Source organism: Microcoleus sp. N9_A1 (assembly GCF_036701795.1).
In the GTDB taxonomy this organism is placed as follows: domain Bacteria; phylum Cyanobacteriota; class Cyanobacteriia; order Cyanobacteriales; family Microcoleaceae; genus Microcoleus.
This window is the reverse complement of the sequence record NZ_JAUBRI010000032.1, coordinates 1-57,671: the sequence shown is the minus strand read 5'-3', so window position 1 is coordinate 57,671 and position 57,671 is coordinate 1. Positions and strand designations below refer to the sequence as shown.

55 protein-coding genes, 1 tRNA gene and 5 pseudogenes (1 of these 61 running past the window's edge) are annotated in these 57,671 nt (G+C 44.9%); 26 read left to right on the top strand and 35 right to left on the bottom strand.

Going from position 1 to position 57,671, the window contains the following annotated elements; all coding sequences use genetic code 11:
• The 4 genes from QUA58_RS16450 to QUA58_RS16435 all read right to left on the bottom strand — a co-directional run.
• Window positions 1–430: the 5' end (the start) of a glucose-1-phosphate thymidylyltransferase gene (locus QUA58_RS16450; protein WP_333255368.1), read on the bottom strand. It extends 644 nt beyond the left edge of the window; 430 of the gene's 1,074 nt are visible here — the first part of the coding sequence; its start codon is at window positions 428–430; its stop codon lies beyond the left edge, outside the window.
• Window positions 431–714: 284 nt separating this feature from the next.
• Window positions 715–1,425 carry a M15 family metallopeptidase gene (locus tag QUA58_RS16445; protein WP_333255366.1) on the bottom strand — a complete coding sequence of 237 codons (711 nt, stop codon included), beginning with the start codon at window positions 1,423–1,425 and terminating at the stop codon, window positions 715–717.
• A 45-nt stretch (window positions 1,426–1,470) separates the two neighbouring features.
• The gene (locus QUA58_RS16440; RefSeq protein ID WP_333255364.1) at window positions 1,471–1,695 is read right to left on the bottom strand and encodes a DUF433 domain-containing protein; all 225 of its coding nucleotides are present in this window, start codon (window positions 1,693–1,695) and stop codon (window positions 1,471–1,473) included.
• A 134-nt stretch (window positions 1,696–1,829) separates the two neighbouring features.
• Window positions 1,830–2,492 (bottom strand): class I SAM-dependent methyltransferase, encoded by a 663-nt coding sequence (locus QUA58_RS16435; protein ID WP_333255362.1) that lies wholly within the window; start codon window positions 2,490–2,492, stop codon window positions 1,830–1,832.
• A gap of 9 nt (window positions 2,493–2,501) precedes the next feature.
• Here QUA58_RS16435 and QUA58_RS16430 point away from each other — a divergent pair, with 9 nt between their 5' ends.
• A complete protein-coding gene (locus QUA58_RS16430; protein WP_333394888.1) occupies window positions 2,502–2,846 on the top strand; it encodes a hypothetical protein in 345 nt (114 codons plus the stop codon).
• 80 nt (window positions 2,847–2,926) lie between these two features.
• On the opposite strand, the gene QUA58_RS16425 is transcribed toward QUA58_RS16430, so the two are convergent.
• Entirely contained in the window at window positions 2,927–3,769 is an 843-nt protein-coding gene (locus tag QUA58_RS16425; protein ID WP_333205437.1) for a restriction endonuclease, read from the bottom strand.
• A 233-nt stretch (window positions 3,770–4,002) separates the two neighbouring features.
• Between QUA58_RS16425 and rpmH the strand changes: the two genes are divergently transcribed.
• From rpmH to QUA58_RS31560, 11 genes are all read left to right on the top strand, one after another.
• Window positions 4,003–4,140, top strand: a complete 138-nt coding sequence (gene rpmH, locus QUA58_RS16420; protein ID WP_006632320.1) for a 50S ribosomal protein L34 — start codon at window positions 4,003–4,005, stop codon at window positions 4,138–4,140.
• Window positions 4,141–4,182: 42 nt separating this feature from the next.
• Window positions 4,183–4,587 (top strand): ribonuclease P protein component, encoded by a 405-nt coding sequence (rnpA, locus tag QUA58_RS16415; protein ID WP_333210569.1) that lies wholly within the window; start codon window positions 4,183–4,185, stop codon window positions 4,585–4,587.
• Window positions 4,559–4,951 (top strand): PH domain-containing protein, encoded by a 393-nt coding sequence (locus tag QUA58_RS16410; protein WP_333067527.1) that lies wholly within the window; start codon window positions 4,559–4,561, stop codon window positions 4,949–4,951. The genes rnpA and QUA58_RS16410 overlap by 29 nt, the downstream gene beginning before the upstream one ends.
• Window positions 4,952–5,155: 204 nt before the next feature.
• Window positions 5,156–6,304: a membrane protein insertase YidC gene (gene yidC / locus QUA58_RS16405; protein ID WP_333255347.1), complete on the top strand. Its 1,149-nt coding sequence runs from the start codon at window positions 5,156–5,158 to the stop codon at window positions 6,302–6,304.
• Between the two features lie 11 nt (window positions 6,305–6,315).
• On the top strand, window positions 6,316–6,789 hold the full coding sequence (locus QUA58_RS16400) for a R3H domain-containing nucleic acid-binding protein (RefSeq protein ID WP_333255345.1): 474 nt from the start codon (window positions 6,316–6,318) through the stop codon (window positions 6,787–6,789).
• Between the two features lie 242 nt (window positions 6,790–7,031).
• The gene (locus QUA58_RS16395; RefSeq protein ID WP_333394886.1) at window positions 7,032–7,544 is read left to right on the top strand and encodes a YceD family protein; all 513 of its coding nucleotides are present in this window, start codon (window positions 7,032–7,034) and stop codon (window positions 7,542–7,544) included.
• 498 nt (window positions 7,545–8,042) lie between these two features.
• Window positions 8,043–9,551 carry an AAA family ATPase gene (locus tag QUA58_RS16390; protein WP_333255342.1) on the top strand — a complete coding sequence of 503 codons (1,509 nt, stop codon included), beginning with the start codon at window positions 8,043–8,045 and terminating at the stop codon, window positions 9,549–9,551.
• Between the two features lie 76 nt (window positions 9,552–9,627).
• The gene (locus QUA58_RS16385) at window positions 9,628–10,089 is read left to right on the top strand and encodes an SH3 domain-containing protein (protein ID WP_194067479.1); all 462 of its coding nucleotides are present in this window, start codon (window positions 9,628–9,630) and stop codon (window positions 10,087–10,089) included.
• Between the two features lie 489 nt (window positions 10,090–10,578).
• Window positions 10,579–10,755: a hypothetical protein gene (locus QUA58_RS16380; RefSeq protein ID WP_194010918.1), complete on the top strand. Its 177-nt coding sequence runs from the start codon at window positions 10,579–10,581 to the stop codon at window positions 10,753–10,755.
• Window positions 10,756–11,286: 531 nt separating this feature from the next.
• A complete protein-coding gene (locus tag QUA58_RS16375; protein ID WP_333255340.1) occupies window positions 11,287–12,726 on the top strand; it encodes a peptidoglycan-binding protein in 1,440 nt (479 codons plus the stop codon).
• A 15-nt stretch (window positions 12,727–12,741) separates the two neighbouring features.
• Window positions 12,742–12,870, top strand: a complete 129-nt coding sequence (locus tag QUA58_RS31560; protein ID WP_445301883.1) for a peptidoglycan-binding domain-containing protein — start codon at window positions 12,742–12,744, stop codon at window positions 12,868–12,870.
• Between the two features lie 170 nt (window positions 12,871–13,040).
• On the opposite strand, the gene QUA58_RS16370 is transcribed toward QUA58_RS31560, so the two are convergent.
• From QUA58_RS16370 to lipA, 3 genes and pseudogenes are all read right to left on the bottom strand, one after another.
• Entirely contained in the window at window positions 13,041–13,568 is a 528-nt protein-coding gene (locus QUA58_RS16370) for a transcriptional repressor (protein WP_333394884.1), read from the bottom strand.
• A 245-nt stretch (window positions 13,569–13,813) separates the two neighbouring features.
• On the bottom strand, window positions 13,814–15,082 hold the full coding sequence (gene sigC / locus QUA58_RS16365) for an RNA polymerase sigma factor SigC (protein WP_194010915.1): 1,269 nt from the start codon (window positions 15,080–15,082) through the stop codon (window positions 13,814–13,816).
• Between the two features lie 1,025 nt (window positions 15,083–16,107).
• Window positions 16,108–16,983, bottom strand: a pseudogene (gene lipA, locus QUA58_RS16360) (lipoyl synthase); the annotation flags it as partial.
• 91 nt (window positions 16,984–17,074) lie between these two features.
• On the opposite strand from lipA, the gene QUA58_RS16355 reads away from it, so the two are divergent.
• A tRNA-Pro gene (locus QUA58_RS16355) sits at window positions 17,075–17,148 on the top strand.
• Between the two features lie 78 nt (window positions 17,149–17,226).
• On the opposite strand, the gene QUA58_RS16350 is transcribed toward QUA58_RS16355, so the two are convergent.
• The 5 genes from QUA58_RS16350 to ispE form a co-directional block, all read right to left on the bottom strand.
• Window positions 17,227–17,418, bottom strand: coding sequence for a hypothetical protein (locus tag QUA58_RS16350; protein WP_333256941.1), 192 nt, complete (start codon window positions 17,416–17,418; stop codon window positions 17,227–17,229).
• Between the two features lie 374 nt (window positions 17,419–17,792).
• Window positions 17,793–18,527, bottom strand: a complete 735-nt coding sequence (locus QUA58_RS16345; protein WP_333256938.1) for a hypothetical protein — start codon at window positions 18,525–18,527, stop codon at window positions 17,793–17,795.
• A 286-nt stretch (window positions 18,528–18,813) separates the two neighbouring features.
• Window positions 18,814–19,440: a DUF488 domain-containing protein gene (locus QUA58_RS16340; RefSeq protein ID WP_333394897.1), complete on the bottom strand. Its 627-nt coding sequence runs from the start codon at window positions 19,438–19,440 to the stop codon at window positions 18,814–18,816.
• Window positions 19,441–19,514: 74 nt separating this feature from the next.
• Window positions 19,515–19,868: a DUF3082 domain-containing protein gene (locus QUA58_RS16335; RefSeq protein WP_333256933.1), complete on the bottom strand. Its 354-nt coding sequence runs from the start codon at window positions 19,866–19,868 to the stop codon at window positions 19,515–19,517.
• Window positions 19,869–20,051: 183 nt separating this feature from the next.
• Window positions 20,052–21,029 carry a 4-(cytidine 5'-diphospho)-2-C-methyl-D-erythritol kinase gene (gene ispE / locus QUA58_RS16330; RefSeq protein WP_333256930.1) on the bottom strand — a complete coding sequence of 326 codons (978 nt, stop codon included), beginning with the start codon at window positions 21,027–21,029 and terminating at the stop codon, window positions 20,052–20,054.
• A 90-nt stretch (window positions 21,030–21,119) separates the two neighbouring features.
• Here ispE and QUA58_RS31555 point away from each other — a divergent pair.
• Together QUA58_RS31555 and QUA58_RS31550 are read left to right on the top strand one after the other, a co-directional pair.
• Window positions 21,120–21,473 (top strand): annotated as a pseudogene (locus QUA58_RS31555) (sensor histidine kinase); the annotation flags it as partial.
• Between the two features lie 162 nt (window positions 21,474–21,635).
• Window positions 21,636–22,505 (top strand): annotated as a pseudogene (locus tag QUA58_RS31550) (sensor histidine kinase); the annotation flags it as partial.
• Window positions 22,506–22,756: 251 nt separating this feature from the next.
• On the opposite strand, the gene rsmA reads toward QUA58_RS31550, so the two are convergent.
• Window positions 22,757–23,578 (bottom strand): 16S rRNA (adenine(1518)-N(6)/adenine(1519)-N(6))-dimethyltransferase RsmA, encoded by an 822-nt coding sequence (gene rsmA, locus QUA58_RS16320; RefSeq protein ID WP_333394882.1) that lies wholly within the window; start codon window positions 23,576–23,578, stop codon window positions 22,757–22,759.
• 277 nt (window positions 23,579–23,855) lie between these two features.
• Here rsmA and galK point away from each other — a divergent pair, with 277 nt between their 5' ends.
• Entirely contained in the window at window positions 23,856–24,935 is a 1,080-nt protein-coding gene (galK, locus tag QUA58_RS16315; protein WP_333256922.1) for a galactokinase, read from the top strand.
• Between the two features lie 418 nt (window positions 24,936–25,353).
• On the opposite strand, the pseudogene QUA58_RS16310 reads toward galK, so the two are convergent.
• The 3 genes and pseudogenes from QUA58_RS16310 to QUA58_RS16300 all read right to left on the bottom strand — a co-directional run.
• Window positions 25,354–26,848 (bottom strand): annotated as a pseudogene (locus QUA58_RS16310) (IS5 family transposase); the annotation flags it as partial.
• 208 nt (window positions 26,849–27,056) lie between these two features.
• Window positions 27,057–27,452 (bottom strand): signal peptidase I, encoded by a 396-nt coding sequence (locus QUA58_RS16305; protein ID WP_333394880.1) that lies wholly within the window; start codon window positions 27,450–27,452, stop codon window positions 27,057–27,059.
• A 181-nt stretch (window positions 27,453–27,633) separates the two neighbouring features.
• Window positions 27,634–28,314: an SRPBCC family protein gene (locus tag QUA58_RS16300; RefSeq protein WP_333310066.1), complete on the bottom strand. Its 681-nt coding sequence runs from the start codon at window positions 28,312–28,314 to the stop codon at window positions 27,634–27,636.
• Between the two features lie 701 nt (window positions 28,315–29,015).
• On the opposite strand from QUA58_RS16300, the gene QUA58_RS16295 reads away from it, so the two are divergent.
• The 3 genes from QUA58_RS16295 to QUA58_RS16285 all read left to right on the top strand — a co-directional run bounded on the left by QUA58_RS16295 (window position 29,016) and on the right by QUA58_RS16285 (window position 30,273).
• Window positions 29,016–29,267 carry a hypothetical protein gene (locus QUA58_RS16295; RefSeq protein ID WP_333394879.1) on the top strand — a complete coding sequence of 84 codons (252 nt, stop codon included), beginning with the start codon at window positions 29,016–29,018 and terminating at the stop codon, window positions 29,265–29,267.
• Window positions 29,268–29,477: 210 nt separating this feature from the next.
• Window positions 29,478–30,041: a transposase gene (locus QUA58_RS16290; RefSeq protein WP_333394878.1), complete on the top strand. Its 564-nt coding sequence runs from the start codon at window positions 29,478–29,480 to the stop codon at window positions 30,039–30,041.
• 49 nt (window positions 30,042–30,090) lie between these two features.
• Window positions 30,091–30,273 (top strand): transposase, encoded by a 183-nt coding sequence (locus QUA58_RS16285; protein WP_333394877.1) that lies wholly within the window; start codon window positions 30,091–30,093, stop codon window positions 30,271–30,273.
• A 483-nt stretch (window positions 30,274–30,756) separates the two neighbouring features.
• Here the strand turns inward: QUA58_RS16285 and QUA58_RS16280 are convergent.
• Window positions 30,757–32,421 (bottom strand): annotated as a pseudogene (locus QUA58_RS16280) (IS1634 family transposase).
• Window positions 32,422–32,546: 125 nt separating this feature from the next.
• Here QUA58_RS16280 and QUA58_RS16275 point away from each other — a divergent pair.
• The 3 genes from QUA58_RS16275 (at window position 32,547) to QUA58_RS31545 (ending at window position 33,244) form a co-directional block, all read left to right on the top strand.
• On the top strand, window positions 32,547–32,768 hold the full coding sequence (locus tag QUA58_RS16275) for a transposase (protein WP_445301882.1): 222 nt from the start codon (window positions 32,547–32,549) through the stop codon (window positions 32,766–32,768).
• Window positions 32,769–32,899: 131 nt separating this feature from the next.
• Window positions 32,900–33,049 (top strand): hypothetical protein, encoded by a 150-nt coding sequence (locus QUA58_RS16270; protein ID WP_333394876.1) that lies wholly within the window; start codon window positions 32,900–32,902, stop codon window positions 33,047–33,049.
• A 72-nt stretch (window positions 33,050–33,121) separates the two neighbouring features.
• Window positions 33,122–33,244, top strand: a complete 123-nt coding sequence (locus QUA58_RS31545) for an IS1/IS1595 family N-terminal zinc-binding domain-containing protein (protein WP_445243664.1) — start codon at window positions 33,122–33,124, stop codon at window positions 33,242–33,244.
• Window positions 33,245–33,684: 440 nt separating this feature from the next.
• On the opposite strand, the gene QUA58_RS16265 is transcribed toward QUA58_RS31545, so the two are convergent.
• From QUA58_RS16265 to QUA58_RS16220, 10 genes are all read right to left on the bottom strand, one after another.
• On the bottom strand, window positions 33,685–35,103 hold the full coding sequence (locus tag QUA58_RS16265; RefSeq protein WP_333394875.1) for a phosphatase PAP2 family protein: 1,419 nt from the start codon (window positions 35,101–35,103) through the stop codon (window positions 33,685–33,687).
• A gap of 658 nt (window positions 35,104–35,761) precedes the next feature.
• Window positions 35,762–36,082: a DUF5615 family PIN-like protein gene (locus tag QUA58_RS16260; protein ID WP_333394873.1), complete on the bottom strand. Its 321-nt coding sequence runs from the start codon at window positions 36,080–36,082 to the stop codon at window positions 35,762–35,764.
• 26 nt (window positions 36,083–36,108) lie between these two features.
• Window positions 36,109–36,438, bottom strand: coding sequence for a DUF433 domain-containing protein (locus QUA58_RS16255; RefSeq protein ID WP_333394872.1), 330 nt, complete (start codon window positions 36,436–36,438; stop codon window positions 36,109–36,111).
• Between the two features lie 224 nt (window positions 36,439–36,662).
• Window positions 36,663–37,286, bottom strand: a complete 624-nt coding sequence (locus QUA58_RS16250; RefSeq protein ID WP_333394871.1) for a Uma2 family endonuclease — start codon at window positions 37,284–37,286, stop codon at window positions 36,663–36,665.
• 481 nt (window positions 37,287–37,767) lie between these two features.
• Complete coding sequence (locus QUA58_RS16245; protein ID WP_333394870.1) at window positions 37,768–38,646, bottom strand: hypothetical protein; 879 nt, start codon at window positions 38,644–38,646, stop codon at window positions 37,768–37,770.
• An 86-nt stretch (window positions 38,647–38,732) separates the two neighbouring features.
• Window positions 38,733–39,170 carry an NINE protein gene (locus QUA58_RS16240; protein WP_333394869.1) on the bottom strand — a complete coding sequence of 146 codons (438 nt, stop codon included), beginning with the start codon at window positions 39,168–39,170 and terminating at the stop codon, window positions 38,733–38,735.
• Between the two features lie 11 nt (window positions 39,171–39,181).
• Window positions 39,182–39,403 carry a DUF433 domain-containing protein gene (locus QUA58_RS16235; RefSeq protein WP_333394867.1) on the bottom strand — a complete coding sequence of 74 codons (222 nt, stop codon included), beginning with the start codon at window positions 39,401–39,403 and terminating at the stop codon, window positions 39,182–39,184.
• A 123-nt stretch (window positions 39,404–39,526) separates the two neighbouring features.
• Window positions 39,527–39,766, bottom strand: coding sequence for a DUF4926 domain-containing protein (locus tag QUA58_RS16230; protein WP_333394866.1), 240 nt, complete (start codon window positions 39,764–39,766; stop codon window positions 39,527–39,529).
• A gap of 162 nt (window positions 39,767–39,928) precedes the next feature.
• Window positions 39,929–40,906 carry a heme o synthase gene (locus tag QUA58_RS16225; protein WP_333394865.1) on the bottom strand — a complete coding sequence of 326 codons (978 nt, stop codon included), beginning with the start codon at window positions 40,904–40,906 and terminating at the stop codon, window positions 39,929–39,931.
• Between the two features lie 315 nt (window positions 40,907–41,221).
• Window positions 41,222–42,133, bottom strand: a complete 912-nt coding sequence (locus QUA58_RS16220; RefSeq protein ID WP_333394864.1) for a heme A synthase — start codon at window positions 42,131–42,133, stop codon at window positions 41,222–41,224.
• Window positions 42,134–42,676: 543 nt separating this feature from the next.
• Between QUA58_RS16220 and QUA58_RS16215 the strand changes: the two genes are divergently transcribed.
• Entirely contained in the window at window positions 42,677–44,110 is a 1,434-nt protein-coding gene (locus QUA58_RS16215) for an ABC transporter substrate-binding protein (protein ID WP_333394863.1), read from the top strand.
• Window positions 44,111–44,254: 144 nt separating this feature from the next.
• Here the strand turns inward: QUA58_RS16215 and QUA58_RS16210 are convergent, their stop codons facing one another.
• The 6 genes from QUA58_RS16210 to grxC all read right to left on the bottom strand — a co-directional run bounded on the left by QUA58_RS16210 (window position 44,255) and on the right by grxC (window position 53,023).
• A complete protein-coding gene (locus QUA58_RS16210; RefSeq protein WP_333394862.1) occupies window positions 44,255–46,756 on the bottom strand; it encodes a glycosyltransferase family 2 protein in 2,502 nt (833 codons plus the stop codon).
• A gap of 699 nt (window positions 46,757–47,455) precedes the next feature.
• The gene (locus QUA58_RS16205; RefSeq protein ID WP_333212388.1) at window positions 47,456–48,037 is read right to left on the bottom strand and encodes a hypothetical protein; all 582 of its coding nucleotides are present in this window, start codon (window positions 48,035–48,037) and stop codon (window positions 47,456–47,458) included.
• 166 nt (window positions 48,038–48,203) lie between these two features.
• The gene (locus QUA58_RS16200; RefSeq protein WP_333394861.1) at window positions 48,204–50,042 is read right to left on the bottom strand and encodes a CHAT domain-containing protein; all 1,839 of its coding nucleotides are present in this window, start codon (window positions 50,040–50,042) and stop codon (window positions 48,204–48,206) included.
• Between the two features lie 109 nt (window positions 50,043–50,151).
• Window positions 50,152–51,291 (bottom strand): Gfo/Idh/MocA family oxidoreductase, encoded by a 1,140-nt coding sequence (locus QUA58_RS16195; RefSeq protein ID WP_333251593.1) that lies wholly within the window; start codon window positions 51,289–51,291, stop codon window positions 50,152–50,154.
• A 408-nt stretch (window positions 51,292–51,699) separates the two neighbouring features.
• Window positions 51,700–52,692: a glutathione synthase gene (gshB, locus tag QUA58_RS16190; RefSeq protein WP_333394860.1), complete on the bottom strand. Its 993-nt coding sequence runs from the start codon at window positions 52,690–52,692 to the stop codon at window positions 51,700–51,702.
• A gap of 67 nt (window positions 52,693–52,759) precedes the next feature.
• Entirely contained in the window at window positions 52,760–53,023 is a 264-nt protein-coding gene (grxC, locus tag QUA58_RS16185) for a glutaredoxin 3 (protein WP_333251595.1), read from the bottom strand.
• A 500-nt stretch (window positions 53,024–53,523) separates the two neighbouring features.
• On the opposite strand from grxC, the gene QUA58_RS16180 reads away from it, so the two are divergent.
• Window positions 53,524–53,754, top strand: a complete 231-nt coding sequence (locus QUA58_RS16180) for a hypothetical protein (protein WP_333309709.1) — start codon at window positions 53,524–53,526, stop codon at window positions 53,752–53,754.
• A gap of 609 nt (window positions 53,755–54,363) precedes the next feature.
• Here QUA58_RS16180 and hflX read toward each other — a convergent pair.
• The gene (gene hflX / locus QUA58_RS16175) at window positions 54,364–56,166 is read right to left on the bottom strand and encodes a GTPase HflX (protein ID WP_333251672.1); all 1,803 of its coding nucleotides are present in this window, start codon (window positions 56,164–56,166) and stop codon (window positions 54,364–54,366) included.
• Window positions 56,167–56,548: 382 nt separating this feature from the next.
• Between hflX and QUA58_RS16170 the strand changes: the two genes are divergently transcribed.
• Complete coding sequence (locus QUA58_RS16170; protein ID WP_333251597.1) at window positions 56,549–56,761, top strand: chlorophyll a/b-binding protein; 213 nt, start codon at window positions 56,549–56,551, stop codon at window positions 56,759–56,761.
• A 298-nt stretch (window positions 56,762–57,059) separates the two neighbouring features.
• Window positions 57,060–57,338, top strand: coding sequence for a Photosystem I reaction center subunit PsaK (locus tag QUA58_RS16165; RefSeq protein WP_333251598.1), 279 nt, complete (start codon window positions 57,060–57,062; stop codon window positions 57,336–57,338).
• The last annotated feature ends 333 nt before the right edge of the window (window positions 57,339–57,671 follow it).

Below are 57,671 nucleotides of genomic sequence, written 5' to 3'. Positions count from 1 at the left end.
CACCAAAAGCCGAGGGATTTTTAACTGGGCGCAACAAAATCAGCCCGTCTAGTTTTTGCTTGTTAAAAATCTCTAAAAACGGATCTAGCGGATTCTCAATTAAGTTATCTCCCAAATACATAATAAACGGAGAATCTCCCAAAAATGGTCGGGCCACTTTCACCGCGTGAGCGAGTCCCGCCGGCTTTTCTTGCAAGATATAAGTAATTTTTGCACCGAAGCGAGATCCATCTCCTGTTTTCGTCTTCACCTCTTCCCCGGTTTCGGGACTAATAATAATCCCAATATCCGTAATCCCAGCCGCCACAATTCCTTCAATTCCATACCACAGTATCGGCTTATTTGCTACAGGAACCAACTGCTTAGCACCCGTATAGGTGAGGGGACGCAAGCGTGTTCCTTTACCGCCAGAGAGGATGAGTGCTTTCATTTGGTGAACTCTGAGTTATCCTTTAGGGTTTGCGGTGCTGGCAACTATGCCTGCACTTGTTCGCTCTCGTTGATTTTAAACTACCGCTACCCCGCTGGCAATAGTTGCCGTGTATCCTGACACAAATGATTTATTTTGCTCATACTTTTATAGTGCGGGAGGCACAGAGCGTCAGAAACCAGGTTTATTGCCACAGGAAGCAGTTAAAAGCTGAGGTTTTTTGTCAATAAACCCGGTTTCTCAAGGTTGCGAGTGCGCCAGTCCCGATTTAATTGCGTACCCTTTTAATAGCGGCCATATCGAGCAATCAATTGACTACCACTATTGTTTTGATTTGTCAACCAAGCCCACATCTGATCGCCCAGACAAAAATGCCACCATTCGTTAGGATGTTGCTGAAAACCCGCAGCTATCATCGCATTTTTTAAGATTTGCCGGTGACGGTGATATTGCTCTTCTTGTGGGTGATTGCTGTTAGCAAAATAATCTGGATAAGAACGTTCTGATATTTCATCAATCGGAGAACCCATAGCAATTCGCCGATTATTTTCATCGACTAAAGTTATATCTAAAGCAGCACCTGTACTGTGAGGAGGAGGCGTCGCGCGATCGAGGCTCGGCACTGCCCAAAATTGATATACGTGTTCTATAATCACTTGGCGTTTGTCTTCGGAAACCGGAAATTCACAGCCTTGAGCTAGGGCAATTTGATTAAAAGTATAATCTACCATAAATTGCTGGACTTCCACCGGCCGATAAGCGTCAAATATCAGAATTTTCCAATTTGGATAATTTTGCTGTAGGTGGGTTTTAGCTGCGATTAAACTATCTACCACTCCTTGCCGCAAATAGTAAGGTGAATCTGCTTTGCTGTTGTGATAGGGAGCACCCAACTTTTGATAAGGGTGTGGAATTTCAAAGGCAAAATGTTCTGGTGGAATGGGGACTAAAGGTTCGCCGCATTCGTCGATCACTATTTTCTGATATGGTTTCATATCAAGGTTTTACCCTAGTTTTTTATTACTGATGAACTACAATACTCAGTATATGCTTTTCACTTGAGTCCCTCGCGCGGCAAATAGCAAAGCAGCTAGAATATCCTCATGTTCTAAATCGTCATATTCATCTATAATTTCTTTAGCATTCATACCAAAACTAAGTAATTCAAGAATCAATTCTACTGGATATCGGAGACCGCGAATACAAGGTTGTCCGTGACAGATATTTGGATCGATTGTGATGCGCTGCAAAAGTTGGTTTTCCATATTTTAGGAGCATATATTAAATATATCCTAACCTAACCTAACCTAAAGAGCGTAGCTTTCGATCTGTTTATAGTAAGGACTTTAGTCCTTTCAATCTTCACCTAAAGTCCTAAAGTCCTTACTGCCCAAAAATCCTAACTTTGGCGGTAAGCAACTACCGCATAAAATGGATCGCCGCTTGGTATTCGCAGCATTTGCATAAAACTCGGCAAGTTAGGCTTGCGAACTATTACTTCGGGCTTGCTAAATCCGGGTATGTTCGCTCCTTTGACAGAATCAAAGTAACCCTTGACTAATTCTACCCGATCGCCCTCGGAACCTTCCCGCCAAGCCGCGATCGCCTTTTGATAAAACATCCGGTTGGAAAAGCTCATAATTGCTACGCCACCAGGCTTTAAAATCCGGTGAATCTCGGCAAAAACCGCATCCGGGTGCTGCAAATACTGTACGGAAACACAGTTGACAACCGCGTCAAACTCTGCATCCGGCAGTGGCAATTTGGGATTTGCGTTCAAATTCTGCACGAAATAATGATTCAGTCTGCGATTCTTTGCCAACTCGTCTTCATTCATGCCGTGCCCTTCAACATGGGCAAATTGCATCTCGTCAGGCAAGTGAGAAACCCAACTGCTCATCATATCAAAAATCCGAGTATTCGGTTTCAGCCGTTCCCGATATAAATCGGTGAGTTGCTGAATGAATCCATCGTCTACGTGAGTCACATACCGGGGAGCGGAATAGAACAAATTGTCGTCGGTGTCGTCTAACTTGGTGCGTTGGTCGGCTGGAAGCAACATAAATTCCGATTGCAAACTAGATTTACTCTTTCTAGTTTAAGAACAATAAGAATTGTTAACATATCCGGCAGAGGGCGGATTCCCGCTTTTAGCGTAGCAGTCGATCGCCAAATAACCTGCTGGCACCCTTTGGGCTGGTGGCAAGAAGACGGTTTGCCGACTTCCAGCATTGGCGACAAACTGCAAGAGGTAGGCGGGACGCTGAGACGCGCGATGGATGGCATGGAAGAAACAGGCCTAGTCCGCCGCGAGAGAGACACGCGCGATCGTCACATTTGGCGCATTTGGCTGACAAACTCCGGCATACAACAGAGCGGGAAAGACAACGCACAGAGCAAGCCCAGCAACGTGTAGAACGCTTAGAGGAAATGCTACGATCGCAAGGTATCGATATTAGGACGTTCCGGTGCAGCGCGGTTGTTATGTCGCGGTTGCTACAATTCAATACCCTTTATGCGATTGTAGTTGTTAATCCACGCAATAATATCATTATAGATTTTGCCTTCTAGATGCCAGCGATGACGTTCAATGAGCGATCTTGCGTCTTTCGTAAAGTCAGTGGTAGTAACAAGAAGAGCTTTAGTTGCTGAGTTGTCAGCCTTTACCCCCAACAGTTCACGAACAGTAGAAACAGTCACGGGATTTCCTGGATCTGGGCGCTTACATTCAATTAGATACCGCAGATTGATCGAATCAACATTTTTGACTGCAATTATGTCCTTGCCACCATCTCGTGTCTGCCCAGTTAACTCAACATCGTACCCAAAACCGTGAAACAATTCAGCAATGAATTCTTCAAAGCGCCGCCTCTCGATCGTTTGTAAAATCTTGGGATGACGAGCAATCTCACGCATTAATTGTTCAGAAATAAAATTAGCGATCGTGATAATTGTATTTGATTGGTCGTCCTCAAAGTCTGCATAAGTAGTATGTGGAACGAAGCCAACATCAAAAGTATAATGGGGTTCTAGATACCAACCATCTGGCTCGCCAAGAATAATCTCAGGTTCAGAAGTATCCCAATTTCCATCATATTTGACGAACGTAACACCACCACAAGAGAGATAAAAGCCCCAATTATATGAACCTGACTCCCACATAACACGCCATAATCGATCGAGACCAATATCATGGGATTGCTTGGGGGAGAGAAGGACACATTCTGCATTGGGATCCTGGCCCCAAGACTTTGCTTTTTCGCAAACAAACGAAAAGAGCTTCTCCTTTGCAGAGAGGAGATCGTACTTAGATAAGTCAAGCTTGGGCGTGTAGGGCATTGCAGCTTATTGAAATTTTTTAAGGTCTAAAGCTGAAATTTAGTTTAGAACGACAATGAGCTTCAAAACTACAACTAGCTGATAACTGTACTTTAACTGCGATCGCAACTTCACTCTTACTCTCAATACATATCAACCCATAAAAACATTATTGCAAACAAAACAACTCTATGGTATACTAGAAGATTGTGAATATTAATCAAAAGTAAAGTAACAAGCCGGGAGAAATCAAAATGACACAGCAAACCCTGCACGGAACCAGCCGCAAAAGAAAAAGAACATCCGGTTTTCGCGCCAGAATGCGTACCGCAACCGGTCGATTGGTAATCAAAGCTCGCCGCAGCAAAGGTCGCCACCGCCTCGCAGTCTAGCACTGCATCAAGGTTGAGAGGCCTCAACGATCGCCCTACGCCATGTTGCCCGAGACAAACCGACTCAAACACCGAAAAGACTTCAGCGCCGTCTACCGCAAGGGAATGCGCCGCAACTCCGCTCATTTCAGCCTCAGAGCTCTGCGTAAACCCAAAAGCGTCGAATTAAGCAAACCGACAGCCGAAAAATCCTTGCAGCCAACTCGCACAGGTATTTCTATCAGCCTGAAGGTGAGCAAGCGCGCTGTAGTCCGCAACCGGATCAAGCGCCAGATTCGGGCAGCTTTGCGACAGCTATTGCCTCGATTAAAATTCGGGTGGGATTTAGTAATTGTCGTGCGTCCGATCGCACAAGAGTGCAATTATGCAGAAATTCTGCAAGAATTAGAGCAGTTGTTGGTAGAAGCCGAGGTACTAGATGGGAATTCGAGAGGAAGTATATTATGAAGGCGGCCCCGCGCCGGGAGACTTGATCCTCAATTTACTCCTGGGGCTGACTGTGGTGGGAATCCCCCTAGCAGTAGGAGCAATTGTCCGGGCTCTGTGGCTGCGGTATCGGATCACGAGTCGCCGAGTGTCCGTAACTAGCGGCTGGATGGGGGGCGATCAGACAGACGTTATCTACTCAGATATAGTCAAAATCGTCACAGTACCTCGCGGTTTCGGGACTTACGGAGACATGGTGCTCACCATGAAAAATGGCAGCCGCTTGGAACTCAGAGCTATGCCGAAATTTCGAGCAATGTATGACTACATTAACGAAAAACTACCCGTAGCAGCTCAAAAAGCAAACGCGGCTCAAGCTAAATAACCGAACCGCTTTCACCCTGATTAGAGGCCCAATTCAGTGCGAGTATTGGCAAACTCATTACAACAAACCCGCAGACCAGGCGGTCGATCGACGGGCAATGTCCTAAGATAGAGACAAAACCCTGAAAATTGAGGCGGCTCGCCTTCAGCGGGTAAAAATAGTTCTCAACAGCAAACATAGAGCACCTAAATTAACTCAAAGCGAATGGATTTTGGTATCTCGTTTCTCTCCAACAACCTAATGCTGCCGATCCTAGATTTTTTCTACGGGATCGTGCCAAGCTACGGTTTAGCGATCGTAGCACTGACGCTCGTGATTCGCTTTGCTCTTTATCCTCTCAACGCAGGCTCTCTTCGCAATATGCGGCGCATGAAAGTAGCGCAGCCTTTGATGAAAGAGCGAGTAGATCAAATTCAAAAACTCTATAAAGAAAATCCTGCAAAACAGCAGGAGGAAATGAGCAAAGTATACAAAGAATTTGGTAATCCTCTAGCAGGATGCTTCCCGTTGGTACTGCAAATGCCAGTGCTGTTTGCACTGTTTGCAACACTCAGGGGTTCGCCTTTTTCTGACATAAATTACAGCGTCAACGTTCAAGTTTTGCCGAAAGAACAAATCGAAACTGTTCAACCGCAAGCTTTTGCTACACCGCCACAAAATATTTACGTCACAGGTACTTTTCATGCTCCTGTTGTGGGCGTAATTCCAGGCGGTGACCAACTCGCAGTCGGCGACACAACCAAAATTAATTTTCAAACCCCAGAGGGCAAACCTCTCAAAGCCCTAGCGGCAGAAAATAAGAGCGAAATCGACTTTGAACCACACTGGAAAGTCATCAAAGGCGAAGAAACTGTCCAGGTAGATGAACAGGGCAACATCACGGCCTTAGCGCCCGGTGAAGCCACTGTTCAAGGCACAATCCCCGGATTGGCTAGTAACAAAGGATTCCTGTTTATTGAAGCTCTCGGCCGCGTGGGCGCGATCGACTCAGACGGTACAATCCACTGGGATATTTTGGTAATGATCCTGGGCTTCGGCATTAGTTTGTACATCAACCAAACCCTTTCAGGACAAGCACAAGGGCCAAACGACAACCCCCAACAGGCTACAGTCAACAAACTGACGCCAGTCATATTTTCAGGGATGTTTTTGTTCTTCCCGCTGCCCGCAGGCGTGTTGATGTATATGCTGATTGCTAACATCTTCCAAACAGTTCAATCGTTTATTTTGTCGAGAGAACCGCTGCCCGAAAACCTGCAAAAAATAGTGGACGAAGCAGAGGCGAAAACCCAAAAAGAACAAGGATTAGATGCACTTCCCTTTGAGCCCAAGCGTTCTAAGAAAAAGGCTTGATTTTAACAACAATGAAAGACTCTCAAATGCAGCGCGGACAGGCATGGTTAGAAGAATTGCTACAACTGTCCGCAATTCCTTCAAAAGTGGTATGCGAACAACAAAAAGATTGCTATTGGATGACAATAGATGAAAGCAATCTGACTCCCGAACAAGTTGCTATCTTAGTCGGGCCAGACGGTAATGTACTAGATGCGATTCAGTACCTCTGCAACACGGTTCAGAATATAGGCCAGGAAGTAGAGGAGTCAATTCCTTATACAGTTGAACTAAATGGCTATCGCATCCGCCGCCAAGAGGAATTGCGATCGATGGCAGAGTACGCAGCCGATCAAGCGCGTTCGACGGGAGTTGAATTTGAACTCAAATCGCTGTCTTCGGCAGAACGCCGTCAAGTTCACAGCTTTTTGAGCGAATGTGAGGATATAGAAACTTACAGTCAAGGACAAGATGCCGATCGGCGTTTGGTAGTGCGGCTGCGCTGACGTTCAGTTGACAGTTGACAGTTGACAGTTGACAGTTGACCGCACGGGTAGCGACCTCTACATGGAAGGAAGAGGATTGGAGTAATGAATAGTCTGATTTTAATTTATCCCGATCAGGCTTCCGGCTTTAAACCAATTCTTTCTGGGAAAAAAGGAAAAAGGAAAAAGGAAAAAGCCAAAAATTAGCTATTCCTTTTGACTTTTGCCTTGAGACGACGAGAATAAAACGGCAAAAGATGATTATGGAGACAATTTATATCCCTCATCTACTCACAAAAACCGAGCGGAAAGAGGTCATTGATTTTGAAGAAATTATCCCCGATTTAGAAACTCTTACTCCGGTGCGGGGGCGACTGCAAGTTACTCACCAAGGGAATTTCCTTGAGGTGAAGGCGAAAGCAGAAACAATTGTCACTCTCACCTGCCACAGATGCTTGAAACAATACAATCACCGTTTGAGACTCCAATCATCTGAAATAATTTGGCTCGCAGAAAAACCGAATCAGCATGATGCAAGTTCAGGAGAATTTGAAGTTGATTTAGAAAATTTGGTGGAAAATTTGTCGCCTACCGACTCTTTTTCTCCAAGTGATTGGGTGTATCAGCAACTGTGCTTGGAACTGCCACACAAACAGCTATGCGATACTAAATGTCCGGGAATAGATTTCAATGAGGATGCAGAGACAGAAAGCTCAGAAACAATCTCTGACAGTCGCTGGGCATCTTTGGCAGCACTTAAACGGCAATTGCCTTAGTCAATAGGGCTCTCATGAGTTTGTAGTGATAAGCAAACCGCATATCCTTACGGAGAGGGCGTCACAGAATCACGAACAGTTGTGCCTGATACCGTATGCACCATAAACCCAGGAGAGCCGTCAATAGTCATTAGTCAGCAGTCATTAGTCAGTAGTCATTAGCTAATGAAGTATTTCAGTTTTGCTTTTACACGCGAGTGCGAACGTCCCCGCTCGCACTCAAACAAACAAAAAATATTTTTACTCTCCGAAACAAAGGATTTCATAGCTAACCACTAACGAACGGTGGAATAACGAGTGCAAAAAAATAACACCACCTAGCAACCGATGACTAATAACTAATGACTAATGACGTTTCCGAGCGGGGACTAATGACTAATGACTAATGACTAATGACTAATAATGGAAAGCGAGCAGGGACAGCACTAATAACTAATGACTACTGACTAATGACTACTGACTAATGACTACTGACTACTGACTACTGACTAATAACTAATGACTATTTTTAGTGACGAGTTTGAACTACTGCTACGATCGCGCTACCCCCTAATTTACATTCCCACACGGGAAGAAGAGCGCGTCGAAGCAGCGATCGCCCAATGCGCCAAAAAACAGGGTTCTCGCGCAGTCTACATCTGGGATTTTGTTGACGGCTACCAAGGAAATCCCAACGATGCCGGTTTTGGCAAGCGCAACCCGCTGCAAGCTTTAGAATTTCTCGAAAAATTGCCCGCATCCGCGCCGGCGATCTTTATTTTGCGAGACTTTCAGCGGTTTTTAGAAGATGTTTCAATTTCCCGCAAGCTGCGGAATTTGGCGAGACTCCTCAAATCGATGCCCAAAAATCTTGTCATCGTCTCTCCAATAACTTCGATCCCCGAAGACCTCAGCGAAGTAATCACAGTTTTGGAGTTTCCCCTGCCTGCGGCGGCGGAAATAAAAATTGAGGTGGAAAGACTGTTAGGGTCTACCGGACAAGCCATAGAAGGGCGTTTGCTGGACGAAACAGTGCGCTCCTGTCAAGGTCTGTCGATCGAACGAATCCGGCGAGTTTTGGCAAAGGCGATCGCCACCAGAGGCGAACTGCACCCAGACGACGCGGAACTGATTTTAGAAGAAAAGCGCCAAACAATCCGCCAAACTCAAATTCTCGATTTTTACCCAGCCCGCGAAAACATCTCCGATATCGGCGGTTTGGACAATCTCAAAGAATGGCTGCTGCGGCGCGGCGGTGCTTTTTCCGAACGAGCCCGCCAATACGGTTTGCCGCATCCCAGAGGCCTGTTGTTAGTCGGAATTCAAGGAACAGGCAAATCCTTAACTGCAAAGGCGATCGCCCACCACTGGCATTTACCCTTGCTACGATTGGATGTCGGGCGCTTATTTGCCGGATTAGTCGGCGAATCGGAATCGCGCACCAGACAAATGATTCAGCTAGCCGAAGCCTTGGCCCCTTGCGTGCTGTGGATTGACGAGATTGATAAAGCTTTTTCGGGATTGGACGGTAAAGGCGATTCCGGGACAACCAGCCGCGTGTTCGGGACTTTTATTACTTGGCTGGCAGAAAAAACTTCACCGGTTTTTGTAGTTGCTACGGCGAACAACATCCAGTCTTTGCCGCCGGAAATGCTCAGAAAAGGCAGGTTTGACGAAATATTTTTTGTAGGTTTGCCCAGTCAGGAGGAACGGCGGGCAATTTTTGAGGTACATTTGTTGCGGTTGCGATCGCACAGTATCAAAAATTACGACTTAGAGCGCTTGGCTTACGAAACTCCCGATTTTTCGGGTGCCGAAATCGAGCAAACTTTGATTGAAGCCATGCACATCGGGTTTAGTCAAAATCGAGACTTTACCACAGATGATATTTTAGAATCAGCCAGTCAGATGGTACCCTTAGCCAGAACGGCGAGCGAGCAAATCCAATTTTTACAAGATTGGGCCGCTGCTGGGAAAGCTCGCCTTGCTTCCAGATACGGCAGTCTGAGCCGCCGGATTCAGGGATAGTCGTTCGAAGACAGTAGTAAGTCAGCAGTCAACAGTCAACAGTCAGCAATGAACAGTCAACAGTCAACAGTCAGCAATGAACAGTATATATAGCGTTTTCAAGTTTTTAGTGGGTTTTCTGCTAGCGATCGTCCTCATGGCAGGCGCTAGCGTGGCGGCTGCACTTTACTTTGCCGCTAAGCTAACTACTGTGCCCGAAAAACCGATGTTTTCCAACGACAAAACAGCAGTTCAGGTTGCCGGCGCAAAACCCAAGTCAACAGCGCAAGCGAGCCCTGTTTCTACATCTAGCGATGAGCAGTCTCCGAAACCCTTAGAACCGGGAGCTTACCGAGCTTTAGTGACTCAGCCGATCGGCTTAATTCTCCGAGACAGTGGGAGCAGAGACTCAAACCGGATTGGCGGTGTCGGTTACAACGAAAAAGTCGTAGTTTTAGAAGATTCCCCGGACAAAGAGTGGCAGCGAATTCGGGTTGAGGATGGAAATCGCGAAGGTTGGGTAAAGGGCGGCAATACTGCAAAAGTCGAAGGTGAATAGGACAATAGCCGATCTCAAGTCCTGCACGACAACCCTTATCCGCGATCGGGAAATTATCTGCCTTAAGAAAGCGTCGATCTGCCTGATACCTGGGGTTTCCGAGAGCGAAAATCTACGTAACAAGTCTAATCTTAATCTCCGATTCAAAAATTCAGTATCACATTTATTTATAAAAGTCAAGTAAAGTTTATTTGCAATATTTGGGATGGCAATCAGAGACTCTGAGACTGTGGGTGCGAGTCCGAGCAAAATCAGCAATTTGACATTAAAGCCAAGCAGCGCAAAGGTTTTTTAACCAAAAATCCCACCCCCAGACCAGGCTTTGTATAAGTAAAAGCTATCTAATTAATTAGAGTATGTTAAGAAACTTAGCAAAATTTTAAGCTTAGTTGCGAAACTGAGGGATTTGTGACCTAGGCAGAAGCAACAGTGATAGCTTTGATCCCAAGAGGTAACTTTTCAGCTTAATAGCTACCAAAAATAAAAGATATGTACGACAAACGTCCCGATCGAGATTTGGCGACTGCTGCTGTAACTGCGGCATTAGGAGCTGGGGTGGTCACTTCTTTTGCAGTCAGCAGAGGCCAAAACCCGCTGGTAGCTTTGGCAATTACTGTTTTTGCGGCGGGAGTAGCTTTGATTTGCGATCGGTTCGGCTTAATTTAAGCGATCGTCGATTTTTTAATACAAAGTCAACTTATCAAAAAATCCCCGCCCTATTTGCAACTAGCAAAAGTGGGGATTTTTAGTGGCTAGTTTTTTGGTTAATCAGCGGTACTTTCCCAGATGCACTCGCCACATGAAAAAGCCGCGTTTCTTAACAAAAAACCTGCGATTTCAGGCTCTTTACCAGAAAACAAATTAAGGTGATGACAACCGGCGCCCAAGTCTTGTGGTAATTTCTGCGGCAGCGAGATAAAATATTAGCCAGCACTACCCCAGAACTTATTCTTTTTTGGCCTTACAGGCTAAGACTATGCCTGCAAACTTTTTTTGCTGAGTCTCGCGCCTCTAGAAGCAGCGATGCTATCTTGGTTATTACCTGTAATTATTTTTGACTGTAAATTTTTAAAAAAAACGGGTGCTTCGCGCTTTCCAGGTATAACTTAGCGTTGATAGAATCCAAGCCAAGCGTGCCAAAAATCATTTTTGGCAGTTTGCTCACACAACCCACCCACAATTTCACACTAAAAAATTATGGAATCCCTCGCCTACCTCGAACTTGCTCTTGTTTGCGAAGCACCCGCAGAGTCGAAAATTTTTGATGCGCCCAAGTGGCAAAACCTATTATCGAGTCAGACTTATTTCCGTTTGTTGTCTCTGGCTTTGATGCTGTCGGTGTTGAGTGCAGCCGGTTCGGCTTTTGCTCAAATAGATCCGGGATATCCGAATGTGCGAGCGGTTCAAGACAGGTTGCGGGATCTCGGCTATTTTCCCAGATCTTCGACAGGTCAACTCGGCCCGGTTACTAAACAGGCGCTGACTAACTTTCAGCGAGACTATCAACTGTCGCTGACTGGCCGGCCCGATCGAGCTACTGTGATAGCACTCAACAGTTTTGCCGGGGATGACGATCGACCTTTTAATACTATTTATACAAATTATCGGGAGCTGCGTTTTGGAGACGCCGGTGCAGATGTTTCTGCTCTGCAGCGCAGGTTGAAGCAGCTAGGCTACTTCAGCGCGCATCCCACAGGGAGTTTTCGGGAAGTGACTCAAAATGCCGTTAGATACTTCCAGCGAATTAATCGACTGCGGGTGACTGGAGTTGCCGATAGGCAAACTTTAGCTTTGGTGTTTGGTTCCACCCGGCCGGTTTCCCCCGTTACGCTTCCAGGGAATATTTCGGGAAATGGCGGTTGCAAGGGGCTGCGTTTCGGGGACAGAGGGGCGACGGTAGACTTGATCCAGCGGCAGTTAAAAGCTTTGGGTTATTTTGAAGGCGACGTTGACGGCAAGTTTCGCGAGCGCACTCTTTACGCTGTGACTCGTTTTCAGCAAGATTATAATTTGGTTTCTGACGGCTGCGCTGACACTGCCACTTTGACTGCTATCGATGCGGAGATGAGGTCTAATCAAATTACCTTATATCCTGGAGAAAATGACGAGCAGAGTAATGCTGGAGATTTTCTGGAGTTGGGCGACACAGGCCGAGAAGTTGAATTTGTGCAGCGGCGGCTGCAACAATTGGGTTATTACAGGAGCCAGATTCACGGTTGGTTCGATCGACCAACTCAGATAGCTTTGATCCGGTTTCAGAAAGATAGCGGGATGTTCGGGACTGGTCGGGTGGATCGCAGCACTCGATCGGCTTTGCGACTAGGCCACAGGCAGGCAGCAAAGGCGCAGCAGCCAGTCGCAAGGGGTATCCGGCGGGGTGATAAAGGGCCTGCGGTGCTACAGCTTCAATCAGCGCTCAGAAGTCTGGGCAAAAATCCCGGCCTGGTGAATGGAGTATTTGGAGCCGAGACTGAATGGGCGGTGCTGTCGTTTCAGCAGGAACGCAATTTGTCTCCGGCGACGGGTATTGCCACTCCGGCAACTTTGGCCGAAATTCAAAACGGATTGGCTCGGAGGTTGCCTGTTCCTGCTGTTCCGATTAGCAGCACTGTCAATTCTCGTCGATCGAGCATTTAATACTGACAAAGGTGGCTGCAAGACCTCGGCTTTTACAGGGGTTCAGTCACCGGAGTTTTGGATGCTCAGACGAGATATGCCCTCGATCGAGCTCAGCGCAGTTACGGCGTTAGCAGTGACGATTTGTTGAGTCAAACTTTTTAGGGACTTGCGGACGCTACATCAAACAAATCGGGTTTCTAACTTCCGAGTCATTCGTCAAATGATGTATTTGCCTTAAAAAACCGGTTTCGGCGTAACTGCGATCGCACTTGCGCCGGTTTTTTGTTAATTATTGTAACAATCTGTACTTGAAACGCGAAAATAGTGTACCTTCACTCGAGTGACTCCAGAATGTTGTGGCCGTTTTCGGCGATCGACTTCGGACAAGACCAATTGCTCGAAACCAAAGACGGCCATCCCATCCGTAAAGCTTCGTGACACACCGTATGAATAGTTAGCTGGCAGTCTAGCAGGTGCAATCCAGACTTTTCAGCTTGCTTCATACCTGTTTTCAAAATCGAATCGTTGTTAAATTCGATCGTTCTGTTGCACTGAACGCAGACTAAGTGGTGGTGGTGGTGCGGATAAGGCTGATTTATTTCATAATGTTTGTGACCTTCTGCTAGTTCGAGTTCCCGGAGCAGGCTCATCCTTGCCATTAACTTTAAAGTTCGGTAAATGGTGGACAAGCTAATGTTTTCTCCGCGATTTTTTAACAAAGTGTACAAATCCTCGGCACTCAGGTGATTGCCTTTGGGGAGGTTTTGAAAAACGTGCAAGATGGTTTCCCGTTGGGGAGTCATCCGCCAGCCTTTGTCATTGAGTTCGGATTTGAATGAAGACGCGGTGTAAAGTGCCATTATGACCCTCTCAAGAAAGTCTGCCTATTGACAATCATACACAACGATCGAGATATTGTGCAAATATCCGAGCTTATTGAAAAAAGGTTGAGGAAAAAATTTATTTTTTGATATTTTTCGATGGCAAATAGGCCCGAAAGCCCCAGACAGAAGACATAGAAATCCTTGAGAAGTAGAAATCAATACTTCTGCTTTCCGTCTTCTATCTAGATTCAGAAACCGACAGTAGATGCACGCCCATTAATTTAATTGAGAGACTCCAGATAATCACGGACGCGGTTGCGGCGCTTTGGTTGACGGAGTTTTTGCAACGCTTTAGCTTCTATTTGGCGGACTCGCTCGCGGGACAAGTCGAGAGCACGACCGATTTCTGCCAGAGAGTAGGGGTGTCCGTCGCCCAAACCAAAGCGCATCAGAATTACATCTCGTTCGCGGCTGGTCAAATCAGCCAAAAGTTGCTGCAAGTCGCGGTGCAGAGCTTCCCGCATCAGCATTTCTTCTGGGGAGATGCTGTCGGTTTCGAGCAAGTCGCCCAATTCTGTATCTTTTTCGTTGCCCACTTTAGTTTCCAGAGAAACAGAGCGCGGGACTCGCAACAAAACTTCTCGGACTTGGGATGGTGTCATTTCCAGCTCGATCGCGATATCATCGATGGTAGCTGTCCGACCTTTTTCTTGAGAAATTTTGCGCTGGGCTTTTTTGATTTTGTTAAGTTTTTCGGTGATGTGAACGGGGAGGCGGATGGTGCGGCTTTGAGTAGCTATCGCCCGCGTAATTCCCTGCCGAATCCACCAGTAGGCATAGGTGCTAAACCGATAGCCCCGCGTCGGGTCGAATTTTTCGACGGCTCGCTCCAATCCGAGAGTACCTTCTTGTATTAAATCTAGCAACTCTAAACCGCGATTTTGATATTTTTTGGCTACCGAAACAACCAGGCGCAGGTTCGCCTTAATCATGTGGTCTTTTGCTTCGATGCCTTCAGCTTGAATTCTTTCTATCTCCTCGACAGTCATCTCTGCCAATTCTGCCCAATGGCGCTTGCCTTCGGACATAATTCGTTTTAGTTCTGGCACGTCGCCTACACCTGCTGTTAATGCCCAGCGTTCCAGGGAAGGCTTGTGTCCCAACTGTGCGGACAGGCGATCGCGCACTTCTATTACATGAACAAAGCGCCCAATTAGCCCTTCTTCCTGAGAGGCGACGGTACTGCGTAATTCCAGTAGTTTGATATAGCGCTGAACTTTTTGAGCTTCAGAGACTTCTTCGTCTCTACCTAAGAGACGAACGCGACCGATTTCTTGTAAGTAAAGGCGCACTAAATCCGTAGTGCGGCGGCTGGCATTTTTTTGCAATTTGGATGCTGTCTCTGCATCCTCAATCTCTGCTGCGCGTTGGTCGATGAGTTCGTCCCCAGCTTCTTCAGCATCTTCATCCAACACATCTACATCTTGCAATGGATTGACTTGCAGTTGTTCGTCGAATTCAGCTTCAGCGTAAAAAGAGGTGGCTGGCATAGTGATTTTCTCAGTTGCTCCGGGTGAAAAGATGCTACGCTTAGCGGTTATTTATAATTATGATGCCCGCTTTATTAGGACGAACCATCACCGCTGTTTGTTTCTTTACTAACTTTCGTGACTTTTTTTGCTGTTGTTCGATCGAACTTTGGCAGCCCCACTTCTTTTACAAAGATTCAGGAAAACCCTAAGAACTTTCTGATGTAACAGGTTGAAGGCCCGAAAAGTGCGTTGTACTTCTTTGTTTGTATAGCTAGTATAGATACTGACTGGCTAAAAACAAGTGACGTTCGTCAGAAGTTAAGTTAATCTTCATCACCAATAACCTGGTTCCCGATCACTTCGGAAAATTAAGGATTTTTTTAATAAAACTTTATATAACTCGGCGATCTAGATTAAATACGCTGCAGTGAGCGCAGAAGTTTAATCCATTACAGAATATGGGCTTGAGAGTTGCTAGAGTCCGCAGTACCGAGTTATTGGCTGACGCAAAAACCGGGTTTCTTCCTCAAATTTCTGGATTAAAACCTAGAAGTTTGAGGAAGAAACCCGGTTTCTGGATCTCTTTTGGGTAAGTCGCGACTTGGAGGGGGCGATCGACCGATAATTGTTTTGCTGTTGGCTGCTGCTTCCGGGTTAACATCAGGCCAAGAACACCAGCATCAGAAACGGGGTCTTTTGCCCTGGGTCTGCATATAAAGCGCAAGTTTTTCCTCGCTGTTACCCGGTTGATCTGGTTTTAGTGAGAATGGTGCGATCGGGCGCGACTCATTGGTAACAAGTTAAGCTAAGAAAGCATTGTCAATCAGCAATTATGCTCAACATTTACTCGGATTTTGGGCATAAAACTGATATTTGGGCGATCGAGGAATCATGCCTCCCATGATATTTATACTTACTCCCTCTCAAATCGTAAATTTTCCACTCCTAAAAAAGCAGTTTTTTTGAGTAATATTACTGATTGACAAATGCAGTTAAGTCTTAACTTGTCACCAATGGGCGCGAGTCAACTCAAATTAAAATTGCTAGCGTGGGTAAAGTTTCATCAGTTCCCTCACCTGTTCGGCGTGATAGGAACTGCGAGTTAAGGGAGAAGCAACAACTTGCAAGAATCCCAAAGATTCGCCAAACTCTCTCCAAGCATCAAACTGTTCGGGCGGCACAAAACTTTCTACATTCAAGTGCTTTTGAGTCGGTTGTAGGTACTGTCCAACTGTCAAAATATCGCAGCCGACAGCCCGCAAGTCCTGCATCGCCTCCCGAATTTCGCTGTCTGTTTCTCCCAGTCCCACCATGATGCCGGATTTGGTGTAAACCCCAGGTGCGAGTTGGCGGCTTCGCTGCAATAGTTCCAAGGTGCGATCGTACTTTCCTTGTGGCCGCACCTTGCGGTAAAGTCGCTTTACGGTTTCGGTATTGTGGTTGAGTACATCTGGCCGGGCTGCGAGAATGATTTCTAAAGCCTGCCAGTTGCCGCACAAGTCGGGAATCAAAACTTCTATAGTTGTATCGGGCATCGTCGATCGCACTGCTTGAATGCACTCGACAAACTGAGACGCGCCCCCATCCGGCAAATCGTCCCGGTTGACAGAGGTAATCACGACGTGGTTGAGTTTGAGCCGCTGCACCGCTTGCGCCAATCTTTGGGGTTCCGTCGGATCTAAAGGTTGGGGCTTTTTCTCAAAATCAATGTCGCAGTAAGGACAAGCGCGGGTACAAGCCGGGCCCATAATCAAAAAGGTCGCAGTACCTGCGTTGAAGCATTCGCCGATGTTCGGACACGACGCTTCCTCGCAAACCGTATTCAGGGACAAATCCCGCAAAATTTCTTTGACGTTGCCGACGCGCTCCCACTGGGGGGCTTTAACTCGCAACCACTGGGGCTTAACTGTCACGTCTGTCTCCGCCTGAGTAGTGTTTTACAAATCATTATATACGAGCTTGCTAAATTTTAAATTGAATGTGATAGGCTAAAAATATAGTGACTAATTTCGGGATGTAGCGCAGCTTGGTAGCGCACCTCGTTCGGGACGAGGGGGTCGCAGGTTCAAATCCTGTCATCCCGATTGACTTTAAATCTTTACAGGTAACGGGTTTCAGATTTATAACTCTCTAGGATATTCCATTTTCCGCTCATCCTTCGCTCAGTGCGACTCTTCTAAGTAGCTGAGTATCTCCAAAACTGCTTCCATGTCAGCCAAGTCTGCCCTCGACTTTTTGCGCCGCGCTTTTAACTGATTGAGCAGGTCGGCCGGCTCTGCAACTTCTGCAACGGTCAGAGCTGAGTTTTTATTTTCTTCCCGTGAGCGCCGTGCTTCCTTGAGTTCTTGCTCCAACCTCTGCACCTTCAGTCCTAAGTCGCCGTTGCGATCGTGTAACTGATTCAGTTCTGGGTAGTCCTAAACAAGTTCGGACAAAGAGCAGCCGTCAGTGGATTTCAGACAATAATTAGAGAAATTTTGCCAAATAGCGAGGAATAAAAGACGCACAATAAATACGCATAAACTCTATATTTAGCGTGTATATGGCGCACATTTTCGCTATAACTCAATACGGTTAAGTTATAGCGAAAAAAACCGATCGTGCGTAGGTTGGGTTAAGGAACGAACCCTCCGTTTCACTCCGCTCAACATTTTCGCTACAATTTTCCTTAACTGAACCGTATTGCGCTATAACTAGCGCGTCACACTATCGAAAAATTATATCATCATTATTTCTTTCTCATCCTTCTCTGGGAACCTCTTTTAGGCAGTCGCTTAATTTCAGTTTCGCCTCCTTGAAATTCTACTTCTTCTCTAATTTCTAAGGTGACACTTTTAATATCGCTTTCGGTCATTTTTTCCTTTTCATCAATTCCCTCAGAATCCGGTAGATTTTCTATTAACTGCACGTCCAACCCAGAAGTTTGAATCAGGAATTGTGCGATTTCTTGACTAATTTCAGCTTCTCCCATCTCCTGCTCAATTTGCGCCGCCGGTAAATCTTCCTCGGTAGCAGGAAAATCCTCAATTTCTTGACTAATTTCAGTTTCTATGATTTCATTGTTTACTAACTGCATGGATAACTGCTGCTTTTCCCTTGACAATTCCTCAACCTTAGTTCCAAGCATTCTAATCTGTTCGTTGAGAACGCGAATTTCTCGGTTTTGCTGCTGAATCATTTCTTCGGCATCAGCAAGAGTTCGATTTCTCTCTAATATCACCTCATTTTTAGTTTCTAATTCCAAAGCGCTCATAGCGGCTTTAATTACATTATAAAAATGGGGCTTAGATACATCAACTTGTTTAGCATTATGGCGGCTTTTCCCCAAAAGTCCAATCTTTTCTCCTTGCTTAACAGCCAAAACAAAACCTTGATGATTTTTTATTTTTAATTCTTTGACAAAATCTACTTGAACTAAACTGCAAATATATTTGTGACAGTCAAAATAAAATTCTGCTTTCATAAAAAAAAGCACCCCTTTCTGCTACAGTCCCGCAGAATTATAGCATGAACAACGTTAAAACTAGAAGAAAATTTATAAAAATAGGGTGGGCGCGGAGGGCTGTACCCTAATTTATAAATGTATGCGATGTCAAGAGTTGTTCAGGACTTATGCGAAAAATCGTTTGACGCGCTACTTCTAGCAGTAATGGGCGCATTGTGCCCCTAAAAAATGAGGTTTTGCGGGCTGGAATTTAAATGTTTTGGGTTAGCAAAATTCGCCAACTGCGACATATTTGATAAATTAATTAATTGTTTTTTTGGCTGACATAAGCGATTTCCAATCCGTGACGATAATAAGCTGTTTCTAAATCAACCCTTTCAGTTTTAACATCAGGTTCTAATTCAAAAAAGCTGAGCTGAATAGGTTCATAGTTTTTTTGATATTTGTTAAACTTGCTCAAAAGTCTTTCTTCTAAATGCTGGTGTGATTCTAAATTACCATCTGAAAGAATGTGATTAATTTGTAAATTAAATACTTTAAGTTTGTGGCAAACTAAAATAGTCCTATGACAAGTAATCGGGTCTTTTTCCGCACACATTAAACTGATTTTATAATTGGCTGCGCCTTTGAGTAAGCGCTGCATTCCTGCGGAAAATAGAGGAGTTGCTGCTATGCGATTGTATAAAGCTTTACCGCTAGTATCGTAACAGCTTAAATCTTCGGGTCTGGCGCCCAACTCTTTGCCTAAAAAAACATATTGAATGCCGGTACTTGACAGAGAAGCTGTAATTTCCGATTTATTAAAATGAGGTAAATAGCGGCTGAAAGGATGCGATCGCACGTCTGCAACCGCCGTAATTCCGTGTTTTTGCAGCAGCAAAACAAACGCTTCAATACTAAGATTGGAGTGTCCGATCGTAAATAATTCCATTGCTTCGATATTACTATTCAGTCCGCCTGCGCGAAGGAGAGTTTGTGTAGCCCAATTCTTGAAATTGGTAGACTTCAAGCTGTAGGTTTCTTTAGCAACTTTTGAATTAAAAGTTGCACAGCCAGCAGCATTAAACCCAAAGATGCAAAAGCAAAAATACCCGCGCCCAAAGCCACAATCCCCATGACTAAAGTTCGCACAGCCGCGCCAATATTAATCGCAGTCACATTGTCCGAATGTATGGGCGAATTTGCAAAAGTTTGGACAATCGACAAAGTTAGCGCGTACAAAGCCGCCGCAAACCCGCCCGCGATCAGCGAACCAATCACGCACCGCAAAATCGTCGGCGGCGTGGAAGATGCAGAGGTTGCATCTCCAGCCGAACTCAGAGGTTTAGAAGTAGAATTTGGATTAGTTAAATCAGTCATGGCGATTTTAGATTTTAGATTTTAGATTTTAGATTTCTGGTTAATTCACCAAAAATAAAATCGGTGTTGCATGACATATTATCAGTTCTTCGATCTCAATAGACTCTGCGAAAAGTTAGATTCATCTTGACCCTCGCCTGTTAGACAGGTTTAAGGGCCGATCGCGATCGCACCATTTCCGAGTTATACCCTCGCAATCGGCGGTTTTGTATCGTTTCCCTCCGAAAAAATCCGAATTCCAGTATTGCTAAAATTTGCTACCCAAAAATCCAAATCTGGAGAAGCGATCGCACTTTTAACCCGTTCTAAAACCTGCTGAGCCTGCTCTGGAGACTCCGCCAGCGCAAACACCGTCGGCCCAGAACCCGACATCATCGTTCCCAAAACCCCCACCGACTCAAAAGCCTGCCGCAACTGCAACACCTGCGGGTACACGGGCAAAGCAACTTTTTCTAAATCGTTGTGCAGCAATTGACCAATTTTTGATCGATCTTTTTGGGCGATCGCCCCCACCATCGGGCCCGAATGTAGCCGTTCCCGGCGGCACTCCAAATCTTCCGCTGCACAATAGGAACTACTGAACTGCTGGCGATAAGTTTGATACGCCCAGGCAGTAGAAATACTGAGATTTCGGTACTTCGCCAACACCACAGAAAAGCCCCCCAAATCAGGCATTGGCGACAGTTTATCCCCGCGACCAGTTGCCAAAGCCGTACCTCCACTAATGCAAAAAGGCACATCCGAACCCAAGGTTCCCCCCAACTCTTGCAACTCCGACTGAGTAAGCCCCAATTGCCACAGCAAATCCATCCCGACTAAAACCGCCGCCGCATTTGCCGAACCGCCGGCAAGCCCCGCTGCCACCGGAATCTGCTTGTGAATGGCAATCTCGACTCCGCCGTATTTCGCCAAAGCATCGGGGAATTGCTTCGCCAACAAGTCCGCCGCCCGGTAAGCCAGGTTATTCTTATCAGGAGGGACTTGCGGGTGATCGCAGCGCACGCGGATCGTGTCTGTACCGATCGCGCGCAAGTCAATTCGATCGGCCAAATCTATGCTTTGAAGTACCATCGCCAGTTCGTGATATCCGTCGGGGCGATCGCCTATAATCTCCAAATACAGATTGATTTTTGCTGAAGCTAGCAGAGAATATGAACGCATAGGTGATTAAGCCGCAGGTGAAAGAAACCCCTGGTTGAAATTAATTGACACCAGTCAGAATCTATTTTCTCACAACTCAAAGGAAATATTATGCCAGAAATCTGGAAAACTTTTTTTAGTTCCGGGTCATTTATTCCTCACGGGCACTGCTATCTCTGGCAGACAAAGTTAGTCTGGCTTCACGTAGCCTCAGATTCGATCATTGCACTAGCGTATTTCTCGATACCCATTACACTGCTTTATTTTATTTCCAAACGCAAAGATTTGCCCTTTGACTGGATCTTTGCCATGTTTGGAGCCTTTATCGTCGCCTGCGGGATCACTCACATATTTGAAGTCTGGACGCTTTGGCATCCTACCTATTGGCTTTCAGGAACCATGAAAGCAATTACCGCCACTATTTCCTTCACTACAGCCATACTTTTAGTAAACTTAATCCCTCAAGCCCTAGCCCTTCCCAGTCCCGCCCAGCTAGCACTAGCAAACAGCCTCCTCGAAGCAGAAATATGCGATCGCATATCAGCAGAAACAGCACTAAAAAAATCCAAAGACGAGTTAGAAATTAGAGTTGAGGAACGCACGAGAGAATTAAAAAAACAAACTCTACAACTAGAACAAACTTTGCTAGAATTGCAGCAAACTCAAGCCAAGCTAATTCAAAGCGAAAAAATGTCATCTTTGGGGCAAGTAGTAGCTGGTGTCGCCCACGAAATTAACAATCCAGTCAACTTCATTTACGGCAATCTGGCTCCTGCTGGCGAGTATGCAAATAATCTCCTGGAAATGGCCGATATCTACGAACAGCACTATCCAAATCCCTTACCGCGAGTCAAAGAAAAACTCCAGTCTCTTGATTTAGATTTTATCCGAGTAGACTTGCCAAAAATCTTATCTTCGATGAAAACAGGGGCGGACAGAATCCGCGATATTGTCAAGTCGCTGCGGACTTTTTCGAGGCTTGACGAAGCCGAAATGAAATTAGCGGACATTCACGAAGGTATTGACAGCACCTTGATGATGTTGCAAAACCGCCTGAATCCTAAACCCGATTATCCCGGCATTGAAATTATCAAAAACTACGGCAATTTACTGAAAGTCGAGTGCTATCCCGGACAGCTAAATCAGGTATTTATAAATATATTTAATAACGCTATTGATGCTTTTGAGGAAGATAGCGAAGACCAGAAACTTGCCCGTGAAACTAATCTCAAAGTCCTCAAAATTTCTACCAGAATTGTAGACGAAAAATGGGTAGAAATCAGAATTCTTGACAATGGGTCAGGCATCGCTGAGGAGGTAGTCGAGCAGATATTCGATCCTTTTTTTACAACCAAACCTGTAGGTAAAGGTACGGGACTGGGTTTGTCTATCTGCTATCAAATTATTACCGAAAGACACAAAGGAGAATTGCAGTGTATTTCAGCACCGGGACAGGGTACGGAATTTATTATTAAAATTCCGATTAGCGTTAAATAATCATTGAACAATTACACAGTCAGTAGTCATTGGTCATTGGTCATTGGTCATTGGTCATTGGTCAGTAGTTATATCATGTCCGGTCGATTGACAAATATAAAATTAGTTCGTAGTGCGGACTTTAGTCCGCTTTCATGGAGCGGACTAAAGTCCGCACTACGAACGAACCGTTTTTGTTATTAATCTACCGGAGATGATATCATTAGTCATTGGTCATTGGTCATTGGTCATTGGTCATTAGTCATTAGTCATTAGTCATCCGAAAACAAATTATTGCTCAAATTCACCCATTGATCCACGCTCAAATCTTCAGCGCGAGATTGAGGATTTATCTGTAACTCTTCTAGCAATTGAACGAGTTTATCTAAATCCACAGCCCCTTTCAAATTATTTCGCAGCATTTTGCGCTTGCTGCCAAATCCCAACTTCAGTAAAGTCTCCAAATAGCGCGGATTAACCGCCGCAGTTTCTATCTGTCTGGGACGCAGCCGCACCACCGCAGAATCGACTTTTGGAGGCGGATAGAAATCTCTAGAAGGCACATCACAAACTAACTCACATTCTGCTAAATATTGTACCCGCACCGACAAAGCGCCAAAAGCTGTCGAACCCGGTTTAGCGTAAAGCCTTTGGGCCACTTCTTTCTGCACTAACAGCACGATCGAATCGAAGGGTTTAGCAGCAGGAACAGATATCGTTCCCAGCAGTTTTTGCAGAATCGGGCCAGTAATATTATAAGGAATATTGGCAACAACTTTATTGGGATTTTGGAATTTGGGAAATGCCGTTAGTTCAGCATCTAAGTCCATTTCCAGGATGTCGCCTTGTAGCAGTAAAAAATTGTCGGTTTTGCCGAGTTGTTTGGCTAGCTTAAGACACAAATCTCGATCGATCTCCACAGCAACAACAGACTCAGCTTCGGGCAGCAAGCGCCGAGTCAGAATCCCAGTACCCGGCCCGATTTCCAGGACACGATCGCGATCCAAAGAAGCCGCTTTCACAATCTTATCTAAGGCTTTCTCGCTTTTGAGCCAATGTTGAGCAAACTGTTTTCGGGGTCGGGTCGATCGCATTTTTTGAATTTTTGGAGAAATCTTAGCCTGTCATTCTATCACAGCTCAATATCTTTTCCCAACTTACGGTGATGTTTATTTTTGTTAACAGGGGTTGAATTAACCAAAAAACTTGGGCACTATAATAAAGACAAACGATAAAAAATAAATTTATTTCTTCCCAATTACCAACAGCACAACACGTAAGTCACGGAGACAGGGATAGCTGTTTTTCCAAATAACCAATAACAAATAACCAATAACAAATAACCAACAACCAATTACCACTTCCCCAAAAATGAAATTCCAACGAGTATTTGGTACATTACCCAAAACCACAGCCAGCGCCCCCGGCAGAGTAAACCTACTGGGCGAACACACAGACTACAACGATGGATTTGTACTTCCAACTGCGATTCCCCAGCGCACAACAGTACAAATCGGCTTCAGCAGCGACGATCGACACCATTTTTATTCAGCAGAATATGACGAACTCATAAATTATTCAGACGACGATACCATACCGCAAAAATTCGTCAGTTATATCTGTGGCTGCCTGAGACTTTTAGAAAAAGAAGGATACAAAATACCGCCAATAAATCTCTACATTACCTCGAATGTGCCGATCGGAGCCGGTTTGTCCAGCAGCGCCGCTTTAGAAATAGCAACCCTCAGAGGAGTGCGCGCGCTGCTGAACCTCCCCCTAGACGACGTGCGGCTAGCCCAAATCGGACAGCAAGTCGAAATCCGGTATGCCGGCTTGAACTGTGGCATCATGGATCAAATGGCGTCGAGTTTAGCAGACACCAACACCATGCTATTTATCGACACGCGCAGCCTCGAATGCCGCCCGATACCTTTTCCCACAAACACAGAAATTTTAATAATTGACAGTGGCGAAAGCCACCAACTCGCAGCAGGAAGCGGTTACAACAAGCGGCGCGCCGAGTGTGAAGAATCCGCGCGGATATTGGGAGTTAAAGCTCTTAGGGATGTCGCCGATCCCAAAGCAGTGGAAGTATTGCCGGAACCCCTCAGAAGACGAGCGCGGCACGTGGTTACTGAAAACAACCGCGTACTCGAAGCAGTAAAATCTTTGCCAGCAAAACGTTTTGGCGAGTTAATGAATGCTTCCCATGCCAGTCAGCGCGATGACTACGAAGTTTCGGTGCCGGCAGTAGACACGCTGGCGGCAATCTTGCAGTCAATTCCCGGAGTCTTCGGCGCAAGGCTGACGGGGGGAGGTTTTGGCGGTGCTTGCGTAGCGCTGGTGGAGAGTGGGAAAGCGGGTGTTATCGCATCAGAGGCGATCGATCGCTACCAGCGCGCGGGTTATAGTGGCCGCGTTTTGGTTCCCGAAGTTAAAGTTAATTCGTGAAATACCTAGCACTGACCTTCGGTACAATGTAGGCTTCGTGTCTCATTTGCTGCTGCTCTGTTGGGTATCCCATTACTGGGTATTCGTCACCTAAGACGATCCGAGTCTGACACAGCATCTCTGGGTTTTTTATACCCTTTATCCCCTTCATAGAGGAACCCACGCAGTCGCCCTGTTTCCCAAGGCAAAAATCTTTCTTCGTACAACAAACTTGGGTTATCTTTTACAGCAGGACATACCTTACTAACCAGCGGTTTGCTTTTTCCTCCTTTCTCTCGCAGTTATCCTTGGTAAGCATATTACTGCTTGCTACTGTGACCTGTTGTTTGCAGTCGAGTGAGTGGGTCGCAACCAATTATATTATATAGGGCTTGCTGAATAATCGATCGCAAATCAAGAATAAGAGCGATGGATATCTTCAAGCAGAGTTAAATATAAGTTTTTTCTGTATCGATTCCTCCCAATTATAATTGTAGATTATCTTCCACCCAAAAACAGGTGTTGTTTTTCCAAATAGACATAAAAACACACAAAAAACCCGGCGCCACCAGGTAGCAAGGTTCATTACCAAAAAAGTAATTGCAATAACCGTACCAGATGTATTATCGAGTTTAGCCATTACTCGATTCAGGCCGAATCTTCGTTTACGCAAGTCCCAAATTTGCCCTCTATCGCATTTCTAATTCTTTCATCATCTGCGGCTTGCTTCTTTTTTTCTTTACTGACGTTTGCTGGCGGTCTTCCGTCATGAGGCCCACTGATTCTAATTCCTCTTTCTTTACACCAAGCTCGGTTCTCTCTTGTTCGATAAATTCGATCTGCATGAACTGACTCTGGATAGTATCCTGTGAATCTATAATAAGCTTCTACTTGGGCTTTTAAGTCTCCTGATTCGTTAAAATTATCCCAGCTCATCCTGTTTAAAAATACATATCCTTCAAAGCAACTGGCTGATAGTTTGGCTCCAAACTCTACGCTTTTTCCGGCTTTTCCTCTGACTATCGGACGGATGTGGGGTTGGCTTAAACTTACTATTCTATCCTCAATCCTCTGTTTATTGTTGTCAAATAACCATTGCTGTTGGCGAGCTACTTCTGTGAGGACTAGCAAGGTTTTATATTGCTTTTTATTCAGACATTCTAGGCTCGCACCTGCATCGATTAACTGTTCAATATGAGCGAGGTTTCTTTTGATGTATTGAAGTTGTTTTTTAATTGCCTGTCTTCTTTTGTTGCGAGTGGGTCGTCTTTGTTTCGCTACTGCTAAGTAGTCTTTTCTTGCTAAATTACGGTAGGTTCTTGGTTTTTTAGGGATTTTTTCTTTGATTTGTTTATACAGGATGTCTATGATTTTTTCTGTATGAACTCTGGCTCTGTTTAATAGTCCTAAGTCGGTCGGATAACTAATATCGGCTGGGGCACAGGTTGCATCTATGATTAATTTCCCGCGATTGGGTGACTCATTTTTTCCGTCCGAATCCTTTTTTTTTCTGGTTGGACTGGCGTGATTTCTCGCATTTTTTCGACCATGCGTTCGTTCACTTTATTAATTAGGTTGGGACTAATTCTTTGGCGAAAGTGCACTAATAAAGATGGGTCAAATGGTAGTTCATTGCTGTAGCTTGATTGACCGATGAAGTATTGTAGATAGGGGTTTTCCCGGATCTGTTCTACTGTTTCGCGATCGCTAATTCCTAATTTTTCCTTAATAATTAATGCCCCCAACGCCATCCTCCCTGATTTGGCTGGTGCACCCATTTCTGTGGGGAAGTTTTGAGCATATTCTGATTCAAATTCTGACCACGGTATTACTTCGGCCATCTTTACCCAACGGTTATCAGGTGACAATTTAGAGCCGTTGGCTAGTTCAAAGTCCAAGGGTGGGAGGGGAGCAAGCTCAACCTTTTTGTACATGATCTCAGGTGGTGATGCACGGGTTTTGACCTATTTTACCTGTTTATCTTGCACTTTATTCTCGATCGCGCGAGCGAAACCCAGACCACGCAATATGCGCTCGATTATTCAGCAAGCCCTATATAGGTTTCTGTTGGAAAACTTGGGAATTGTAGCTTTTCTTTATAAACCTTGCTCGGCTTATATCCCCGCGCCAAACGGAGTACCGTTATGGCGGGGGACTTACGCCGATTGAGTTAACGCTCGAACTATCTCCCGACAGGGAAGGCCAGCGCACAGTCACGATCACCGAATCCTCCTCCGCAGACCAATAATGAGGCACTCCCGGTAGCCAGAGAGCATAATCTCCTTCGCGAGAAAGCAATATTTCTTGTTCTGGAAATTGCAGGCGAAACCGCCCTTTTACCAGGATAGAAAGCGTGGTGGCTTCCGCATTTACCGCCCACTGAGTCCTACAATCTCCGGCGGGGTGAACTCCCCATTTTACCTCTAACGCAGAAGTCGATCGCGGGTCATCTTCAGGCCTCATAAAGTGACCCGCAAACCAACCGCCCCGACTTGCACCTTCAGCGCCCGCATTTCCGAAAACCACTTGAGATGACATCAGCTAATCAGGTAAACAACAAAGATGGTTATATCTGACATCTTGCCCCATTTTCAATAAGCTTTTTCTGAGCGGGGAGGATGCCCACCCCACAAGAAATTCACTCTTTGTGGAACAGGCATCTTGCCTGTTCTTGAGAATAGTGATCTTCGGCGAGTTAGATGGGGGGACACCATCTAACTTATGACTTGCGGCCCGAAGATTGACCTTCCGTAGTCGCTATTTCCCCAGCTTCCATCAACTGCTTAAAGCGACGTAAATCATTTGCAATTTGCTGTTCTGGAGCTTCGCCAAATAGTTTAGCAGCACCAGCACCAATTGCACCGCCCGGAGGGTTGTATTCGATGACAACTTTTACCTCAGTACCGCGTCCCGCTGGTGCCGCTTGAAAGCGCACAAAACCCGAATTCTCAACATCAGCTCCTTCAACAGACGCCCAAGCAATTAACCGATTTTCTTCTTCGCGCACAATCTCCGCGTCCCATTCCACACTATTGCCCATCGGCGCGCTGGCAATCCAGTGAGAACGTTTTTCATCGATGACCGTAACGTGTTTGAGATGCTTCATAAACCGAGGCAAATTTTCAAAATCGCGCCAGAAACGGTACAATTCATCAGCCGGTTTGTCGATCGTCACTGTCTTTTCAACTTTAATGCTTTGATTGGCATCTGCAGCCGACTGCAAACCCTCCACAACCCCCAGACCGCGCGCCGCTAAACCGCCGCCCGCAACCGCCAGCAAAGCACCTCTCAAAGAACGCTGTGACAAACCAAAAAGCACCAGCGCGCCGCCACCAATTAAAGATGCCCAGCGTTCAGTATCGCTGCTGTTAGTTTGGTTTTGTTTGTCGGAATTTGTCATTGAAGTAGATTCCATTGGTTTAAACGTGGTAAATTAATCTGGCTCTAGCAATTCCCCAGCTTCTTTTTTGTCAAATCCGTACTCTACTATTTTGTCTTCAACCTCTCTGATTAAATTTTTGAACCGAATCAATCGGATTTTGTTGACTTTCTGTTCCTTGAGCGACTGGCATATAAATAGAGACGCACAACCCAGCAGATTGTTGTACCAGCGCTTTGAGTTACTCTACAGATATTAAGTTCACCGCGGAAACTCCTTTTATAAAGGGTTTTGTAATGAAAACAACAGATTCTTTAAAATGTATCTCCACTGGCGCGGCTCCTGCGTCTGCCTAAAGTAATGATCGCCTGCTTTATATCCTTTCATCCCCGGACTAAAACGGGGTTTGCAGCGGCTGTTCCAATCGAACTGCTTATCACCTAAGATAGACGGCGCTAACTCGGCTGCTACTTTACTATATTTTAGTTGAGTCGGGTTCAACTACTCGTTATATCTGATGAAAACAAAAATCTTTCTGGGGTTGCTATGGGCAACATTTATTGCCTACACCTTACTGCTAGCTCCTCTCGATCAGCCCGGAACGCTAACAGTTATGGAAAAAATGCTCAAGTTGCAGCTAGAAGGAATTAACCCCTACCTTGCCACCATATTCGCTCTCATAGGAGTGTGGCCGATGGTCTACGCTTGCCTCTTATTCATTGATGAGAATACCCAAAATATATCCGCGCTTGCCTGCTTTCATCGCTTCCAACGGCGCCGGTATCATCGGCTTAATTCCCTACTTACTCCTCCGCCAGCCCCAGCCAGAATTTTCCGGCCGCAAAGATATGTTGATCAAAATATCAGACTCCCGCTGGACAGGGATTTTACTTTTACTAACTACTATCTGGCTGTTAGCTTGGGCTTGGTTAAATGGGTTCTTCTGTACTTATCGCTGCTCAAATATTAGTTAAGTGTTGATAAGAATTGTGCTCCCAGAATAAATTATGAACAAGTTAATGACAAATATTCTAGATTTACCCGGTGTCATAGTAGAAGATTACCAGCAGATAGGAGCCACATTAATTTTAGTAGTAAAATCAAAACAAAAAACATCAAACTGCCCTCTATGCAATTAATCCAGCCATCATTTATATTAAAGTTATAGGTATTTAGTTAGAGACTTGCCGATAGGTAATAAAGAAGTAATGCTGAGAGTAAATCGACGCAAATTCAAATGTAAAAATTGTCACAAACCTTTTAATGAAAGCTGGAAATTTGTCGAAAAGAAGAAAAATTTCACGAATAGATATGCACAAAGTATTACTGAACAAGTTGTCCATAGTGACATTAAAAACGTGGCTAAAAACAATAACTTAACAGAAGAAAAAGTTTGGTCAATGGTAAAGAATGTAGCGAATAAAATATTACCTGTTGATGTAAAAAACTTACAAAAAGTCGGCATAGATGAAATTTTTTTAGTAAAAGGGCAAGGAAAGTTTATAGTTGTATTAGTAGATTTAGAGACACATAAATTAATAGGCTTAGTTGCCGAAAGAAAACAAGAAGCCATCAAAAAAAAGATGCTTGAATGGGGAGAAAAAGTCTTAAACCAGATCAAAGAAGTAAGTATGGACATGACGGGTAATTATAAGTCATTAGTCAAAAAACTTTGCCCGAATGCTGATGTAACAGTAGATATATTTCATGTGAGAAAAATGATTTATGAGGAATTAAATCAGAATTGAGCAAAAAAAGGCAGCATCATCGCTAAAAGCGAAAGAAAGAGCAAAATTATTGGATAGTTTAAAAGGAAGTAAATATACATTGTTGAAAGCAGAAAATGACTTATCTAGCGAACATAAAATAAAATTAAAACAAGTAAAAGATGCTTCAGAAAGAGTAGGAGCTCTGCACACTTTAAAAGAAGAGTTTCACTCTTTATTTGAAAAAAGTAATAATTTGGGTGACGGGATCTGAGAATTGACAGATTGGTTAAAAAAGGCACAACCATACTACCCACATTCCGCACTTCAATTTGAAGTACGATAAAATACAATACCAAAAAAGCCAAAAATTAGAATAATTAGGGCTTGCTGAAAAAGTCCACAAATCAAATCTAGGTGCCAAACAGCTTGAAAAATGGGAGATTCGGAGATTGGTTCCCAAATTTACTCCACAATTTTCCACCGAAATCCAAGGATTTTGAGCCGAAAAACGTCATAACGAGAGCACTTTTTTGTGTTTAAAAATCTTGAAACCCTTGGCAGTCATAGCTTATAGTTCTATTCAGCAAGCCCTAATTAAGAAAAAACACTGAACCCATTTGCTGAAAGAAGAGAACTAATCAAATCTTAAATCTTTGATTCATAAAATAGTTTATTTAAGGCAGTCAAAAATTGAGGAAGAATTACTTCCCCTTCAGATGTTAATATTTTTTTTAACTCTATTTTGTGGTCGCAATTAAGAAAGTAGATAATATTTTTGACAAGCTGATGGCAAATTCTTCAAAATAAAATTGCGTTCCTCTGTCAAATTAACAATTTGATTTTCCCCATTTGTTCCTCTGTCAAATTAACAATTTGATTTTCCCCATTTAAAGTTAAAATATGAATTCCTTGAAAAACTTGGAATATCCATCTTAATGTGGGCCGCTCTGTTAATTTTCCTAGTTGACTTTTGATGCCGACCTTAGCTGCTTTTAATTGGTTTCTGAGTTGCCGTTGACCGAGACTATAAACCAACAAGGATAGAGACATTAAACATAACATTGTCTCAACTCTTTTTGGGTTTTCTACAAAAAAAATATCGGCGAAAAACAAGGGGTCTTTCAGAAATATAAATCCTCTTTCACTCTTACTGCTGATTTTTTTAATTGCTCAAAATTTCTGATGGTTCTAACTTCTTATCGTCAACTAGGTTGGTCGCCAAAATAAATTTTCCGGCTGATTTTTTGAGGATTTCTATCTCTGATGATTTTTGATGAACTACTCATTCTATTTGACAAATAGTCAGACTATTTTTTGATTTATTTTCAGCACTTACCTGAATTTCTTTGATTTCAAATAGCTTGAGTTTTTTGTTGATCCTTTTTAGTTTATATCGAGATGATTCTGGACTATTAAATTTTTCTTTGCTTAATTTTTTTAGCAGTTTTTAAACTCGCTATGCCAGCCTTTTTTATCTGTTTTTCTAGTTTTTTTAAATCACTTTCTTTTCTTTTTTGGCTTAATACTATTAGCCAAGTTTGTTTGATTCCCGCATAATTTACTATTCTTCTTTCCATTTATATCCGTCTAGTTTGAGGGCTGCTATTGATTTTTTTTCTGAGATATCTATCTCTGCTATCTCTACCGATTGTACTAATTCTTTCGCTTTTTTTATGGTCATCGGCACTCTGCTTATCCATTTGATGTCTTTGATTAACTGGAGATCTTCTTGACTATATAATGCACTGTCACAGACCATAATACTGTCAAAATTTATCTGCTTTTTAAACTCTACTAATATCTTCCCAAATACAGCTTTGTCCGCTTCATTTCCATCTCCAGCTCTTGTATATAATGGTAATCCTTCACTATTTACAATTACATCACATACAACTTGTTTCAAGTCAGATCTATGATCGCGAGAATATCCTTTTCTTATATTTACTGGCAATGATTTAATTATTTCGGTTTCTTTTTTTTGATTTTGGGGTTTTTTGTATTCCCCATGTAAGTGGAATGATCTAGAATCTAAATGAGCATATTTTAGATCTATTTGAAACTTCTTAGTCGCCGCGAACACAATTTCCCTAAATATTTTATTCAATCCATATTTATATAATTTATCCATGACTCTTCCTATTTTATCGTCATTTATATAATCCGCTTTAATCCCGGTGCCTAACAAGGTTTCAATTCCTTTGTCTTCAAAAAACTGACTAAATAGATACAAAGGTCTTGACACAAACCCTAATCCATTCATTAAAATAGCTTTTACTAATATTCCTGCTGAAATCTTTTCCCGAACATCTATTCCTAATTTAGAGTTGATTATTTCAACTATTCCTATCTCATCAATGAGTCCAGCTACTATTCCTAAGTGATCGATATTTTTGATTTTTATTTCGGAAGTTGGAGACATTTTTTAGTTAGATAATATTTTTGACGTTTTTTTGATTGTCTCACTTTTTTGACCTCAAGCCTTCTAAGTATTTTTACTTAGTCATGCCAGGGTAGCAATATACTATATTCTGTAGTGCTATTGAAGTGCGGAAGGTGGGATACTATAAAAAGAGTGTAGAAACAATCAAAAGATGGTTGGGAGAGATTGTGGGGTATTTTGAAGAAAGAACAACTAATGGGATAGTAGAGGGAATTAATACTAAATTAAAGCTATTAAAAAGGTGTGGTTTTGGATTGAGAAATTTGAGAAATTTTGAAATACGGGCATTACTTTTTTGGCATTTTCCTAAAAAATTAGCACAATAAGTACGGAAGAGCCGTTAAATGGAGATTGGGGAGATTTTGTCAAGCAGTGGCAGTCAATTCCTTTTGTGCATTTAATAACTTGGGATTGTTGCTTGATGGCTGTAATATTTCCCTCACTTTTGGGAGACGACATGGCACGCCGTGGACTCGTGGACGATCGCATTTTTTGGGCAGTCTCTCTAGTTCCGCTGTTAGGGCCGCTAGTTTATCTTGGTCTGCGCCCCCCTCTGCCCGAATCTGCAACAGAAATCACCACTTTCCCACTAACAGCCAGAAATTGAAACATTGAAAAGTTTGGTAGTGTTCAAGATGTAATGATATAGGAGTAAAGTTGATTTCCTTCTCGTCTGCTCATGCCTGCGGGTCCAACCTGTGCCTCTTCCCGAACCGTCAAAAATGGTCGCATCCACAACGGTAAACAGCGATTTATCGGAGTTTGGCTTGGTACGAGTTACGGCAGTTGCGGGAGGGTTTGAGCAAGAGTATTGGGAATTTGGCTCGGAATGCGGATGCTTATACACGGGCTCATTTGGAGGAAACGCGTGATCGAATTTCTAAGGTTTTGAATTCGCAAATTCAGTCGAATTAATTTTATATAGGGCTGGACGCATGGGGGATCAGAAACCGGGTTTTTTACGATAATATTTCGTTGCAGCCCGCAGATTCGATAAAAAACCCGGTTTCTTAGAATCTCAGTCAACTTAAAATAATTAAATAAAGAAACCGGGTTTTCGCATGATCGTTTTTGACTCCAACACTGAGGAGATTATCCAATGGAAACCGCAAATCAACCCGTAGACCAATGGCGTGATATCAATTCCGGCGCAGCCGGAATTGATATAAAGGGGCAAGCTTTGTTATATAAAGCTAACCCCTCTAACTCGCGCCAGGGATAGGATTAATAGGGCAAAGAGTTTTAATTCCGAGGCCCGACATTCGATAGATTTAACCCGCTATCATAGATGTCGTCAGCAATCTGAAGTCCAAGCGGAATACCACCAATATTCTGAGACAGGTCGGGATTTCCTTGAGCATTTGCAGCAAAAGCATCAAATACCCAATGCACTCCTAAAAAGACACGACTGATTCCATTTTCGACAATCATTTGCCACAGCCCACCTGGGAAACTGCGAACGTGTTTGGGTCGAACAGTTCCCTGATTGTCTCGGTTAATGCCATTGAACTCATCAGAGACAAAGGTAATCCCATTAAACAAGGTGTCATTGCTGCGACTGGTTATGCCATAGAACCGTCGGGTAATATGCAATGCCGCTGCACCGAACGTGGCGTGTCCAGAAGGATAGGCTGGAAAAGGTGGCGTACCGTTTTTCCCGGTGGAATTCGTATTCGGTGCCCCTAGTGGTAACCACGCGGGGTCAGCATCCGGAGAAAGGAAATTATTACCGGTAGCGGCTGGACCCAAGGAGGGATCGTTTTCCCGAACGCCGACGACCGGTCGCCATAAATCATGAATGTATTTCTGATCCCAGGCTAAAACACCAGCATCTCCCATTGCAGCATTCACCAGCGCAAAAAGACGGGCATTTTGAGCAACACTATTATTGCGAGCGATCGCCACGGCACGGACGATCTGGTTGTACAACCGAGGAGGTGTCCCTAACTCAGCAGCGCCATCATAGCCCCAATAGATGCCAATGAGTGTTTCATTTGCAGTTCGAGCCGAAACACGTGTAGGCAAAGTTCCCATCAATTCAGGTGCAATCCCTTTACCGCGCACCTGTTTCAGGGCGTTGATATAGTTAGGACTCCCTGGCTGAGGTGGAGCGTTCAACTCATGGCGATTCGTGACAGCAAAACATCTCGATCGTGCGCCATAGAACGGAGCATGAAAACCTTGACCAGGATTATCTGGATCAGAACGGTGTGCACCACGAGCCATTGATGCAGCATAGCCATCATCGCTAGCGCTAGGATCATCCAGCCGCTTCTCCAAGATTTTTTGAGCTACCAAAAGACCAAATTCATGACCTTCTTGTAGGCCGTTTCCTTGTAAACCTGCTTGAGTATGTTTCAGATTAAAAAAGGATTTTTGACTGGGATACAAGCTAGACAATGTAGCGTGGGCAGCGGCGGCTACCGCAGCATTGGCTAAGGCATTGGGGTTCGGACTAGGTAAGCCAGGAAGATAAGGAGATAAGTTAACTGGAACGACTGGATTACCCTGTACCCGTGCATAAGCGTCATACATAGCTAAGTGAACGATCGCCAAAGCGCGAGAACTTAGAGTGGGGCCTTGTTGCTCTTTCTTTCCGTTAGTAAAACTAACGCGATTGGCTTCGAGTGCGACTTCATTCCAATACAGAATTGGGTCCATTGTGTTTCTCCTAGTAATAGTTAAGTAGGGCTGCTTACAAACGCCCGGTAATGCGTTGGGCTATAATAAGGGGGATTTTGCTAATTTTAGTGGCAGCTAATTTCAGCTTGAGTTTACCCTTACCTTCAGTTAGTAAATCTAGCTGACGAGTTTTTCTCATTGCGCTCATGATCACTAAAGTTTGAGGCAATTGCCTAGTCACTTTTTTGAGTTACCTCAAATGAGTGTCACTCGTTTGAGTGACATCGCAACTTTGCCCAAAATTTGCCGATTTTGCTGAACTAATACGGCAACCAGCTATGGAAAATAAGTAATAATTTGGAGGGAAATATTTTCCTAGGGTGTTTAGAATTCGCTGCCGATCGAGCGACCGGAACTTGCATCGTATAGGATAGATATAGAGGGAGCCTAAACAAAAAAGAAGAAGCTGGGCAATTGCTGCGGTCAGAACCTGGTTTTTGGGCGATCGTTTTTGACTCAAACAGGTCGGAGATTATCCAATGGCCAGCGCAAATCATACTCGTCATCCCAGTTGAGAAATTCCTCGAAGGAAAGGGTTTTTTGGGCGATCGCAACCATTGATATTAACCTTTTGCGTAGGTTGGCTCTCTGTTGTCTGTTTCTAGCTTAACGGTTTCGATCTCCATTTTATTGTGCATCAAAGGGGTAGCTTGGCAATACGATCGACCCATTCCTCTGCACTAGATGCAGCCCAAATCACCAGCAGTTCTTCGATGACAACTTCCATTGGTATTTTTCCGGAAACAATAATGACACCAGCACTCTGATTGGTAGTAATGAACTCAGCAAATTCCGATGGCATTGTTTTGCGATCGTGGCTGACAAGAACACGTCTTTGCCGTGCTGCAATTGCCAGCATATCTAAATCTTTAACGCCTTCTAACCCAGCAGCAAAAGCAGTTTGAAAGTCGATTGTAGATTCTCGTCGCAGTAATCCTGTGACGATCGCCTGATTCAAGTCAGCATCAGCTTAATAGCGAATATTCACGATCGCACCTGCTGTCTTGCAGCCTTAGCTGCCATCAGTTTGTTGTACAAAGCTGGATCGCTGGTTTGTAGAGGTTGAGGCATGGCATCAAATGCAGCTTCTTCGGCGGCTAGGTAAGCGTCGATTTCAGCGCGGTTGGCTAGATAAAAGGCGATCGCCCCATAAACTTGTTCCAGTGTCAGTAGTGGGAAAGACTGAACAATACTTTCGGGGGATAATCCTTGTTGGAAAGCATAGGCGATCGAGTCAAGAGAAATCCGAGTTCCTTCAACCCAATAGGCATCGTTCCGATATTCTATGTAAGTTTTAACTTCTACAACTGGCATAAAATTTTTTAGACTCTAACTAATTCTTATTGTAGATGGATTCGATCGCCACAAGCTTTGAAAAACTAAGAGAGAGCGCTCGCCCATCAATTGACAAAACCTCCCTTATCTCTGACTTTAACCAAGGAGATGGTGGGTTGCTATCGTAATCGATGAAATAATTTTATCCCAATTGCTCGTACATTTCGTCAACTAACGATTGCAAGTCTAATAATTTGCAAAGACTAAACTTCTGTCATCGCAACGATTTGAACGATGGTTAATACCAACTGAGGAAACGTTGGAGAAACAATAATGGCTTCTCCTTGATATCGCTGTGCCTGATATTCACCATCGATTAAGCGGTTGATAGTCACCGTAGGCTGTTTTGGAGAACCAATATACTGAACGCCTCCCAACCCTGCATAATCAACGATCCAATACTCCAGGATTCCTAAAGTTTCATACTCATTCAATTTGATGCGATAATCATCCCGCCAATTCGTACTGACAACTTCGATCGCCAACGGAGGTGGAATATAGGCAGCAGCAGAGGCAGAACTTTGACGCATTCTGACCCATTCTTCCTTGGCAAACACCACAATGTCGGCTTTACGACTCGATTCACTTTCGCCCGGGGCAGCGTTCAATCTGACTTGTTTATTTTGTCGAGGAACGTAGGGAAGGTTCAAGGATTGGCAATGATCTACCAAGAGACGACATAAACCATCGACGACATCCTCATGTTTGGCTGTGGGTTCACTCAGGGGCATGGCAACTCCATTGACTAGCTCGAATGACCTGCCGGACTCGTCATCCCAGTTGAGAAATTCCTCGAAGGAAAGGGTTTTTTGGGCGATCGCAACCATTGATATTAACCTTTTGCGTAGGTTGGCTCTCTGTTGTCTGTTTCTAGCTTAACGTGAGGTAGAGAGATAGATCGCTGCTCTTGTAGGGTGCGTTAAGGAAGTATACCGTAAACTTTGACACCTCTTCTCGGTTTTACTGCCCGCGTCCTGGTTTGCAATCTACGAAACCTAATGCTTCTGTGTCGATAAAACTGGCGCCATTTCGATCGCCGCAGCGATCGGATATTCAATTTCCGCAGCACGCACAATTAGAGCCACTTGAATTCGTTCTGGCAAACGTCCCAAAATAACTTCGGCATCAGCAGGAGAAAGTTGTTCTTAAAGTTTGGCTTGCATCGCATTCACCTTTGGATTGGAATTGGATAGATACATTCAAGCCACTACCCAACTCAGATTTAGCGGTCTAACGGCAAAATACAGCGGCGGCAGATAGCCTCGAACATAGCACAAGCGGTATTCAACCGTCCGCTGCCATGAAGTGTTAGCTGGCTTCTGGGTGGCCAAGCATTACCTTACAAGCTCTAACAAGTTCTTGATGTGCATCGTGTGCTTCTGTTCCCATAGCATTTAGTTCCACTATTTTCTCCCAACGAGGATCTTCATCCTTAAATTTATAGGATTCCATAGAAAGAAAATCACGACTTTCCGATCTCCAAGTGTTTGACCATAGTTCATTTTGGAACGAGATAAGTTTCAGCATGAAGTCTTTTCGCTTACCTTCAAGAGTAGGGTCTATAAATTCATGGAACGCATCGTTCCATTCTTGGGTGAAACGGTCAATCTCTTCTAACCATTTGCTCGGGAATGAGTCTCCGACATTACAATCACGAAGTAAGTATATCATCTCGCTGTTGTAAGGGAACTGCTCTAAAAACTTTGCAAATAGTAATCGATCGGAGCGTATCCATGAACTCGTAGCAGGAGTCGAGAATAGAATACCACTGTCTGCCATTATCTTCAGTGCATCAGCAAGCTCGCGGCTAAGCTCACCAGTAACCTTTTTGCGAGTGTTCTTATCTGCATTAGGATGGAGAGTAAAAGTGATTGGCCAACGACGAGAAGCAAGATGGAATGGCATATAATCTTTGGGGCTTCCAAAGGCGTCATTCATTACTAGGATTAGCCGCTCACTCCCAAGCGAGTGCAGTGCAAAGCCAAGTTCAAGAAGGACATTATCATTCGCAGAAGGTCTGCCTTCAGTAGACTTTGACGTAAAAGACACATCAGCTACAAAAGCAGAACTTATTTCGATCTTTGAAAAGATCGTATGCCCAATGTCTGGCAGTCCTGGTGTTTTTTTTGTATCGTGATCTACTTCTGGTCGTTCCTCAAGTTCTAATTTTCGTTGAATGACCTTCATTGCCTCCTTCAGAGCATCTCGAATGAAGTAGTGGTTAACGCACTTAGGATGTTCACTTTGCCATGAATAGAAAACTGAGATTACCATTAAAGCTCTATCGTTCCGAAAGGGCCCTGCATCTTTTTGATTTTATTCTCAAATTCTTTATCTGTTATCGAAAGATAGCGAGCACCCATAATCAAGCCAGCAATTAGAGGAATGTAAGTCCAAGACAATAGTATACTGACTAACCCCCATCCCCAAGCTCCAAGATAGAAAAAATGTACTCCCAAACCACCTAGCAATAAAGCCAAGATACCAGTTGTTGTTCGAGATTTTATAGTTTGATTTGAAACTGCGGCACTGGGATCTTCATAAATCGAAGTAGCACGATTGCCATCCACATCAAAATCTACTTTAACTCCCTGAGTAGGGGTATTGCTCAAGTTCCAGTCTGAACCCACAAAGTTATATCTTTTTCCATCGTCGCCTGAAATGAATCCCTGATTTGCCTGAATCGAGAAACTAAGAACTGTGCCTCGCATATAAATACCTCTTACTTGTCGAGTTTTTGGACTGCATACATCAGCGCAGCTTTGAGATCGTTAAGTCCCAAGTCTGGCAATTCTTCGATAATTTGCTCAAAACTCAAACCCGCAGCCAACAACTCTAGGATATCGATGACTCGAATCCGCATTCCCCGGATGCAGGGACGACCGCCACATTGTCTTGGGTTCACTGTGATTCTGTCAAACAGATAAGCAACGGATGCTGGCATTGGTTAAAATTGTTTGAAACCTTTGTCTCTAGCTTACCTCATTTATCGCCCCAAACTCACACCGCGATATAATTCTGCGATCGCAATTTCCAGCTCAATACTCTGTAAAGTATTATTTGTGCGTTAGGCGTAGGCAGGAAGTGGCTCATAAACAAGTTGCATAAGTTTTTCTGAGGGAATGGTTTCCATTGCATAGGTATTGCCTTGAGCATCAGCAAAATCTACTAGATAAGCGCGATCGTCAAAGCTCATCAGAATAGTGCCAACTTGTCCCGGTCGGAGCAAAATTGGCTGAGAGGTGGCTTTATGGATTGCGTGAATTTCTTCAGTCAAGGCAACAACATCATAGTCGTGTAACGTCATCACAATATCCTCAGTTATTGACAGGATAGGTATTCGCTCTTTTTTAACCGCAGATTAACGCAGATTAACGCAGATAGGAGAATGGCGTTCGCTATTTTACCCTAAACAAACAAAACCCGCTAGATGCGGGCTTCATTTTAATAATTGCTATTTAACTCATTACTACATCACAACTGCACTAATCAAAGTTTGCACATTTTGTACAAGAGCAGTAGTAAAGTTATGAGTCACAGGCAAACTGTCAACGACTATTCCAGCGCACAATAGCATCAGGTACAGAATAGAGTATTTAAAGAGCGATCGCGCAACAACCTTATCCTCTGGAGTCTGCAACAGCAACCAAGCTTTTTGGGCAAAAATAGCACCGAGGAAAATAGCTGTTCCCGCATACAGCGCGCCCGCTAAATGCAGGGGATAAACTAGCAGCAAAGTTGCAGGAATCATCAATAGCGTATAAATCCAAATTTGGCGGGCTGTCTCTTCGTCGCCCTCAATTACGGGTAACATCGGGACGCCTACTTCCTTGTATTCATCGCGAATCATCATTGCTAATGCCCAAAAATGCGGCGGTGTCCACAGGAATATAATCCCAAACAGCAGCCACGCACCCCAACTCAAATCTCCCGTAACCGCAGCCCACCCAACTAGCGGGGGAATCGCCCCTGCTGCACCGCCGATGACGATGTTTTGCACGCTGTGGCGCTTCAGCCAGTGGGTGTAAATTAGGACATAGAAAAGGATGCCTGACATTGCTAGCAATGCGGCTAATAAGTTGGCAACAACTGTCAGCAAGGTAAAGGATATTGTAGCTAGGGCGATCGCAAATATCAAAGCATCCCGCTTCTTGACACGCCCGGAAGGAATCGGCCGCCACCGGGTGCGCTCCATAATATAATCGATGTCACTGTCGTAGACACAATTAATCGTATTCGCCGACGCGGAAGCTAAAGCACCTCCAGTAATAGTTGATACCAGCAATAGCGGGTCTACTTCTCCTTTAGCCGCCATCCACATTCCTGCTGAGGTAGTGATTAGCAGCAGTAAAATAATTCTTGGTTTTGTTAGTTGATAGTAACTTTTCACGACTTGCGAAAAGTTTTCGTGGAGGCGGGGGCTATTGTTTGTAAGAACTTCTTGCATCGGTTATTAGTTGTTAGTTGTTAGTTGTCAGTTGTCAGTTAGTTGTCATTGGTTCGTAGGGGCGGGTTTTACGAGAGATATCTGCCGTAGCTAAAAGGATTAATAAACCCGCCCCCACCGACGAGTGATAAATCAGCCCTCTCTTACTCAAGGAATAGATAAATCTGCCTTTTAGAGAGTGTCCGGTTGATTCGTGCTTGTATGGGCGGGGCGGGTTTATGAAACTGTTGGCTTTTAGATCGAGAATCATGGTGAACCCGCCCCTACAAGACCTTGCACTATATAACAACGATGCTACCGGACACGATATTACTCTCAAGCTGATAAAACTCGATCGCGCCAAGCTAAAACACTAAAAGCTATCAGGGTTCCCAGCAAAGCAGCACCGACTGCTTGGTGGGCCACTGTCAGCGGTTCTACCTGAAGGTGCAGCCGGAAAGTTGCTAATCCCAGAACTAATTGAGCAATGAGGCAAACACTCGCCCAGTTAGCCAGTTTTCGCAAATTGGGACTCAGTGCAGGCTGCCGCCAAGCCATCACTGCTACGGCTAAAGTCGCTGCTGTAGCTGGTACGATACCCGCGATGTGGCTGTTCATTACCGAGCACAATTCTGACGAGCTCAAACATTGGTGCAGTGCCCATCTAGAGCCTACTAATGCTCCTAGCAAACTTTGCAGGTAAACTAACAATGCTGCGATCGAACTTACCCATGCTAATTTGCCTGTATTGCCTGTAGCTTCGTAGGGTGTCAGCATAAAACCGATCGCCAGCAGGCTGCAAAAAAACAGTAAAGCGGTTCCCAAATGAGCGGTAACGATGTCAAATCTGAGCAGTTGTGTTACAGTCAAGCCGCCCAATACGCCTTGAAAAACTATTAAAAATACTGCCCCAGCACTGGCAAACGGCACCCATGAAGGGAGGCGGCTGCGGTAGAACACAGAAAGTCCTAAAAGGCCGATCGCGCTCAAGCCGATCGCTGCTGCGTCCAATCGGTGAAACCATTCCAGAAATACTTGCAAATTCATTTGCGCTGCGGGTATTAATTGACCGTAGCACAGCGGCCAGTCGGGGCAAGCGAGCCCCGCATTCATGACTCGCGTGGCGCTCCCTACAGCCATCAACAGCCAGGTTGCGATCGCAATTTTCCACACTAGGCCGCGGATAATATCTTTTGGCTGCCACTGCACTCCTGCTGCGTTTGGCTCCTTTAAAATTGAGTTTGCCATGAAATTTACCTTAGCCTTTGTTATCGATCGAGCTTAATTAAATATTGCGCTTTTGTTTTGGCTGAGCTTAGCCGAGCTTAACACTTTTTTCTCTGACAAGTTGTCATACTTACTACCTTAGCGACTCTTTTATCTAATTAGTTTGTCTTTAGATATTTTTCAACTTTCCTGTTTATATTACAAAAGATTGCAGGATTTTTGCTAAACTTCAAAAAACCTTAATCTTTCACCCCAATTTTTGATGTTTGACAACTCCCCCACTGTCGAGTTTTGGTGCAAAAATAAAGATATAATTAAGGAAAACATTTTAACAAATAATTGTGATATGAGTCGTTCACAAGTGTTTACGAAAAACTCAACTGCAACCTGTGTATTTTCGTCCATCCAAACCGGTTGCTGAGTACCCGTGCCTCCTCGACTATCTAAAATTAATAAAAAAATGTCAAAATATAATTAGATTAGTTCTTCTGCCTTCTGCCTCCTGCCTTCTTCCTTCTTCCTGAGTCGTTGAATCTAAAACCTAAAATCTCAAACTGTGCAGCCATGTCCCAAAAAAACGAAACCGCTGTTCTGGTATTATCGCTCCTAATTACGATCGGGCTAGCCGGTACAGGTATTTGGTGGCTGACAAGCCGCGGCGGCATCACTCCCGAAGCTTCATCACCCCCAAATCAAACGTTTTCCAAATCCCCGACGGGGAATTCCCCGCAGTCAGAGCAAGCAATCCAGCAGCGCCTGAGTGCCGGAAAAAAACTGTTGATTCCAGATGGAGCAACCACAACCAAACAAGCAGCAATACAGGCTTACGCATCTGGCAACTACAACGCCGCTATTTCCGACTTACAAGCTTCACTGAAAACCAATCGCAACGATCCCGAAGCACTAATTTACCTCAACAACGCCCGCATCGGCAACCAAAAATCCTACACAATTGCCGCAGCGGTTCCCATTGGCGCCGATATCAATGGTGCTCAAGAAATTCTGCGGGGCGTCGCTCAAGCTCAAAATGAAATTAACCAAAGTGGCGGCATTAGCGGTACTCCATTAAAAGTGCTAATTGCTAACGATGACGATAACCCAGAGATTGCCTCGCAAATTGCCAGTGCTTTAGCAAATAACTCAGACATTTTAGGAGTAATCGGGCATTTTAGTTCTGATGCAACGCTAGCAGCCAGCAAGATTTACCAGCAAAATCAATTAGTAGCAATTTCTCCGATTAGTACGTCTGTACAACTCTCAGGAATTGGCAGCAACATATTTAGGACAGTGCCGAGCGATCGATTTGCTGCGAATGCTCTTTCTCGCTATATGCTAACAAAATTACAAAAGAAAAAAGCTGCTGTATTTTTCAATTCTGCCAGCAATTATAGCAAATCTTTAAAAAGTGAATTCACCACTGCTCTTTATGGAGATGGCGGACAAGTAGTATCGGAATTTGACTTTGCTAAGGGCAATTTTAATGCTACCGAGAGCTTTAAAAGCGCGATCGCCCAGGGAGCAGAAGTGATAATGTTAGCAGCCAATACCGCCACGCTTGACCAAGCTTTGCAAGTAGTGCAAGTAAACGCCAAACGGCTACCGTTACTAGCAGGAGACGACGTTTATACTGCTAAAACACTGCAAATTGGTGGCGCAGGAGCAGCAGATATGGTGCTGGCTGTTCCTTGGCACATTCTCGCAGATCCGCAGTCAAGCTTTCCCCAAACATCGAAACAACTTTGGAATGCTGAAGTAAGTTGGCGCACAGCTTTAGCCTACGACGCGGCGATCGCCTTAATTGTCGGTTTAGGGCGCAATCCGACTCGTACAGGCATTCAACAAGCTTTATCGGCGTCAGATTTTTCCGCAAATGGAGCATCGGGGCAGATTCGATTTTTACCTTCGGGCGATCGCAATCGAGCAGTTCAGTTAGTAATTGTTAAACCGGGAAATCGCACCAGTTACGGTTACGAGTTTGTGCCGCTACCCGGTTTGTAAATTGTATTGAAAAAGGCAGAAAATACCTATTCCAAAAATCAAAAACTCTCTGGAAATTATCTGCGTTTATCGGCGTTTATCTACCTTACATCTGCGGTTGACTTATCAATCTAAAAATTGTGCGATAAGTCTAGCCAATTGTATCTAAACTTGCGAAACCCCGATCGGCCTAACTGACCTATTCCTCTCAAAAACAGCCCTCGGTTTCAAAGCAATTCTCAGCAACAGCCACAGCGATCGCCATTCTCCGGGAGTTTCCTGCCGCTGCCACTGGCCCGGCCGACAGTACAGCATTTCGATCAAACAGCGGTGCTGGCTAATGTTCAGGCGATCGAACGCAATTCGCACAGTGGGAAATTCCACAAAACTGCACTCTTTTCCATCCCGAAAACTAGACCGCAACTGAGATTTATCGCTCACCAACTCAATCTTAGCCACAGGAATAAAACAGTTCTCTTCCAGAATTTTCAGAGTCGCCGAATCGCAATCAATCAAACCTTTGGCCAAACGACGCTGAGTGCCCAACTCAACAACAGACGGCGCTAGCGATCTCCTTGCCTTGACTGCCGCACTGCGAGGGAGCGCTTTTATTTTACCCTGGGATAAAGTTGTCTCAAAGGCATATTTTGGCAAAATCTCTGCTGCTGTCAAACTTTCTTTACTGCCTTTATTTTTCACCCCAAAACTTGGCCACTGCGTCAAAGCAACTTCAGCGCCACTTTCCGAAATGACAGTGGTTACACCCCAAAAACTTTGACCGCCAATATTCAATTGTACAACCCTGCGTAAATTGAACCATTCGTAAATGTCCGGCTTAGGAATATCCACCAAAATCAGTAATGCAATCCCCAGCATCAGCAGGTTGTAAGCGCTCCAAATCCATCCTAAACTCATTCCTTTTGACAAATGTACACTTTCTGATATTGACTGTACGGTGCCAACGTTTTTAACTAAATTAATGTTTAAATTGTGCCACAAACTGAATGCTGTAGCTGCAAACAAGACAATCAAAGGCCATCCCAAGTTCCAGTTAAAACGAAAGCGATCGCTTGCAATTCCTTTTGGCGTCACCTGAAACCCTTTCCCAAAGGGATTCAGCATGGAACTCACTACCGTCACCGCTAAAGGAATACACTGGACAAACGAATAAATATCGGAAAGCAAAGCAGATCCCGATCTGCGGTTCAGCCAAGAAAACACGGTAAGTTGCACCAAATAGTAAGGCAGGAAAAAGTACAGCAATTCCCGCGCAGTTGCTCGCAAAGGAATGATGCCGAAAAACGAATAAGCTAAAGGTATTAACAGATATAAAACCTTGGTTAAACTGGTAAACCAGTGCAGCAATCCTTCCAAATGAGATAGCCTTTGTACGAATCTGAGACCGCGAATTGTTAAAGGATTGGAATCAATAAAAAATGCCTGAAGCGTGCCTCGTGCCCAGCGTAGCCTTTGATTTAGATGAGCCTCTATATTTTCAGCCGCCAGACCAGCACTCAATTTTTCATCTAAATAAACTAAGCGATATCCGGTTGCTGACAGCCGAATTCCGGTAAAATAATCTTCGCAGATTGAATCTGTGACCAAGCCTCCCGCTGTTTCTAAAGCACTCCGCCTAACTACAAAAGATGTACCGCAACAAACCACGCTGTCGGCGCTGTCTTTGATGATTTCAATTTGCCTGTAAAATATTTCTTCTTCCGGCGCGAGTACATTTTCTAAACCTAAATTACGGGAGATGGGGTCGTGGTTGTAAAAGCTTTGCGGTGTTTGAACGAGGGCGATTTCGGGATTTTGAAAAAATCCAACTGTGCGAGTTAAAAAGTTTTTAGTGGGAATAAAATCTGCATCGAAAACAACAATTAGTTCTCCATTAGTTAGGGCTGTGGCATGGTTAATGTTTCCAGCTTTGGCGTGAATATTATCGGGTCGGGTTATATACTCGCATCCTAGTTCTTTTGCCAGCAACTTGATTTCATGCCGCTTAGTATCGTCGAGCAAATATACTTTTTTGTTGGCATAATCTAAAGCTTGACAGCCGATTACAGTGCGCCGTAAAATAAAAGCCGGTTCGTTGTAAGTTGGGATGAAAATATCTACGGCCGGGGTGAAGTTTCCAGCTTCAACTGCAACTGCCATGCGATCGGCTTCTCGACGCCGGTCTTTCATTCTCAGCATTAAATACAGTTGAATACTGGTGTTGAAAACCAGTAGCATTTCTAGGAAAAACAGCCCCAAACTAAAGATACCGTTGAGGGGATCGGTTAAATTTAGAGTAGCGAGCGATCGCCATAAAACGTAACGAATGGTTAAAGCCAGAACTATTGCAACTACTACAGCGCGCGACCATTTCTGCGGTTGAGGCGAAATTTTAATTGCAGCTAAAGCAACGGACACCAGGGCGATAGTCGGCACTAACAAATACATCTTGCTCGTAGCAGGGACTTGCAGCCACACAGGCGGGTTTTGCTGCCAAGTGTTGATTATGGCAAAAATACCGCTGACTGTACCTTCACGGGCAAACCAGGCTCCGGCGATCGCACCTGCGAAAGCAACCGCCCCCAACACGACTAGCGTTGCCGTCGGCACCCCCGAAATCCGCCACAAGCGGCGTTTCAAGTCTTGAAAATCAAATCTTGAAGTTGTCATAAAATAAATTTAAAGTCCCGCTCGTGCATGCAGCAGTAAGGGTTTCCTGCTGTCCACTTTTTAATTCAGTTGAAAATTCCGACACACCCCCATTACTATATTTACATTTTTTAACATTCTGACCATTGTATGATAATTCATCTTGCTTGATGTTGCCAAACTGCTTAGCGAGTCCAAACCTGGCAAAATCTAGCAGAAGGAAGAAGAAAAAAGGCTTTAGTTGCCTAGGAGAGAAGTCTATCGATTTTAGATTTTAGATTTTAGATTTTAGATTGAAGCATTGACCCCCCGGATAAATTCGGGGGCTTGTATCCTGGATACTTTCGGTCAGAAGCAATCTTCGGCAAGGATTTCAGCAATTAATAACCTCCTAACTTACCCTTTGCTGACATTGCTGCAAAAGGCTTTCGGGCCTGTTCCACCATAAAAAATATTTCTTGTGGGCCGTTTCTCGGACGCCACCCATAAAAAGCTTATTGAAAATCCTGCCACATCTCAGTCATAAACGTCGGGCGCGCTTGCTATAGTTCAAAAAAAATTATCTTGTCTACAAATCAAATAGGATTGCTATATCAAACTATAGCAATCCAGATGATTTAACAATTAAACGAATTCGACATCTAACTAAAGGTAGATTAATTTTATATTCATTTAAAAAAATTACCGCTATCCCAGCACAAAAACCCAGCCATCAAAAAACTAATCAGCAATTTCTAATTGCGAGATTGCATAGCGGGCGACAGCCAAACTAACTCTGGCTTGTTCTATTTCCGACAATTGGGCCCAAGGTCTTTTAGTAGCCATGACCAATTCCCCCCCTTCGGAATCAACATCTCGCATGGCATAAGCCAAAGGACGTGCCAACACTTGCAAATCTTCCTCAGCCCACTGAGGCAAAATATCTAAGACGCACTCTACCATTTGGTCAGCTAAAGATTGATACTTAACAGTTGCGTTTTGCACGCTTTGAGCGATGCTGGCCAGAAAATCTTGAGGAACGCGAGCAAATTTCTCGCGCAAAGACTTTTGTAGAGCAGTCGTCAGCCAAACTTGTTCTAATTGCGAAAATAAAACTTGGGACTTCAGGGCAATATCGCTGTCGCTGAATGAATCAGATAGCGCAAATTCCTGCTCTAGGGCAGCCAAATAAGATTCGGATTCAAGCTGTGCAGGATTCCAGGGGTAAGCAACATCAGTCTGAACAATTGTGGCGAGAAGTTCCATCTGGGCTTGAGTTTGAGAGTCGCGGAAATATTCAGAATCTGTAGATTGGGTAGCCATGATGTAATACCTAAGTGGGAAAAGGAAAAGACAGAGGGGGGACTGTGCCAAGAGCTAGTTGCGAGCTATCAGTGGTAAATAACTCTTTCAAATTCAGACTGGAGACTCAACGCCCAGAACTTTGCTGTGCTACTCGCTGCTTGCCTTCATTAGCTACACCCGCACCTTAATTCGTTCCGCAATCAGTCTCACTGTAGCCCGAAGTTTTAGGAACCTCAATAGTGAACTCAAAAATCTGACCTTGAGAACTGCCAAATTTTAGCTGAGTCCCGCTGCGTAGCAGCAATTCTTGGTGGTGAACTCTCTGCCATCCCTCAGATCCCAAAACTAGAGTCCCATAACGAGAAAAATCGCGCAGGAAGTAGCTAGGTTCTTCCCGGCTATCTCCGATACTGTTGCGGCAGAAAATTTCGGCGTGTTTTTGAGAAACCCACTGTTCTCGAATCACTACGTCGTTTTCTTCCCAGCGTCCGACTCGAACCATACCTGCGCGAATCGGCCAAACCTGATTGGTCGATTCGGTGGATTTGGCATTTGGTCGATCGCGCCCCCGTAAATAAGCACAAGACGGCAACCGTCCCAGCCAAGTAGAAGAATTTAAAGGCAACTCTGTTTTGAGGTCATCTACCGGCTCAGTTAGCTGACCGTCAAACTCAGGGTGCATATACAGCACAGGCAGCGTCCAAGCCGGTTGATTGAACTTGTAGAGCGTTAGTAACTGCTGTCTGGCGACGGCGACTGCGCGATCGATCGACATCCGTCCGGCCAAAGCTTGGGCAAAAGTTTGGATAAAACTTAGGGCCTCCCGATCGGCGATCGAGTCCCGCATCCCCAACACCGCTGGCACCCCGTGATGGATCAGTACCTCAGCCAAACTGCTGCGGGCGATCGCCTGTTGTTGGCCGTTAGTTAAGTGCAGCCTCTCCACCGCCGGCTGAGCTCCCCAGCAGGCATTAAACACCGCCAGAGTCACGCGGCACCGAACTAATACATGAGCTAGTTCAGTGCCATTAATCGCCGTTTCCGGCCCCAAAAACAGCAAACCGCCGTCGGGGCCAGGTATCCCGTGGCCGGCGTAGAACAGAATGTTGTAAGCTTGCGTTTCCAGCCGAGAAATGAGTTCCGCCGGAGTTGGTTCGATCAGAGTATCGACGCGAGTCGGAACGCTGATGTCAAAATATTTGCCGCTGTCGTCGGTTTGAAAAGCACTTTCCAGAACGCCAGCTAGGGCGAGTGCTTCTTCTCCCAACTGCAAATGACCGTTATTACTGTTGGAAAATTGAGAATTAGCGCTGCGGCCGGTTTCGGCTTGTCCCAAAACTAGCAAAATGTTGAGCGACTCCGCAGGCTGCAGGGGTGGCAAAGGTTCAACATTGCTGGTAGTGCGGCTGAACAGCAGTTGCTGCGACAGAGAAATTGCCGGTTGACCGGCTTGAGGCTGCATAATTTCCCAAGGCAAAGCAATTAAATACGGTTCGCGCAAGTCTACGCGTACTCGCAGGGGTAGATTTTGCCCGATCGCGATACCTTTACTTTCCTGGAGACTACCCTGAATCGGGCCTTCAAAAAGCCACTGCCAAAGATTAATCCCCAAATGCTGCATCAGGCGGCTGCTGTAGCTTGCCGGTGGCGACGGCGGATTCTGCTCCCCCCTCTCAACCAACCCCCCTTGGCCGAGGCTCAAAGGCACAGGAGGCATGGGTGAAAGTGACTGTAGGGAGTTAGGGGTTCGTTGTTCAATTTCTGCCAGTATATTCTGGTTGTTTTGGGGCGAGGCGAAACTGCCATCAGAATTTAGGGGCAATTCGTGAATTGTCCCGGAGGGCGAAAACATTTCCTGCCAAGCTTTCCAAGATTGGGAGAGGGTATCGGGCCACATACAGTCGTGGTGAACGTACCCGCTGGGATAGGGGGCTTGTAGAACCCAAGTGGCAAAATGGTTTGCCCCAGCGGTTCTCAGGCGAGCGATCGCTATACTGAGGCAAGGACTTTCAGGGCGCGCCATTCACAACTACCGACTCTGGATATAGGGTTGGATTGAGTTTCTCTATTTGTAGTTTATCGGGTTTGGGGTGCTTTTCGAGTGCGAGAGATTGCTTTGGGAGTTTTTACTTTTACTTAGTGCCCAAAAATTTATCTAAATTCGGTAAATCTACCCAAGTTCCCGTAGCATTCGACTCCTGGGTCAAATCCATCAACAACTGCGAGTAAACCCCTTCTCTGAGGGACGGTATCAAAGATTTACCGGCATCTATTGCTTCTACCCACCTATCTACTACTCGAATAAACGGTGCAATCCTCCCGTCTGGATAAACTTGAGGAAACTCCAATCTTTGAGGAATTTTGATTTCAGCTAAAGGTTCTCCACCTTGGGAACCCCACAAGCGAAATCCGTGGACATAATCTTGCTGGTTGTCGCTTCCTAACACCAACGTACCCTTACTCCCGTATATTTCCACCCAGTGTCCCCGCCCTTGATAAGTAACAGAACTCAAACAAACTTGACAAGGAGTTCCCCCGGCTAATTCCAACATCAACGTGCACGAATCATCGGCATCAACTAATTTTAATTTTCCCGCATCATTCGGATCGGGCCGCCGCGAAATTCCTGTAATCAAATGCCCAGAAAGCCTCTGCGGCGGGCCGAACAGCCAGCTAATATAATCAAAAACGTGAGAACCTGTCGCGCCCAAAACTCCGCCGCCTCGCTCTTTTTGCGCGTACCAATTCCAGGGGCGACTCGCATCAGCACGGCTCGACACCAGCCAATCAATCTTAATTAAACGCTTTTCTCCCACATATTCTGCTGCCAATAATTCTGCTAGCATTTGCCATGCGGGGATGAAGCGAAACTCAAAGTCCATTGTGGCAATTGCTCTCGAACCACCATTTTTAAAATCGGTTTGAGATTCGTTGTTGGCCAATCGGTAAAGTTCCCTGGCTTCATTTGCTGTCAGGGCTGTGGGTTTTTCTAATAATAAATGCTTGCCTGCTTCCAAGACGGTTTTTGCCATTTCAAAATGCAAAAATGGCGGTGTGGAAATGCTGACGCCCGCCACTTCTGGGATGGCTACTATATCGGCGATCGAGTCGCAAGCGTAGGGGATATTGTGGGTAGAGGCGATCGCCTTTGCTTTGTCTAAATTCCGGTGGTAAACAGCCACAACCTCTGTCCGGTGATGGGCCTGGAATCCGGGAAGATGCACTTTTTGACCGAAACCTGTACCGACTACTGCAACGCCAATTTTTGACATGATTTAATAATTGGGAATTGGGAATTGGGCATTGGGAATTGGGAATTGGGAATTGGGAATTGGGCATTGGGCATTCTCCCATCTTCGATCTGGGAGAATCTTTTGGGTTCTCATACCGAACACTTACACAAAAGCTGGCGCTGAGTTAATCTCATGAAGATATGGTTGATGAAAACAAGTTTTTTCTAATCTTGTTAAAAAAATTGCCATAAAAAAGGAACTATTACCTATTGATTTTTCGAGAGTGTTGGGGTATATTTTAGATAATGGGAGTGGTGACTTAAAGTTTATTTAAGTCACCACTCCCATTATATTATTGTACTTCCTAGGAGTTTCAAAGTCAAGCTTTTGGCATTAAAAAAAGGGTAATTATTTTAATTTTTAAAAATTAAAATAATTGGCTCATGACTAATTCTCGGTTAGGTTGTAACTTCTAGTTTCTGCCTGCGAGACAGTCCATTCAATTACTTGTTTGCCCAAATTAACGCCGTCAAACAAGTCAATTTCTCTGATCCCTGTAGGGCTGGTGACATTAACTTCTGTGAGATAACCGCCAATGATATCAATGCCGACAAAGTACAGTCCGTCCTGTTGCAGCACTGGTTCTAACTGAGTGCAAATTTCTAGTTCGCGATCGGTAATTTCTGTTTTTGCGACTCGGCCGCCGACGGCCATGTTGCCGCGAAATTCATTGCCGGTGGGAATGCGGTTGATAGCACCGATGGGCTTGCCGTTCAACAGCACTATCCGCTTGTCTCCGTCTTTTGCTTCGGGGAGATAAGTCTGAACCATCACTGGAACTTGCCCTTGTTGAGTGCTAATTTCGACCAGGGAGTTGAGATTGCGATCGCCCGATTCCAGAAACAAAATCCCCTCGCCAGCTTTGCCGCCCAAGGGTTTAAGAACTGCTGCTCCTTTTTTCTCAACAAATTGGCGAATTACCTGCTTGTTTTGAGAAACAATTGTCTCGGGGATCGCTCCCTCAAATTGTAAAGCGTACATCTTTTCATTTGCCGCCCGCAATCCTTTGGGACTGTTAACTACCAAAGTTTTAGCCGGATCGATGCCGTCTAGAAGGTAAGTAGCGTAAAGGTAAGGAACGTTGACTGGGGGGTCTGTCCGCATGAATACTGCGTCCATTGCTTCGAGTGGCTGCAATGTAGGCTGTTCCACCTCGTACCAGATCTGAGCCGCCTCCCAGCGTCCATCTACCACTTTTACTGGGGTGAGGGCTACCCGACTGAGCATTGCCCAGGTTTTGCCGCCGATGACGCTTAGTTCGTTGGCTTGAGTCGCCCAGATTTCGTGACCCAACTCTTGAGCTGCCTCCATCAGCGCTACGCTGGTATCGTGTCCTGGAATTAGTCGCGCGAGGGGATCGATGATGAATGCAAATTTCATTGTCAATTAAAATTAAGAATTGGTCGCAGGAAAATTTGGGCTAACGGAAAATTCGACAGGGAATGCCTCATTTTGCTGCTAGCAGGGGGTCTAGCTGGCCTAGGGCATCGAGTTGGTGGATTTCGTCGCAGCCACCTATGTGTTGGTCGTTAATGAATATTTGTGGGAGGGTGCGGCCTCCGTTGGCTCGATCGCTCATTTGATCCCGTGCTGCTTCATCTCCATCGATCGCGTACTCTGTAAACTCCACTCCTTTTCGCTTGAGCAGTGCTTTGGCACGAATGCAAAACGGGCAGGTTCTCCAAGTGTAAATTTCTACTTTAGGGGTCATCGGACGCTCAAACAATAACAATATTTTTTAATTGTAATCTTAACAATAGTCTGGACAGTTTTTAGTTCCTAGGCTGAAACCCTCGATTTTTCGTTGGTAGCGAACTTGCCTTGGAGCCTTGAAACCCTTATTCTACGGTTGGCTATCAAAAACTGTCCGAAGAATTGATCTTAACCAATCTTATTTTAATTTTTATATTTTAATTTTTATTATATATAGCAACCTTATCTGTTGCACCGGAGGTTATTCATTGCTGAAACCCTTGCGGGGAATATAATTTGCCTTCTTCCTTCTTTTTACCCTGACTGAAGTCGCTATAACCTTCTGCCTTCAACATCCGGCTCTCTTTGCAGCGCACAAGCTAGATGTCAAGTTATTTTTTATACAATTTTTGATTTTTTATATATTAAGTCAACAAATATCCACGCTTAAATAAACGGAGACATTTTGAAGGAAAACAGGTTGGTCATCAGCCTGCCTAGCGCTGCGGACCAACCTGCTTGTTTCGCTTTCTGCACGAACAGATCATTCCTGCACCTGTCAGTAGGACTGCGATCGCAGTACCCGGTTCAGGAATAGAAGTTGAGCTTCTCGAAGGTGTGCCTGTGTATATTTGGGACAAACTCGGCTGGGTCGCCGGCTGTTCGGGTAATGTCGGTTCGGGCAATGGCGGGTCGGGTTCCGGGTTGGGGGGTGCTGATGGCGGGCTGGGGGCACAGGCAGTAGAATAATTTCCAGGCCCACACACATCTACTGCTGCTGAAGCCGGAGGGGCGGCAGCTAGATAGTAGAACGCTGTTGCCATTGTGGCAGAGAGTCCAATTGCTAGTTTTGCCAGTGGCGTACACATAACTATTTAGTTAAACAGTGGTAAAATCGAAAAATAGAAATAGTCCTAGAGATTAGCGCTGTACGACGGGCAAGGATTTTAGAGTTCTTACAATAAATGGATGTATTCTCTCGCGGACGTCTGTAAAAGATAGTATAGCGCTTGAGGTGAATGCCCAAACACTTTAATAAAATTATTTTCTTTTACCTTGACATCGCGTACCGTGGTTTCCACAGGTAGTTTGCAAAGGTAGTTTGCACAGAGTTAAGCAACATCTTTTTGCAACCTCTGAACCAACAGCCCTAACAGCCATTAACAAAGAGTCTTTTTACCTTGACCGCGACCTCCGGAAATTAATTATTTAACCGATCGCAAAATAGAGATGCTGTATTGTACTTTGTCATGCACAATCTGACTACTCTTTTATAATCTCATAGTCCGACTAGATCTGTCCTCAGTATATGTACGTATATTCCCCCATGTCAACTATTCAAAAGGAATATTTAAGTATTTACCGAGGGTAGAGGGCGTATTGAATGAGCTGAGCAAGTCTGTCGCGGAGAGTTTCCATCCCCAAACCTTTGGCGGCCGAAATAAATACTGCTTGAGGAAATTCTTCTCGGGCGAGGGCGAGAGTCTCTCCATCTACGGCATCGATTTTGTTAAAAACTACAAGGGCGGGGCCGGGAGTTACGGGCATATCTGTCAAAATATTCATGACCGATCGAATTTGGCTCTGCCACGCGGGATGGGAGAGATCGACCAGGTGCAGCAAAGCATCGGCGTCAGTAACTTCTTCGAGGGTAGCCCGAAAAGCGTCGATCAAGGAGGGGGGCAGTTCGCGAATAAAGCCCACTGTATCTGTGAGGACGATCGACAAAGGTTCTCCAGTGACAGCGCTCTGAATCGTCAGCTTTCGGGTGGTGGGGTCGAGGGTGGCAAATAACTGGTCGGCGGCGTAGACCTCGGAATTGGTGAGCAGGTTGAGCAGAGTCGATTTACCGGCGTTTGTGTAGCCGACGATCGCGACTGAGGGTACGTCCATATAGTGCCGGTTCTGCCGCAGCCGGAAACGGTGAGCAAGCAGTTGATTGACTTCTTGCTGCAATCTTGAAATGCGTTTCGCGATCGTCCGCCGTTCGGTTTCGAGTTTAGTTTCACCCGGGCCTCTGGTACCGATGCCACCGCCCTGTCTGGACATTGCTTGACCGCGACCTGTCAGGCGGGGCAGTGTGTACTGTAGCTGAGCGAGTTCGACTTGCAATTTACCTTCGCTAGATCGCGCTCTTTGGGCAAAAATGTCGAGAATCACCTCGGTGCGATCGACTACCCGGATACCGATCTGAATTTCCAAGTTCCGTATTTGTGCGGGGGACAGGTCGCGATCGAATACCACGAGGTTAGCGCTAATCGTTTGAGCGGTGAGGGAAATTTCTTGAATTTTGCCTTCACCGACCACTGTCTGCGGGTGGGGGTTCGATCGCTTTTGACGCACTGTTTGCAATACCTGACCCCCGGCACTTTCCACCAGCCGGGTGATTTCTGCGAGTCCGTCCTCAAAATCCAGTAGAGTCATGTGCTGAGTCATCACACCCACCAGCAGCACTTTATCTTGGTCTGCATCAACCTGCTTAGCTACAAACTCTGCTTGAAAATCTGCTTCGAGTCCTTCCACCAACTCCAGAAAGTCTTGATCTGCGAGGTCGTCCAAACTCAGAGGTTCTGATATTTTCCAGGGAAAGTTTTGAGTTTTGGTTGGTGATTTTTGAATTACAGGTTCTTCTATTTCCTCAGTTTCATCAGTTGAAGCTGGTTCTAACTTAGCGCTCAAAACAGAGAATTCAAAATTTGGCCGGTCTCCCTGGGGTATCAGGTGAACGAGATAAGTTTCTTTGATGTAACCTGTCGCACCGCCGCCGCGACGCTGAAACCCTCCGCCGGTCAGCGTCAGCCACACTAGGGCGTCTAGGCGCTGAATTGCCATTGCCGTGAGTGCTGCTTCGCTGGGTATTTCTGGCTTGAGGTGGGTCGCGATGCAGCGAATGCCGCTGAGGCGACCTCCCCCGTAGCGGGGCAATTCTAGGGGCGCAATCTGGGTTTGGCGGGGTGTACCGACGCCGACGCGAATTACTTGTCCGCGGCGGTTGATGTAGGTGCAGATTGGTTTGTCTATTTCCGTGCTGATGGCGGCGACGCGCTGGGCGAATTCTGCAGTGGTGATACGATCGCCCGGTAGTCGCTGGTGGTAAAGCTTTTCGAGTTGCTTGAGCTGGCTGGACTTTAAACCTTGAAGATTGCCGTAGATGGTTTCGATAACTGTTTCTCCCGATCTATCTGTTTATCTCCTATTTTAGTTAACTCAAGGGCGATCGTGTTCAGGTTTTGAGTTGAAATTTACTAAATTTTCTTGCGTCTAGCAGAGCGCGGATTCAGTATTGTCGAGTCACCAGCGCCGTTGTTTGTCGCTACGGGGCGATCGAGCTTTTCACAGCAGCCATTTCAACTTGCGGTTTTATTTGGTATCTCCAGATACAGGCGATCGCTTAAAAAATCTCCCTCAACAAAACTTAACACTTTATTTTCCATTTCAAAATCCTCCTTTAGACTTGTGTATATCTTGAGCCTACAGGCAGATAGCAAAGCTGAAATTAGGCCGCTACTATGATAAGCGAAACATTGTTAAGGAATGTAAAAACATGGAAACTCGTCCTACTAACGTACCTACAACCACTAATGCCTACAACGGCAAAGATCGCAATGCCTTTTTGTTTGGCTTCAACCCGCAAGCAGAACTTTGGAACGGCCGCTTAGCGATGATCGGTTTCTTAGCTTATTTGCTTTGGGACGCCGCTGGATATAGCGTTCTCCGTGACATACTTCACTTTCTGCCTACCTACATTGCTCAGTAATGAGTAGCTGTCTTTCCTGTCTGGCAGCGTGAGTAAATGCCGCCACTGCCAGACAGGCTAAAAGTTACAAATGGCAGCGAGTATGGTTTTGTCCCTTTGTATCTTTCGTTACTTTTGAATGGCATGAAAAGACTTCTTGCTGTAATTCGATGATTACGGGTGGGGGCGCTGTCGCTGGCGCGGTGAAGATTGACAGCAACAGATATTTATTGCGTAAAGGCGATCGCCCCTGCTGTATTTTTGGCAAGAAATCTCATCAAGCATTTCTGATAATTTATGAAAAATAGGAGCATCAACGATGATTAACTCAAATTTACTGGCAATAGTAGAATCGACTCTAGCTGACACAGCATCAGGAAATTTGCAAAAACCAATAGTGATGTTTGTTTGCAATATATTAGCATTGCTAGTTCTCAGCCGCCGAATTTGGTATCCCCACGTCGGGCCGAAAATGCCTTTACCCTTCCCCTCTTTGTTCAACAATGTAAGCGTACCGGCATTTCTGGCTTGCATGAGCGCCGGTCATTTGCTCGGAACATTCCTGATTTTGACCCTCAACATCGACAAGTATTTCTAGGAAAAATGGCGTCGTTTTTGTGGTGATTTATTGCTACAATTTTTAGTAGGTTAAAAAGCGCCAAAAAATGGTAGGGGTAAGTGAAAAGCACTCACCCCTAATTTTAATTTTTGCGATCCAATGACGCACAAATCGTTTTTTTTTACCACGCACCTACAACTAATATCAATTCCGGTAGCATCGAAATAGTAAAATCCACTCATACCAATTTTTTATGAGGCTGCATAGAATGCGATCCCCCCTAGCCCCCCTTAATAAGCAGGGTGGATTAATTGTCGAGAGGTTAAATCAAGGCTATGAAGGCTATTGACAGACATTATGCGAGGCATTTAA

Bases quoted from the DNA above. Each gene is read 5' to 3' on its own strand.
- QUA58_RS16345 (WP_333256938.1), bottom strand. From the start codon at position 18,527: ATGAAAGCAGAATTTTATTTTGACTGTCACAAATATATTTGCAGTTTA.
- QUA58_RS16370 (WP_333394884.1), bottom strand. From the start codon at position 13,568: ATGGCACTTTACACCGCGTCTTCATTCAAATCCGAACTCAATGACAAA.
- QUA58_RS16165 (WP_333251598.1), top strand. From the start codon at position 57,060: ATGATTAACTCAAATTTACTGGCAATAGTAGAATCGACTCTAGCTGAC.
- rpmH (WP_006632320.1), top strand. From the start codon at position 4,003: ATGACACAGCAAACCCTGCACGGAACCAGCCGCAAAAGAAAAAGAACA.
- QUA58_RS16295 (WP_333394879.1), top strand. From the start codon at position 29,016: ATGAGAATACCCAAAATATATCCGCGCTTGCCTGCTTTCATCGCTTCC.
- QUA58_RS16205 (WP_333212388.1), bottom strand. From the start codon at position 48,037: ATGGCTACCCAATCTACAGATTCTGAATATTTCCGCGACTCTCAAACT.
- QUA58_RS16440 (WP_333255364.1), bottom strand. From the start codon at position 1,695: ATGGAAAACCAACTTTTGCAGCGCATCACAATCGATCCAAATATCTGT.
- QUA58_RS16215 (WP_333394863.1), top strand. From the start codon at position 42,677: ATGTCCCAAAAAAACGAAACCGCTGTTCTGGTATTATCGCTCCTAATT.
- sigC (WP_194010915.1), bottom strand. From the start codon at position 15,082: ATGCCAGCCACCTCTTTTTACGCTGAAGCTGAATTCGACGAACAACTG.
- QUA58_RS16445 (WP_333255366.1), bottom strand. From the start codon at position 1,425: ATGAAACCATATCAGAAAATAGTGATCGACGAATGCGGCGAACCTTTA.
- QUA58_RS16210 (WP_333394862.1), bottom strand. From the start codon at position 46,756: ATGACAACTTCAAGATTTGATTTTCAAGACTTGAAACGCCGCTTGTGG.
- QUA58_RS16400 (WP_333255345.1), top strand. From the start codon at position 6,316: ATGAAAGACTCTCAAATGCAGCGCGGACAGGCATGGTTAGAAGAATTG.
- QUA58_RS16250 (WP_333394871.1), bottom strand. From the start codon at position 37,286: ATGGTTGCGATCGCCCAAAAAACCCTTTCCTTCGAGGAATTTCTCAAC.
- QUA58_RS16300 (WP_333310066.1), bottom strand. From the start codon at position 28,314: ATGACAAATTCCGACAAACAAAACCAAACTAACAGCAGCGATACTGAA.
- QUA58_RS31545 (WP_445243664.1), top strand. From the start codon at position 33,122: ATGCCTGCGGGTCCAACCTGTGCCTCTTCCCGAACCGTCAAAAATGGT.
- QUA58_RS16255 (WP_333394872.1), bottom strand. From the start codon at position 36,438: ATGCCAGTTGTAGAAGTTAAAACTTACATAGAATATCGGAACGATGCC.
- galK (WP_333256922.1), top strand. From the start codon at position 23,856: ATGAAATTCCAACGAGTATTTGGTACATTACCCAAAACCACAGCCAGC.
- QUA58_RS16425 (WP_333205437.1), bottom strand. From the start codon at position 3,769: ATGCCCTACACGCCCAAGCTTGACTTATCTAAGTACGATCTCCTCTCT.
- rnpA (WP_333210569.1), top strand. From the start codon at position 4,183: ATGTTGCCCGAGACAAACCGACTCAAACACCGAAAAGACTTCAGCGCC.
- QUA58_RS16395 (WP_333394886.1), top strand. From the start codon at position 7,032: ATGGAGACAATTTATATCCCTCATCTACTCACAAAAACCGAGCGGAAA.
- grxC (WP_333251595.1), bottom strand. From the start codon at position 53,023: ATGACCCCTAAAGTAGAAATTTACACTTGGAGAACCTGCCCGTTTTGC.
- gshB (WP_333394860.1), bottom strand. From the start codon at position 52,692: ATGAAATTTGCATTCATCATCGATCCCCTCGCGCGACTAATTCCAGGA.
- QUA58_RS16340 (WP_333394897.1), bottom strand. From the start codon at position 19,440: ATGGAATTATTTACGATCGGACACTCCAATCTTAGTATTGAAGCGTTT.
- QUA58_RS16240 (WP_333394869.1), bottom strand. From the start codon at position 39,170: ATGCGAGGCACAGTTCTTAGTTTCTCGATTCAGGCAAATCAGGGATTC.
- QUA58_RS16195 (WP_333251593.1), bottom strand. From the start codon at position 51,291: ATGTCAAAAATTGGCGTTGCAGTAGTCGGTACAGGTTTCGGTCAAAAA.
- QUA58_RS16410 (WP_333067527.1), top strand. From the start codon at position 4,559: ATGGGAATTCGAGAGGAAGTATATTATGAAGGCGGCCCCGCGCCGGGA.
- QUA58_RS16245 (WP_333394870.1), bottom strand. From the start codon at position 38,646: ATGAAGGTCATTCAACGAAAATTAGAACTTGAGGAACGACCAGAAGTA.
- QUA58_RS16390 (WP_333255342.1), top strand. From the start codon at position 8,043: ATGACTATTTTTAGTGACGAGTTTGAACTACTGCTACGATCGCGCTAC.
- QUA58_RS16335 (WP_333256933.1), bottom strand. From the start codon at position 19,868: ATGACTGATTTAACTAATCCAAATTCTACTTCTAAACCTCTGAGTTCG.
- QUA58_RS16435 (WP_333255362.1), bottom strand. From the start codon at position 2,492: ATGTTGCTTCCAGCCGACCAACGCACCAAGTTAGACGACACCGACGAC.
- QUA58_RS16385 (WP_194067479.1), top strand. From the start codon at position 9,628: ATGAACAGTATATATAGCGTTTTCAAGTTTTTAGTGGGTTTTCTGCTA.
- QUA58_RS16265 (WP_333394875.1), bottom strand. From the start codon at position 35,103: ATGGACCCAATTCTGTATTGGAATGAAGTCGCACTCGAAGCCAATCGC.
- QUA58_RS16305 (WP_333394880.1), bottom strand. From the start codon at position 27,452: ATGTCATCTCAAGTGGTTTTCGGAAATGCGGGCGCTGAAGGTGCAAGT.
- QUA58_RS16375 (WP_333255340.1), top strand. From the start codon at position 11,287: ATGGAATCCCTCGCCTACCTCGAACTTGCTCTTGTTTGCGAAGCACCC.
- QUA58_RS16220 (WP_333394864.1), bottom strand. From the start codon at position 42,133: ATGGCAAACTCAATTTTAAAGGAGCCAAACGCAGCAGGAGTGCAGTGG.
- QUA58_RS16170 (WP_333251597.1), top strand. From the start codon at position 56,549: ATGGAAACTCGTCCTACTAACGTACCTACAACCACTAATGCCTACAAC.
- QUA58_RS16230 (WP_333394866.1), bottom strand. From the start codon at position 39,766: ATGACGTTACACGACTATGATGTTGTTGCCTTGACTGAAGAAATTCAC.
- QUA58_RS16235 (WP_333394867.1), bottom strand. From the start codon at position 39,403: ATGCCAGCATCCGTTGCTTATCTGTTTGACAGAATCACAGTGAACCCA.
- QUA58_RS16270 (WP_333394876.1), top strand. From the start codon at position 32,900: ATGGCACGCCGTGGACTCGTGGACGATCGCATTTTTTGGGCAGTCTCT.
- yidC (WP_333255347.1), top strand. From the start codon at position 5,156: ATGGATTTTGGTATCTCGTTTCTCTCCAACAACCTAATGCTGCCGATC.
- QUA58_RS16225 (WP_333394865.1), bottom strand. From the start codon at position 40,906: ATGCAAGAAGTTCTTACAAACAATAGCCCCCGCCTCCACGAAAACTTT.
- rsmA (WP_333394882.1), bottom strand. From the start codon at position 23,578: ATGCGATCGACCCGACCCCGAAAACAGTTTGCTCAACATTGGCTCAAA.
- QUA58_RS16380 (WP_194010918.1), top strand. From the start codon at position 10,579: ATGTACGACAAACGTCCCGATCGAGATTTGGCGACTGCTGCTGTAACT.
- QUA58_RS16200 (WP_333394861.1), bottom strand. From the start codon at position 50,042: ATGGCGCGCCCTGAAAGTCCTTGCCTCAGTATAGCGATCGCTCGCCTG.
- ispE (WP_333256930.1), bottom strand. From the start codon at position 21,029: ATGCGTTCATATTCTCTGCTAGCTTCAGCAAAAATCAATCTGTATTTG.